The sequence below is a fragment of the Thiemannella venezuelensis genome (assembly GCF_014203605.1).
Taxonomy (GTDB): domain Bacteria; phylum Actinomycetota; class Actinomycetes; order Streptosporangiales; family Streptosporangiaceae; genus Planomonospora_A; species Planomonospora_A venezuelensis.
The window spans coordinates 171,139-224,651 of record NZ_JACHJJ010000013.1 but is presented as its reverse complement, the minus strand read 5'-3'; the positions used below and the strand labels follow the sequence as shown (position 1 = coordinate 224,651).

General features: G+C 73.2%; 46 protein-coding genes (1 of these 46 running past the window's edge). 34 read left to right on the top strand and 12 right to left on the bottom strand.

All coding sequences use genetic code 11. The features are described 5' to 3' along the window. The 3 genes from FHS22_RS20420 to FHS22_RS20410 form a co-directional block, all read right to left on the bottom strand. Positions 1–1,784: putative bifunctional diguanylate cyclase/phosphodiesterase (locus FHS22_RS20420; RefSeq protein WP_184943824.1), on the bottom strand; the 1,784-nt coding region annotated here is incomplete at its 3' end. 100 nt (positions 1,785–1,884) lie between these two features. Continuing rightward, positions 1,885–2,553 carry a potassium channel family protein gene (locus tag FHS22_RS20415; RefSeq protein WP_184943823.1) on the bottom strand — a complete coding sequence of 223 codons (669 nt, stop codon included), beginning with the start codon at positions 2,551–2,553 and terminating at the stop codon, positions 1,885–1,887. Continuing rightward, a complete protein-coding gene (locus FHS22_RS20410; RefSeq protein ID WP_338047850.1) occupies positions 2,546–3,886 on the bottom strand; it encodes a TrkH family potassium uptake protein in 1,341 nt (446 codons plus the stop codon). The genes FHS22_RS20415 and FHS22_RS20410 overlap by 8 nt, the downstream gene beginning before the upstream one ends. A gap of 164 nt (positions 3,887–4,050) precedes the next feature. On the opposite strand from FHS22_RS20410, the gene FHS22_RS20405 reads away from it, so the two are divergent. From FHS22_RS20405 to FHS22_RS20395, 3 genes are read left to right on the top strand one after another with little or no spacing between them, the layout of a single operon-like run. Further along, on the top strand, positions 4,051–4,944 hold the full coding sequence (locus FHS22_RS20405) for an AAA family ATPase (RefSeq protein ID WP_338047849.1): 894 nt from the start codon (positions 4,051–4,053) through the stop codon (positions 4,942–4,944). Next, positions 4,931–6,106 (top strand): vWA domain-containing protein, encoded by a 1,176-nt coding sequence (locus FHS22_RS20400; RefSeq protein WP_338047848.1) that lies wholly within the window; start codon positions 4,931–4,933, stop codon positions 6,104–6,106. Before FHS22_RS20405 ends, FHS22_RS20400 begins: the two co-directional genes overlap by 14 nt. Next, complete coding sequence (locus FHS22_RS20395; RefSeq protein WP_184943821.1) at positions 6,103–6,666, top strand: nucleotidyltransferase family protein; 564 nt, start codon at positions 6,103–6,105, stop codon at positions 6,664–6,666. The genes FHS22_RS20400 and FHS22_RS20395 overlap by 4 nt, the downstream gene beginning before the upstream one ends. 61 nt (positions 6,667–6,727) lie before the next feature. Here FHS22_RS20395 and FHS22_RS20390 read toward each other — a convergent pair whose 3' ends face one another. Then, positions 6,728–7,603 (bottom strand): endonuclease/exonuclease/phosphatase family protein, encoded by an 876-nt coding sequence (locus FHS22_RS20390; RefSeq protein WP_338047847.1) that lies wholly within the window; start codon positions 7,601–7,603, stop codon positions 6,728–6,730. A gap of 276 nt (positions 7,604–7,879) precedes the next feature. Here FHS22_RS20390 and FHS22_RS20385 point away from each other — a divergent pair, with 276 nt between their 5' ends. The 10 genes from FHS22_RS20385 (at position 7,880) to FHS22_RS20340 (ending at position 16,523) form a co-directional block, all read left to right on the top strand. Further along, entirely contained in the window at positions 7,880–8,920 is a 1,041-nt protein-coding gene (locus FHS22_RS20385) for an LLM class F420-dependent oxidoreductase (protein WP_184943820.1), read from the top strand. 138 nt (positions 8,921–9,058) lie between these two features. Next, positions 9,059–9,547 carry a hypothetical protein gene (locus FHS22_RS20380; protein ID WP_184943819.1) on the top strand — a complete coding sequence of 163 codons (489 nt, stop codon included), beginning with the start codon at positions 9,059–9,061 and terminating at the stop codon, positions 9,545–9,547. Beyond that, the gene (locus FHS22_RS20375) at positions 9,544–9,897 is read left to right on the top strand and encodes a hypothetical protein (protein ID WP_184943818.1); all 354 of its coding nucleotides are present in this window, start codon (positions 9,544–9,546) and stop codon (positions 9,895–9,897) included. Before FHS22_RS20380 ends, FHS22_RS20375 begins: the two co-directional genes overlap by 4 nt. 296 nt (positions 9,898–10,193) lie before the next feature. Continuing rightward, positions 10,194–11,495: a dicarboxylate/amino acid:cation symporter gene (locus FHS22_RS20370; protein WP_184943817.1), complete on the top strand. Its 1,302-nt coding sequence runs from the start codon at positions 10,194–10,196 to the stop codon at positions 11,493–11,495. A gap of 200 nt (positions 11,496–11,695) precedes the next feature. Then, positions 11,696–12,775, top strand: a complete 1,080-nt coding sequence (locus FHS22_RS20365) for a M24 family metallopeptidase (protein WP_184943816.1) — start codon at positions 11,696–11,698, stop codon at positions 12,773–12,775. 26 nt (positions 12,776–12,801) lie between these two features. Then, the gene (gene efp, locus FHS22_RS20360) at positions 12,802–13,362 is read left to right on the top strand and encodes an elongation factor P (protein WP_184943815.1); all 561 of its coding nucleotides are present in this window, start codon (positions 12,802–12,804) and stop codon (positions 13,360–13,362) included. Further along, positions 13,362–13,772 (top strand): transcription antitermination factor NusB, encoded by a 411-nt coding sequence (nusB, locus tag FHS22_RS20355; protein ID WP_184943814.1) that lies wholly within the window; start codon positions 13,362–13,364, stop codon positions 13,770–13,772. The genes efp and nusB overlap by 1 nt, the downstream gene beginning before the upstream one ends. A gap of 167 nt (positions 13,773–13,939) precedes the next feature. Continuing rightward, a complete protein-coding gene (locus FHS22_RS20350; protein ID WP_184943813.1) occupies positions 13,940–14,698 on the top strand; it encodes a methyltransferase domain-containing protein in 759 nt (252 codons plus the stop codon). 55 nt (positions 14,699–14,753) lie between these two features. Then, positions 14,754–15,974 carry a DNA polymerase IV gene (gene dinB, locus FHS22_RS20345; protein WP_184943852.1) on the top strand — a complete coding sequence of 407 codons (1,221 nt, stop codon included), beginning with the start codon at positions 14,754–14,756 and terminating at the stop codon, positions 15,972–15,974. Between the two features lie 147 nt (positions 15,975–16,121). After that, a complete protein-coding gene (locus FHS22_RS20340; RefSeq protein WP_184943812.1) occupies positions 16,122–16,523 on the top strand; it encodes a DUF3040 domain-containing protein in 402 nt (133 codons plus the stop codon). 113 nt (positions 16,524–16,636) lie between these two features. Here the strand turns inward: FHS22_RS20340 and FHS22_RS20335 are convergent, their stop codons facing one another. From FHS22_RS20335 to FHS22_RS20325, 3 genes are read right to left on the bottom strand one after another with little or no spacing between them, the layout of a single operon-like run. Further along, positions 16,637–19,087: a transglutaminase TgpA family protein gene (locus tag FHS22_RS20335; RefSeq protein ID WP_184943811.1), complete on the bottom strand. Its 2,451-nt coding sequence runs from the start codon at positions 19,085–19,087 to the stop codon at positions 16,637–16,639. Further along, entirely contained in the window at positions 19,084–20,340 is a 1,257-nt protein-coding gene (locus tag FHS22_RS20330; RefSeq protein ID WP_184943810.1) for a DUF58 domain-containing protein, read from the bottom strand. The genes FHS22_RS20335 and FHS22_RS20330 overlap by 4 nt, the downstream gene beginning before the upstream one ends. 58 nt (positions 20,341–20,398) lie before the next feature. After that, a complete protein-coding gene (locus FHS22_RS20325) occupies positions 20,399–21,376 on the bottom strand; it encodes an AAA family ATPase (RefSeq protein ID WP_184943809.1) in 978 nt (325 codons plus the stop codon). A 652-nt stretch (positions 21,377–22,028) separates the two neighbouring features. On the opposite strand from FHS22_RS20325, the gene mraZ reads away from it, so the two are divergent. From mraZ to FHS22_RS20235, 18 genes are all read left to right on the top strand, one after another. After that, positions 22,029–22,460, top strand: a complete 432-nt coding sequence (gene mraZ / locus FHS22_RS20320) for a division/cell wall cluster transcriptional repressor MraZ (RefSeq protein ID WP_184943808.1) — start codon at positions 22,029–22,031, stop codon at positions 22,458–22,460. A 308-nt stretch (positions 22,461–22,768) separates the two neighbouring features. After that, the gene (gene rsmH / locus FHS22_RS20315) at positions 22,769–23,767 is read left to right on the top strand and encodes a 16S rRNA (cytosine(1402)-N(4))-methyltransferase RsmH (RefSeq protein ID WP_184943807.1); all 999 of its coding nucleotides are present in this window, start codon (positions 22,769–22,771) and stop codon (positions 23,765–23,767) included. A gap of 43 nt (positions 23,768–23,810) precedes the next feature. Continuing rightward, positions 23,811–24,329 carry a cell division protein FtsL gene (gene ftsL, locus FHS22_RS20310; RefSeq protein WP_184943806.1) on the top strand — a complete coding sequence of 173 codons (519 nt, stop codon included), beginning with the start codon at positions 23,811–23,813 and terminating at the stop codon, positions 24,327–24,329. A 737-nt stretch (positions 24,330–25,066) separates the two neighbouring features. Further along, positions 25,067–26,794 (top strand): peptidoglycan D,D-transpeptidase FtsI family protein, encoded by a 1,728-nt coding sequence (locus FHS22_RS20305; RefSeq protein WP_184943805.1) that lies wholly within the window; start codon positions 25,067–25,069, stop codon positions 26,792–26,794. A gap of 40 nt (positions 26,795–26,834) precedes the next feature. Next, complete coding sequence (locus tag FHS22_RS20300) at positions 26,835–28,379, top strand: UDP-N-acetylmuramoyl-L-alanyl-D-glutamate--2,6-diaminopimelate ligase (RefSeq protein ID WP_184943804.1); 1,545 nt, start codon at positions 26,835–26,837, stop codon at positions 28,377–28,379. 12 nt (positions 28,380–28,391) lie between these two features. Then, positions 28,392–29,828 carry a UDP-N-acetylmuramoyl-tripeptide--D-alanyl-D-alanine ligase gene (locus FHS22_RS20295; RefSeq protein ID WP_184943803.1) on the top strand — a complete coding sequence of 479 codons (1,437 nt, stop codon included), beginning with the start codon at positions 28,392–28,394 and terminating at the stop codon, positions 29,826–29,828. Next, on the top strand, positions 29,825–30,880 hold the full coding sequence (mraY, locus tag FHS22_RS20290; RefSeq protein WP_184943802.1) for a phospho-N-acetylmuramoyl-pentapeptide-transferase: 1,056 nt from the start codon (positions 29,825–29,827) through the stop codon (positions 30,878–30,880). The genes FHS22_RS20295 and mraY overlap by 4 nt, the downstream gene beginning before the upstream one ends. Positions 30,881–30,929: 49 nt before the next feature. Continuing rightward, complete coding sequence (gene murD / locus FHS22_RS20285; protein WP_184943801.1) at positions 30,930–32,309, top strand: UDP-N-acetylmuramoyl-L-alanine--D-glutamate ligase; 1,380 nt, start codon at positions 30,930–30,932, stop codon at positions 32,307–32,309. Further along, entirely contained in the window at positions 32,306–33,589 is a 1,284-nt protein-coding gene (gene ftsW, locus FHS22_RS20280; RefSeq protein ID WP_184943800.1) for a putative lipid II flippase FtsW, read from the top strand. The genes murD and ftsW overlap by 4 nt, the downstream gene beginning before the upstream one ends. A 25-nt stretch (positions 33,590–33,614) precedes the next feature. Further along, positions 33,615–34,706 carry an undecaprenyldiphospho-muramoylpentapeptide beta-N-acetylglucosaminyltransferase gene (murG, locus tag FHS22_RS20275; RefSeq protein ID WP_184943799.1) on the top strand — a complete coding sequence of 364 codons (1,092 nt, stop codon included), beginning with the start codon at positions 33,615–33,617 and terminating at the stop codon, positions 34,704–34,706. Positions 34,707–34,806: 100 nt separating this feature from the next. Then, positions 34,807–36,213, top strand: coding sequence for a UDP-N-acetylmuramate--L-alanine ligase (murC, locus tag FHS22_RS20270; protein ID WP_184943798.1), 1,407 nt, complete (start codon positions 34,807–34,809; stop codon positions 36,211–36,213). After that, positions 36,210–36,896: a cell division protein FtsQ/DivIB gene (locus FHS22_RS20265; RefSeq protein WP_184943797.1), complete on the top strand. Its 687-nt coding sequence runs from the start codon at positions 36,210–36,212 to the stop codon at positions 36,894–36,896. Before murC ends, FHS22_RS20265 begins: the two co-directional genes overlap by 4 nt. Before the next feature lie 248 nt (positions 36,897–37,144). Then, positions 37,145–38,521 (top strand): cell division protein FtsZ, encoded by a 1,377-nt coding sequence (ftsZ, locus tag FHS22_RS20260; protein ID WP_184943796.1) that lies wholly within the window; start codon positions 37,145–37,147, stop codon positions 38,519–38,521. Between the two features lie 90 nt (positions 38,522–38,611). Then, positions 38,612–39,316 carry a YggS family pyridoxal phosphate-dependent enzyme gene (locus tag FHS22_RS20255; RefSeq protein WP_184943795.1) on the top strand — a complete coding sequence of 235 codons (705 nt, stop codon included), beginning with the start codon at positions 38,612–38,614 and terminating at the stop codon, positions 39,314–39,316. Positions 39,317–39,438: 122 nt separating this feature from the next. Beyond that, the gene (locus FHS22_RS20250; RefSeq protein ID WP_184943794.1) at positions 39,439–39,942 is read left to right on the top strand and encodes a cell division protein SepF; all 504 of its coding nucleotides are present in this window, start codon (positions 39,439–39,441) and stop codon (positions 39,940–39,942) included. A gap of 79 nt (positions 39,943–40,021) precedes the next feature. Continuing rightward, the gene (locus FHS22_RS20245; RefSeq protein ID WP_184943793.1) at positions 40,022–40,315 is read left to right on the top strand and encodes a YggT family protein; all 294 of its coding nucleotides are present in this window, start codon (positions 40,022–40,024) and stop codon (positions 40,313–40,315) included. 51 nt (positions 40,316–40,366) lie between these two features. After that, a complete protein-coding gene (locus FHS22_RS20240; protein WP_184943792.1) occupies positions 40,367–41,236 on the top strand; it encodes a DivIVA domain-containing protein in 870 nt (289 codons plus the stop codon). 43 nt (positions 41,237–41,279) lie between these two features. Next, the gene (locus FHS22_RS20235) at positions 41,280–43,328 is read left to right on the top strand and encodes a hypothetical protein (protein WP_184943791.1); all 2,049 of its coding nucleotides are present in this window, start codon (positions 41,280–41,282) and stop codon (positions 43,326–43,328) included. A 103-nt stretch (positions 43,329–43,431) separates the two neighbouring features. Here FHS22_RS20235 and ileS read toward each other — a convergent pair whose 3' ends face one another. After that, a complete protein-coding gene (gene ileS, locus FHS22_RS20230) occupies positions 43,432–46,596 on the bottom strand; it encodes an isoleucine--tRNA ligase (RefSeq protein WP_184943851.1) in 3,165 nt (1,054 codons plus the stop codon). 470 nt (positions 46,597–47,066) lie between these two features. Here ileS and FHS22_RS20225 point away from each other — a divergent pair, with 470 nt between their 5' ends. The 3 genes from FHS22_RS20225 to FHS22_RS20215 are packed head-to-tail and all read left to right on the top strand — an operon-like array spanning position 47,067 to position 48,971. Then, the gene (locus FHS22_RS20225) at positions 47,067–47,474 is read left to right on the top strand and encodes a TraR/DksA family transcriptional regulator (protein ID WP_377296705.1); all 408 of its coding nucleotides are present in this window, start codon (positions 47,067–47,069) and stop codon (positions 47,472–47,474) included. Beyond that, a complete protein-coding gene (locus FHS22_RS20220; protein ID WP_338047846.1) occupies positions 47,438–48,049 on the top strand; it encodes a signal peptidase II in 612 nt (203 codons plus the stop codon). Before FHS22_RS20225 ends, FHS22_RS20220 begins: the two co-directional genes overlap by 37 nt. Continuing rightward, a complete protein-coding gene (locus FHS22_RS20215; protein ID WP_184943789.1) occupies positions 48,042–48,971 on the top strand; it encodes an RluA family pseudouridine synthase in 930 nt (309 codons plus the stop codon). Before FHS22_RS20220 ends, FHS22_RS20215 begins: the two co-directional genes overlap by 8 nt. A gap of 29 nt (positions 48,972–49,000) precedes the next feature. Here FHS22_RS20215 and FHS22_RS38985 read toward each other — a convergent pair whose 3' ends face one another. The 4 genes from FHS22_RS38985 to FHS22_RS20195 all read right to left on the bottom strand — a co-directional run. Further along, on the bottom strand, positions 49,001–50,590 hold the full coding sequence (locus FHS22_RS38985; protein ID WP_275955167.1) for a serine/threonine-protein kinase: 1,590 nt from the start codon (positions 50,588–50,590) through the stop codon (positions 49,001–49,003). Between the two features lie 107 nt (positions 50,591–50,697). Beyond that, entirely contained in the window at positions 50,698–52,896 is a 2,199-nt protein-coding gene (locus FHS22_RS20205; protein WP_221473851.1) for an MMPL family transporter, read from the bottom strand. Positions 52,897–53,078: 182 nt separating this feature from the next. Next, the gene (locus FHS22_RS20200) at positions 53,079–53,390 is read right to left on the bottom strand and encodes an AzlD domain-containing protein (RefSeq protein ID WP_184943788.1); all 312 of its coding nucleotides are present in this window, start codon (positions 53,388–53,390) and stop codon (positions 53,079–53,081) included. Between the two features lie 46 nt (positions 53,391–53,436). Next, positions 53,437–53,513, bottom strand: partial view of an AzlC family ABC transporter permease gene (locus FHS22_RS20195; RefSeq protein ID WP_184943787.1) — the final stretch only. The gene runs 604 nt beyond the window's last position; only the last 77 of its 681 coding nucleotides appear in the window; the start codon falls outside the window, past its right edge; the stop codon is at positions 53,437–53,439.

Below are 53,513 nucleotides of genomic sequence, written 5' to 3'. Positions count from 1 at the left end.
TTCCAGGCGGCCATCTGGCGGCAGGCCTCGCGCAGCACCCAGGCGCCGACCTCGACGATCATGCCGGTGCGCTCGGCGACGGGGATGAACTCCGCGGGGGAGACGAGGCCGTGTTCGGGGTGGCGCCAGCGGACCAGCGCCTCCACGCCGGACAGCTCGCCGCCGGGCAGCGCGACCACGGGCTGGTAGAGCAGGAACAGCTCGCCGGCGGTCAGGGCCTGGCGCAGCTCGGCGCCGAGGCGGGCGTGCTCGACGGCGCGGGTGTCCATGTCCTGGGCGTAGCGCACGTAGCGGCTCTTGCCGCGTTCCTTGGCGGTGTACATGGCCACGTCCGCGCGGCGCAGCAGTTCGCTGGCGTCCATGCCGGCGACCCCGTCGACCAGGCCGATGCTGGCCTGCACGAGCAGTTCGTGGCCGTCGGCGGCGACCGGCGTGCCGAGCGTCGTGATGATCCGCTCGGTGATCTGGTCGGCCTCGGCGGCGGTGACGTCGCGCAGCAGCACGGCGAACTCGTCGCCGCCCAGCCGGGCGACGGTGTCGCCGCGCCGGATGCACGCGCTCAGCCGGTCGGCCACGGCCACCAGCAGCGCGTCGCCGACCGCGTGGCCGAGCCGGTCGTTGACGGTTTTGAAGTCGTCGAGGTCGATCAGGGCGAGGGCGACCCCGCGGCCGGCGGTCTCGGTCAGGGCGCCCTCGGCCCGTTCGGTGAACAGGGCCCGGTTGGCCAGCCGGGTCAGCGTGTCGTGCGTGGCCTGGTGGGAGAGCTGGTCCTGGAGGCTGGCGTTGTCGTAGAAGGCCACGATCTGGCGGAGCACCACCAGGGCGGTGATCGCGATCGTCCCGGCCGCGATCACGCGGAGCTCCGGGCCGGACTCCTGGGCCGAGATCACCAGCAGGACGTCCGTCGCCGCGATCGCGACGTACGGCAGCAGGCTGAACGGCCGCCTCCGCCGCCGCGGGGCGGCGGCCGGCTCGGCCGAGACCCGGAGCTGCCGCTCGACGGCGAGACCGGTGAAGAAGGCGATGAGCGGGATGCCGAGGTGCGTGGTGGCGAGGTAGGGCTTGGCGTGCAGGAACGGGGCGAGCGCGCTGCTCGCGGCACCCGCCACGACCGACATCCCCAGGGCCGCCAGGACGCCGCGGTGCAGCGGGCCGGCGCCGGTCAGCAGCAGCTTGACGGCGGTGAGCACCTCGAGGAAGCACAGCGCGACGACCACGAGGGTGCTCCAGGACGAACCCGTGGCGGCCGCCACGTCCGGCGCGACGCGCAGCATCAGGTGCCACGCGAACAACCCCGCGGCCAGCATGACGACGCCCGCGTCGAGCCCCAGGGTCAGCAGCGCCCTGCGGGAGCGCTGCCCGATCGGCAGCCCCAGCAGCGCCCAGATGGTGATCAGCAGGGCGCCGAGGTACAGCACCATGGTGAGCGGGCCGGTGTACCGCAGCGAGACGCCGGGAACGGTGAACACGTCGTAGACGCCGTTCGCCAGCCCGGCGGAGAGAACCGCCATCGAGACGCTGAGCCGCCGCCAGAACGACCGCGCCGCCGCGGGCAGGGCGGCCGACCGCGAGACGCGCGCGCACGCGAGCGCGGCGACCGGGACGGAGACGACCACCGGGATCCACGCCACGATCGGCCACGCCGGCGGGTGCACCAGGCCGAGGAGGAACCAGCCGATACTGAAGAGGGAGAGCGCGCCGAGGCCCCACATCGTCGCCCGCGCGCGGACCCGGCCCGGAAGGGTGTACGGCGGCGCGGCCGGTCCCCGCAGACCACCTGTCATCGTTCAGTCCTCCGTCATACCGTGCCCGTACTCCGTGACGGTGGTACACATCGGCGCGGGAGGGCTGGTCCTGAGAGGTTCGCCCGCCTCCGGGGCGGGTTCAGGTCTCCTCGGAGAACAGCTCGGTCTTCTCGGTGTCCCCGGCGACGAGCAGGGTGTCGCCGGAGCGGACGACGGTCTCCGAGGTGGCGTAGGTGAACCCGGTGCCGGGCTTCTTGACGCCGACCACGGTCACGCCGTACCGGCTGCGGATGCCGAGCTCGGCCAGGGTCCTGCCGTCGGCCCAGCCGGGGGCCTTGGTCTTGACCAGCGCGTAGCCCTCGTCGACCTCCACGTAGTCGAGCATCCGGCCGGTGACCAGGTGCGCGACGCGCTCGCCCATGTCGGCCTCGGGCTGCACCACGTGGTGGGCGCCGATCCGCTCCAGGATCCGGGCGTGCTGGCGGCTGATGGCCTTGGCCCAGATGTCGCTCAGGCCGAGGTCGATCAGGATCGAGGTGGTCAGCACGCTCGACTCGATGTCGGTGCCGATGCCGACCACCGCCCGGCCGAACTCGGCGATGCCCAGCTGCGTCATCGCCTCGGAGTCGGTGGAGTCGGCGCAGACGACGTGGGTGAGCCGCCCGGAGAACTCCTGGACGTTGCGGGAGTCGCTGTCGACGCCCAGCACCTCGACGCCGCGCGCGGCGAGCTCGGTGGCGAGCGCGCCGCCGAACCGGCCGAGACCGATGACCACCACCGCGTCACCGCGGTTCGCCTTGTCAGCCAACGAGGGGTCGCTCCTCCGGGTAGCGGAACCTGCGGGTCTGGACGTGCAGCGCGAGCGCGGCGCCGAGGGTCACCGGCCCCAGCCTGCCGATGAACATCAGGGTGGTCAGGACCAGGTGCCCGGCGGCGCCGACGTCCGCGGTGATCCCCGTGGAGAGCCCCACCGTGCCGAACGCGGAGACCACCTCGAACAGTACGCGGTCGAGGGCGAACGGCGTCAGCATCATCATCACCAGCGTGCCGACGACCACGGCGGCAACGCTGACCAGGGCGATGGTGAGCGCCTGCCGCTGCAGCTGCTCGGAGATGCGGCGGCGCCCCGCCGTGACGTCGGGCTCGCCCCGCAGCTCCGCGAGGATGACGTAGCCGAGCAGCGCGAACGTGGTGACCTTGATGCCGCCCCCGGTGCTGGCGCTGCCCGCCCCGATGAACATCAGCACGTCGCTGACCAGCCAGGAGTTCTCGTGCATCTGGGAGGTGTCGACCGAGTTCAGGCCGCCGCTGCGGGTCATCGCGCTGTGGAAGAACCCGGCCAGGATGCGCAGGCCGGGAGCGAGCGGGCCGAACGTCTCGGGGTTGTTCCACTCCAGGATCATGATGATCAGGGCGCCGCCGAACAGCAGGACCGCGGTCATGCCCAGCGTCATCTTGGCGTGCAGCGACCAGCGGGAGGGCCGCCGCCAGTCCTTGCGCAGGACCGCGTAGACGGGGAACCCGAGGCCTCCGGCGACCACGGCCAGCACCACCGGCAGGCAGATCCACACGTCGCCGACGAAGCGCATCATGCTGTCGGGCCAGAGCGCGAACCCGGCGTTGGTGAACGCCGAGACGGCGTGGAAGACCCCGTAGTAGGCGGCGCGGCCGAGCGGCTCGCCGTACCCGATCACGAACCGGGCGGTGAGGACCACGGCCGTCACCGCCTCCACCGTCAGCGTGACCTTGGCCACGCCCGCGATCACCTGGCGGACGTCGCCCGGCCCGAGCGTCTTGGTCTCGGCCTGGGCGTTGAGCCGCGCGCGCAGCCCCAGCTTCCCGGAGACGATCAGTGCGAGGATCGAGGCGAGCGACATGATCCCGAAGCCGCCGACCTGGATCAGCGTCAGGATCACGACCTCGCCGAAGACCGTCCAGTGCGCGGCGGTGTCGTGCACCGCGAGCCCGGTGACGCACACCGCGGAGGTCGCGGTGAACAGCGCGGAGACCCAGGAGGCCTCCCTGCCCTCCGCGACGGCGACCGGCAGCGAGAGCAGCGCCGTGCCGGCCGCGATGACCGCGAGGAACGCGGCGACGACGACTCGGGACGGTGTGTTGATCTGCGGGGCCGGATACCTCACCGGGAGAGGATACGCCCTGTCCGCATCCAATCCGATCATTCGTACGGTGGCCGTCATGTCGCCCGCCCCGTGTCCCGCCGGGCACGGGGCGGGCGGGGAAGCCCGGGAGCCCGGGAGCCCGCGGCCCCTGGATCTCCGGGATCCGCGGGACGTAGCCTGGGACGGTGCTGAGGCGGACGGCGACGGCGCCGGAGATCACCTCGCCCGGACGGCTCGCGGAGCTGCTCGGGCGGGAGGCCTACCTGGCGGAGGACGGGCTGGCCACGGCGGCGTTCCTCGCGCTGCGGATGGGCCGCCCCCTGTTCCTGGAGGGCGGGGCCGGGGTCGGCAAGACCGAGCTGGCCCGCGCGCTCGCCTCGGTGCTGGACGCGCCGCTGATCCGGCTGCAGTGCTACGAGGGGCTCGACGGCTCCCAGGTCCTCTACGACTGGGACTTCGCCCGCCAGCTCCTGCACCTCAAGGCCGCCGAGGCGAGCGGGGTCACCGACGCCGCCCGGCTGGAGGGCGAGGTCTACGACCGGCGCTTCCTGATCGCCCGGCCGCTGCTGCGGGCGATCGAGACCCAGCCCTGCGTGCTGCTCATCGACGAGGTCGACCGGGCCGACGTCGAGTTCGAGGCGATCCTGCTGGAGGTCCTGTCCGACTTCGCGATCTCCGTCCCGGAGCTCGGCACGATCCGCGCCGAGGCCCCGCCGGTGGTCGTGCTGACCTCCAACCGCACCCGCGAGGTCCATGACGCGCTGAAGCGGCGCTGCCTCTACCACTGGCTGGAGCACCCCTCCTTCGAGCGGGAGGTGGAGATCCTGCTGCGCAGGCTCCCCGAGTGCTCGCGGACCCTCGCCGAGCAGGTCGCCACGGCGGCCGGACGGCTCCGCGAGGCCGGCCTGGTGAAGCCGCCGGGGATCTCCGAGACCCTCGACTGGACCGGGGCGCTGCTCACCCTCGGCGCCCGGGAGCTGGACCCCGGCCTGGCGGCGGCCACGCTGGGCGCCCTCCTCAAGCACCGCGAGGACCACGAGGCCGTGCTCGGGAACGGGCTGCTCGGTGCCTCCCGCTGACGGCCCCGGCTTCCCCGGTGCCCCCGGGGAAGCCGGGGCCGCGGCGGACGGTGGGCTGGTCGCGGTCATGACGGGGTTCGCCAGGACGCTGCGGGCCGCCGGGGTCCCCGCCGACCACGAGCGGACCCAGAACCTGCTGCGCGCCCTGTCCTGCCTGGACGCGGCCCGGCCCGGCGACGTCTACTGGGCGGGCCGGCTCACCCTGTGCGCCTCCGCCGACGACCTGCCCCGCTACGACAGGGTCTTCCGGGCCTACTTCGGCGGCCTGCGCGCGGGCCCGGCCCGCACGCAGGCCGCCGTCACCGTCACCCGGCACACCGCCGCGCCGACCGGCGGGGATCCGGGCGGGCGGGAGGACGGGCCGCCGCTCGCCGCCGGGGCGAGCGCGGCGGAGGTGCTGCGCCACCGCGACGTGGCGAAGATGACCGCGGCGGAGCTGGCCGAGGCGCACCGGCTGCTCGCCCTGCTCGCGCCCGCCAGGGAACGCCGCGCGTCACGGCGCTTCCGGCCGTCGCGCAGGGGACGCCTCGACGCCCGCCGGACGATCCGGGAGATCCTCCGGCGGGGCGGGGAGGCCGCCGTGCTCCGCCACCGGACGCACCGGACCCGGCCCCGCCGGGTGGTGCTGCTGGTGGACGTGAGCGGCTCCATGACCCCGTACGCCGACACCCTGCTCCGCCTCGCCCACGCGCTGGTCGGATCCGAGCCCCGCGCCACCGAGGTGTTCAGCGCGGGCACCCGGCTCACCCGGCTCACCGCCGAGCTGCGCCACCGCGACCCCGGCACCGCGATGGACGCCGTCTCGCGCGCCGTGCCCGACTGGAGCGGCGGGACCCGGCTCGGCGAGGAGCTGCGCAGGCTGCTGGCCCTGGGCGACGCCCGGGGGGCGACGGTGGTGATCGCCTCCGACGGCTGGGAGCGCGGCGACGTCTCGCTGCTCGGCGCGGAGATGGCCCGGCTGTCCCGTACGGCGCACCGGGTGGTCTGGGTGAACCCGCACAAGGGCCAGGAGGGCTACCAGCCGCTCACCGCCGGGATGCGGGCGGCGCTGCCGTACGTCGACGACTTCGTGGCCGGGCACAGCCTGGCCGCCTTCGAGGAACTGGCCGGACTGCTGGCGGGGGCGTACGCCGGGCCGTCGCGGGGGAGGAGGTTCCCATGAGAACGGGGATCGCGGGGCTGCTGCTGGCGGCCGGATCGGGATCGCGCCTCGGCACGCCGAAGGCGCTGGTGGAGTTCCACGGGGAGCGGCTGGTGGACCGGGGGATCCGGCTTCTGCACGACGGCGGCTGCCACCCGGTGGTGGTGGTGCTCGGCGCGGCGACCGTGCAGGTGCGCGGGGCGGTGGCCGTGCGCAACCCCGACTGGCGCTCCGGGATGGGCTCCTCGCTCCGGGTCGGGCTGGACGCGCTGCCCCCGGAGGCCGGGCACGTGGTGATCGCGCTGGTGGACCAGCCGTTCATCGGGGTGCCGGCGGTCGAGCGGCTCGTCCGGGCGGCGCGGGACGGCACCGCGGTGGCCGCGGCCACGTACGGCGGCGCGCCGAGGAACCCGGTGCTGATCGCCAGGGAGCACTTCGCGGAGGTCGCCCGGCTCGCCGTCGGCGACGTCGGGGCCCGGCCGTTCCTGCGGGCCCATCCCGGACTGGTCGTCGAGATCGCCTGCGACGACGTCGGAGACCCCGCCGACATCGACACGCCGGCCGACCTGGCGAGGCTGTAGGCGGCTCTCCGGGGGGCGGGCCGGAAACGGGTCGGACTCCGGGGAGCGGGCCGGAAACGGGTCAGAGCCGCAGGGAGGCCACGGCGGCGCGGTGGTCGCTGCCCGCGGCCGGCTCCACGTCCGCACCGGTCGCGGTGAGGCCGCGGTAGAGGATGTGGTCGGGACGGGTGACCGGGAACGAGGCCGGCCAGGTGAAGCCGAAACCGGTCCCCGCCTCCAGGTGGGCGTCGGAGAGCGGCGGCACCAGGCCGGAGAGCTTGCGGTCGGTGGTGGCGGTGTTGAGGTCGCCGAGGAGCAGCAGGTTCTCGCTCTTGTCCGCGTCGATGAGCCGCCGCGCGTGGGTGAGGGTGCTGTCCCGCTGGGCCGTCTCGCCGGGCCGGGCCGAGGCGAGGTGCATGACGTAGACCGTCACGTTCCCGCCGGGCGTCTTCACGACGGCGCGCAGCGCCCGGGTCCACTCCAGGCCGATGTCCACCGCCCGGTGCTCGATGATCGGGAAACGGCTCCACAGCCCGATCGTGCTGACCTGGACCCGGTGCGGGAAGTGGCGGCCGAGTTCCTCGGCCGCGGGGCCTCCCGGGGTCAGCTCCTGGGCGGCGAACAGGTCCCGGCCCCCGGCCAGGGCCCGCACGGCCCGCCCGGAGTCGGCGTTGGTCACGCCCACGTTGAGGGTGGCGACCGACAGGTCGCTCTGCCCGCCCGGCGCGGTGCGCAGCAGGGCCGGGCCGAACATGACCCCCCACACCAGCGCGGGGAGCAGCGCCGCGGCGACCGTCCTCCACGAGCGTGTGAGCAGCGCGCCGATCACCAGGAGGGGCACGGCCGCGCCCAGCCAGGGGAGCAGGCTCTCCAGCACGGGGGTGAGGCCGCCCAGCTCCGGCAGGAGACGGTGCCCGGCGAGGACCGCGGCCAGCGCCACCGCCATCACGATGATCACCCGTCTCAGTGCGATCCCCTTTCTCCGGCGGGTGGGAAAGGCATTCCCTGCCCCGAAATGCGTAGGCTACCGGCCTGGGGCGGGACGTGCGCGGGATCGCCTGCGCAGCCCGGGCGGAGCGCGCGGGCCCGTTCCGCGGACCCGGTGCGGCGGGCGCGGATCCGATTCGCGGGCGGATGCGGGGTTGGTGCTCGGCCGCCGACTCGATAGCCTTTGTTGCGGAGACAACGGAACAACATTCGGTTTCGCGGGCGCGAGCGGAAGGACGATCTCACGATGCGTATCGGTATGGCCCTGAACTACTCGGGGGGCTTCAAGGAGACCGTGGCCGAGCTGGCCGACTACGAGAAGGCCGGGCTCGACATCGTCTTCGTCGCCGAGGCCTACAGCTTCGACGCCGTCAGCCAGATGGGCTACATCGCGGCCAAGACCGAGCGGCTGCAGATCGCCTCGGGCATCCTGCCGGTCTACTCCCGGACCCCGACCCTGCTGGCCATGACCGCCGCGGGCATGGACTACGTCTCCGACGGCCGCTTCACGCTGGGCCTGGGCGCCTCCGGCCCGCAGGTCATCGAGGGCTTCCACGGCGTGCCGTACACCGCGCCGCTCGGCCGCACCCGCGAGGTCATCGAGATCTGCCGCCAGGTCTGGAAGCGCGAGCGGGTCACCTACGAGGGCAAGCACTACACCGTCCCGCTCCCCGCGGACCAGGGCACCGGTCTCGGCAAGCCCCTCAAGCTCATCAACCACCCGGTCCGCGAGCGCATCCCCGTCGTGATCGCCGCCATCGGCCCCAAGAACGTCGAGCTCGCCGCCGAGATCGCCGAGGGCTGGGAGCCCATCTTCTACATGCCGGAGAAGGCCGCCGACGTCTGGGGCGCCTCCATCGCCGCCGGCAAGGCCAAGCGCGACCCCGCCCTCGGCGAGCTCGACGTCATCGCCCAGGCGAGCCTGGCCATCGGCGACGACGTCTCCGGCTGGCTGGAGCTCGGCCGCCCGATGGCCGCCCTCTACATCGGCGGCATGGGCGCCAAGGGCAAGAACTTCTACAACGACCTGGCCCGGCGCTACGGCTACGAGAAGGAGGCCGAGCAGATCCAGGAGCTGTACCTGTCCGGCAAGAAGGACGAGGCCGCCGCGCTCGTCCCGCAGGAGCTGCTGGAGTCGATGTCGCTGATCGGCTCGGAGGGCTTCGTCCGCGACCGCCTCCAGGCGATGCGCGAGTCGGGCGTCACGACGATCAACGTCGCCCCCCTGGGCCGGACCCACGAGGAGCGGATCCGGCTGATCGAGAAGGTCCGGGAGCTGGCCTCCTGACGTCACACTGATCCCCGGGAGGCGGGGGCTCCGGCCGTACGGCTGGGGCCCCCGCTTTTCTCGTTATCTGTACACGGCCGGTCACGGAACGCTATTGCCTCCTTGAAGTTGCCAACTAGTTCAAATATCGTGAGGTGCATGAGCGAACACGTCACCGTCCCGTGGTCCCGGCTCCTGCAGCAGCCCAACCAGGTGGTCTCCCTCCTGGAGGAGGCGGTCTCCGTACGGCTCGCGCGCCGTGACGCCGAGGACCTGGTCATCACCAAGACGTCCCGGATGGACGTCATGTTCCACGGGGTCGAAGGAGTGGGCCGCTTCGTGGCGGCCCTGACGAGAACGGAGGAAGGACGGAAGATGCTGGAGACCTCGATCTCCGAGGCGTTCGCCTGGGCGCGCGTGATGCCCGACGACGCCGTGGCGGCGTTCGGCAGGGAGTTCGTGGAGATGCTCCACGGCTGCGCCGAGCTCGGCCAGTTCGCCCCGCTGGGCACCCTGGTCGCGGGCTGGAAGGCCACGGCGGAGGTGTACGCCGATCCGGAGCTGCACGCCGCTCTGACCAGGCCGTTCCCTGACGGTTTCCCTGAGGTGGACGGCGGTCCGGTCCCTCCCCCCGGGGTCGGTGCATGAGCCCGAAGCGCAACGAGAGGGCCGCCCCTCCGCCGCTGGGCCAGGAGTGGGACATCAGGTTCTCCGACACCGATTCGGCCAAGGGGTGGGAAGAGCTGGCGCGGCAGGTCCCGGGCAGTCTGCGGGAGTGTTTCGAGCGCCTTCGCGCCGAACCCGCCCCGCGCACGCCGAGCCCGCGGCATAGCCGTCTCCGTCACGACCATGCCGTCCGGAACTGGCGTGGTCGTGATCTCCCGCAATGGCAGTACGAAGTGACCGGTGGCGGCCGGGTCTGGTATGTGGTCGATGTGGAGACGCGGACCGTGTGGATCACCTACGCGTCTCCGCGGCATCCCAAGGTGACCGAGTAGGACCGCAGGATTTACCTGCTCACGGGCGGTCTAAGGGCGCAGACCGTTCGCGGCGCAGAGCTCTCCTGGCTCATGTGGCCCAGGTCATACGATTCATGTGGAATTCAACGTGGCCAAGGGGTGTTGCATCCCTTCGTGAGGTTCTCCCTGGTGCTCGTGCGGCTGGTCGGGCGACTGCATGTCGACCTGTGCCGCATCAACGGCGATCTCTGTCGCTGAACGCGCTTTCCCCTCTCCTTTTCCTCACCCCGCATGCCCGTGTCCGCTCCGGCATGCCTTTTTCGAAAGTCGCGTCCGTGAAGAGATTCTCCTTCTCCCTGCAGTTGCTGCTGGGCCTCGTCGTCGGCGTCGCCCTCGGGTTCGTCGCCCGGGCCGGTGAGCTCACCTGGCTCGCCGGCACGCTGACCGAGGTCGGCAAGATCTTCGTTCAGCTCCTCAAGCTCGCCGTCCCGCCGCTGGTCTTCACCGCCGTCGTGGTCAGCGTCGCCAACCTGCGCAACGTCAGCGGGGCCGCCCGGCTCGCGGGCAGGACCCTGCTCTGGTTCCTGATCACCTCGCTGGCCGCCGTCACCGCCGCCATCGGCCTCGGCCTGCTGATCAACCCCGGCAAGGGCGTCACCATCGCCACCGAGGGCGCCAAGGCCGTCGACCTGGAGGGCGCCGGCACCTGGATCGACTTCCTGACCGGGATCGTCCCGACCAACGTCGTCACCGCGTTCACCGAGCTCAACGTCCTCCAGATCGTCTTCCTGGGAGTCGTCCTCGGTGCCGCCGCGATGGCGGTCGGCGAGAAGGCCGAGCCGTTCCTGGAGGTCAGCCGCTCGGTCCTGGAACTGGTGCAGAAGGCCCTGTGGTGGGTCATCCGCCTGGCCCCGATCGGCACCGCGGGCCTGATCGGCAAGTCCGTGGCCACCTACGGCTGGGACCTGCTCGCCCCGCTGGCCAAGCTCAGCGCCGGGGTCTACATCGGCTGCGCCGTCGTGCTCGCGGTGATCTACCCGGTGCTGCTCTCCCTCGTCGGCAGGGTCAGCCCGCTGACCTTCTACCGCAAGGCCTGGCCCGCCATCGAGCTGGCCTTCGTCTCCCGCTCCTCGGTCGGCACCATGCCGCTGACCCAGCGGATCACCGTCGAGCGCCTCGGCGTCGACCGCGACTACGCCTCCTTCGCGGTGCCGTTCGGCGCCACCACCAAGATGGACGGCTGCGCCGCGGTCTACCCGGCTCTGGCCGCGATCTTCGTGGCCCAGGTGTTCGGCGTCCCGCTCGGCCTCGGCGACTACCTGCTGATCGCGTTCGTCTCCGTGGTCGGCTCGGCCGCCACCGCGGGCCTGACCGGCGCGATCGTGATGCTCACCCTCACCCTGAGCACGCTCGGCCTGCCGCTGGAGGGCGTCGGCCTGCTGCTGGCCATCGACCCCATCCTCGACATGATCCGCACGGCCACCAACGTGACCGGGCAGATGGTCGTCCCGGTCCTGGTCGGCCGGTCGGAGGGCCGCCTCGACGAGGCCGTCCTCAACGCCCCGCCGCAGCCCCTCGACGATACCCTCCGGGAGGGCGCCGAGCGCGGCAAGGACCGCGAGCTCGTCTCCGCCTGAGCCGCCCCGGAGCACCCGGACCATCCCGAAGCGACCGGGCGGGAGCCCCTCCGGCTCCCGCCCGGTCGCCGTTTCACGGATTCCGCCCCCGGCCGTCGCGGGTCTGATGTCCATGTCCGTCCGCGCCTCCTGGTCGCCCGGCCCCGGTCGCAGGAGACATCCGTGGCGACACGCGGCGTCACGGTCAATAGCATCGTGCCATGACCGCCACCCACGCCCGGCGCCGCGAGCGCCTCGCGGCCCTGCTGCCCGCTCACGAGGCGGACGCGCTCCTGGTCACCCGCGCCGTCAACGTGCGCTACCTGACCGGGCTGAACAGCTCCAACGCGGCCGTGCTGGTGAGGGCCGACGCCACGGCCGTCCTCGCCACCGACTCCCGCTACGCCGAGACCGCCCGGTCGCTCTGCGAGGGCGTCGAGGTGGCGGAGGAGCGCGACGTCGCCGGGGCGCTCGTCACCCGTGCCTCCGGGGTCGCGGTCGAAGCCCACCACCTTCCCGTCGCCGACTACTTCCGCCTCGCGGAGCGGCGCGGCGGGGAACCGCTCCGGCTCACCGGGCTGGTGGAGTCGGTGCGCCGGATCAAGGACGAGGCCGAGCTCGCCCTGATCCGCACCGCCTGCGCCCTCAGCGACCAGGCCTTCGCCGACGTGCTGCCCGCGCTGCGCCCCGGGCTGACCGAGCGGGAGGTCGCCCGGGCGCTGGAGGCCCGGATGGTGGAGCTGGGCGCGGAGAAGCCGGCCTTCGACACGATCGTCGCCTCCGGTCCCAACGGCTCGGTCCCGCACCACGCGCCCGGCGACCGGCCGCTGGAGCGCGGCGACCTGGTCACGATGGACTTCGGGGCGCTGCACGCGGGCTACCACGCGGACATGACCCGGACCGTGGCGATCGGCGAGCCCGCCGCCTGGCAGCGGGAGCTGTACGAGCTGGTCCGCACCGCCCAGCGGGCGGGCCGCCGTGCCGTACGGCCCGGCGCGGCCACGCACGAGGTGGACGCCGCGGCCCGCGACGTGATCGCCGGAGCGGGGTACGGCGAGCACTTCGGTCACGGTCTCGGCCACGGGGTCGGCCTGGAGATCCACGAGGAGCCGTTCCTGTCCCCGGCGACGCCGGAGAAAGCACGCGGGCACGGTAGACTTGACGATCGAGTTCCGGTCACCGTTGAGCCTGGGGTTTACCTGCCGGGCAGGGGCGGAGTCCGCATCGAGGACACGCTCGTGACGCGTGAGGACGGGCCGGAGCTTCTCACACGGACGACCAAAGAGCTGCTTGTCCTTTAAAGAGCGGCCGTACGCAGGAGAAACCAGTGGCGACGACGAACGACCTCAAAAACGGCCTCGTGCTCAAGCTCGAGGGCGGTGAGCTCTGGACGGTGGTGGAGTTCCAGCACGTCAAGCCCGGCAAGGGCGGCGCGTTCGTACGCACCAAGCTGAAGAACGTGATGTCGGGCAAGGTCGTCGACAAGACCTTCAACGCGGGCGTCAAGGTCGAGGTGGCCAACGTCGACAAGCGTGAGATGCAGTTCTCCTACATGGACGGCGAAGAGTTCGTCTTCATGGACACCGAGACCTACGACATGCTCCACGTCTCCCGGGCCGCGGTCGGCGACGCCGCCAACTACCTCCTGGAGAACATGCTCGCCACCGTGGCGATCAACGAGGGCAACGTGCTCTACGTGGACCTGCCCGCGGCCGTCGAGCTGCTCATCGCCGAGACCGAGCCCGGCCTGCAGGGCGACCGCTCCACCGGCGGCACCAAGCCTGCCAGGCTGGAGACCGGCGCGGAGATCAAGGTCCCGCTGTTCATCACGACCGGCGAGAAGGTCAAGGTCGACACCCGCACCGGCGATTACCTCGGCCGCGCCTGATGTCGGCACGGGGTAAGGCGCGCAGGCGCGCGCTGGACATCCTGTTCGAGGCCGAGGCGCGCGGCGAGGACCCGCTGAGGGTCCTCGCCGAGCGCCTGGAGAGGAAAGAACCGCCGGTCAACGAGTACACCGCGGCGCTCGTCGAGGGCGTGTGCCGGCACCGGGCGCGGATCGACGAGCTGATCACGACCTACGCCGAGGGCTGGACGCTCGACCGCATGCCCGCGGTCGACCGCAACCTGCTCCGCGGCGGCACCTACGAGCTGCTCTGGATGCCCGACGTCCCCGAGGGCGTCGTCATCAGCGAGTGGGTCGGCCTGGCCGCGGAGCTGTCGACGGACGAGTCGCCGCAGTTCGTCAACGGCCTGCTGGCACGGTTCAAGCAGCTCAAGCCGTCGCTGGCCCTGTAGCGGCGGCGGGGCGGCCGCGCCCGCGGGGGCCCGCCGGTCCCCGCGGATCCTCCTCTCCCCGCGGACGCGGAAAGACTCGCCCAAGAGCCGGTGCGGATCACATGGACGGCTCCGGGGGCGGCGCGGCGTAAGCTGGGCTGGTCACCGATGGAGGAGGCGATCTGAAGTTGCATGCCGTAGGCCTCTCGAGGCAGGCGGGCACGCCGGCGGTCCGCACCGCCGTGGTCTGGGACGTCCTGCGGGCGGTGCTGGCGGACAGGGTGGCCGCGACCGGCCGCGACCGGCTGGACATCGTCGACGCGGGCGGCGGGACCGGGGGGTTCGCCGTTCCGCTGGCCGGGCTCGGGCATGCCGTCACGGTCGTCGACCCCAGCCCGGACTCGCTGGCCGCGCTGGAGCGCCGGGCCGCCGAGGCGGGGGTGGGCGTGCGGGCGCTGCAGGGCGACGCCGCCGACCTGGGGGAGCTCCTTCCCGCCGACGGAGCCGACCTGGTGCTCTGCCACAGCGTGCTGGAGTACGTCGAGGAGCCCGCCGGAGCGCTGGCCGCGATGGCCGGTCTGGTCCGCGAGGGCGGTGTGATCAGCGTGCTGGCCGCCAACCCGCTCGCCGCCGCGCTGCACCGTTCGGTCGCGGGCCGGTTCGACGAGGCCCGCCAGGTCCTGGACGACCCCGAGGGCCGCTGGGGGGACCGCGATCCCACGCCGCGGCGGTTCACCCGCGAGTCGCTGGTCGCGCTTCTGGCCGCCGCCGGATTCCGGCCCGGAGAGGTGCACGGCGTGCGGATCTTCGCCGACCTCGTGCCGAGCAGGCTGCTCGACGGCGAGCCCGGTGCGGCGGGTGCCCTGGTCGCCCTGGAGCAGGCGGCGGCCGCCCATCCGGTCCTGCGGGACATCGCCACCCAGCTGCACGTTCTCGGTCACCGGTGAGGCTTGCGTCGAACGGGTGTTCCCATAGGATGGCGCCGTGTCGAGGAAACAGCAGATGCCGCGCCCGGAGTCGGATCTGGGCGACGACGACACCGGCTGCCCCATCCTCCACGTGGACATGGACGCGTTCTTCGCCAGCGTCGAGCTGCGTGAGCGCCCCGAGCTCGCAGGCGCCCCCGTCATCGTGGGCGCACCCGGCGCACGGGGCGTGGTCCTCAGCGCGACCTACGAGGCGAGGAGGTTCGGTGTGCACTCGGCGATGCCCATGAGCCGGGCCCGCCGGCTCTGCCCCCGGGCGGTGGTCATTCCGCCGAGCCACGGGAAGTACGCCGCGGTCTCCCGGAGCGTCATGGAGCTCTTCGGCACCTTCACCCCCGAGGTGGAGCCGATCGCCTCGGACGAGGCCTTCCTCGACGTCGCCGGGGCGGGCAAGCGGCTCGGCCGGCCGGCGGCGATCGCCGCGATGATCCGCGAGCGGGTCGCCGCGGAACACGGGATCACCTGCTCGGTGGGAGTGGCGAGCAGCAAGTTCGTGGCCAAGCTGGCCTCGCGGCACGCCAAGCCCGACGGGCTGTTCGTCGTCCCGGCGGCCAGGGTGGTGGACTTCCTCCACCCGCTGCCGGTGGGGGCCCTGTGGGGCGTGGGGGAGCGCACGGAGCGGTCCCTGCTCCGGCTCGGCGTCAGGACCGTCGGCGACCTCGCCAGGACTCCCCCGGAGACGCTCCAGCGGGAGCTCGGCCAGGCGGCCGGCGCCCACCTGCGGGAGCTCGCCTGGGGCCGCGACGAGCGGCGCGTGACCCCGCACGTGCCCGACCGGAGCATCGGCGCGGAAGAGACATTCGTCACAGATATCGATGATCCAGTGCGGATCCGCAGGGAGCTGCTCCGCCTCTCGGAGCGGGTCGCCGCCCGGCTCAGGGAGGGCGGTCACGTCGGCCGCACGGTCAGCGTCAAGCTCCGCCGCGCCGACTTCACGACGATCTCCCGGTCCCGGACGCTGAGGGATCCGACGGACGTCGCCCAGGAGCTCTACGCGGTCGCCTGTGACCTGTATGCCGTTTCCGGCCTGGAAAAAACGCGCCTCCGCCTCGTCGGGGTGCGGGTGGAGAACCTGCTCCCCGCCGGCGGGGCGGCCCGGCAGCTCAGCCTCGGAGAACGGGAGACGGGCTGGCGGGAGGCCGAGCGGGCGATGGACCGGGCGGCCCGGAGATTCGGTCGTGACGCGGTGCTTCCCGCCTCTCTCGTTCGTCCGCCGTCTGATGGAGTGGATCTATGACGTCACCTCCGGTTTGGACTACGTTGGACGTTTTCTTTCGTCTACGTCTACAGCCTCGTATTCTGGGGATAACCGACCGCGAGGTTCGGACACCCCGTGTCGTCCGTCACCGTCTTCCCCGTCCTGGGGCTGTCCTTGGGAGGCGCCGTGCCGCTCTCTGAGCACGAGCAGCGCCTGCTCGAACAGATCGAGCAGGCCCTCTACGCCGAGGACCCGAAGTGGGCCAATACCGTAAGGATCAGTGATCCGCGCAGCCATTACAAGCGTCGCCTGGTGAAGGCCTCCGCCGGCTTCATCCTGGGCGTCGTCCTGCTGATGGTCGGCGTCGTGATCCAAGTCATCCCGCTCGGCGTCGGCGGTTTCGTGGTCATGCTCGCTGCGTGTCTGTGGGGTCTGTCCAGCTGGAAGCGGATGAACGGGTTCGGTGAGAACACCGCGACCCCGTCCGCCGGACAGCAGGAGAGCAGGGCGGGGCGCCGCGGAGGCGCCCGGCCCGGTTTCATGGAGCGGATGGAAGAGCGCTGGCGCCGTCGTCACGACGAGCGCTGATCTCCTTCCTCTGCTCCGGAGGCCACACGTGAGTCGTCCCCCGGTGGGGGGACGACTCACGCATGGATGAGGCCTGCACCGGTGCTCCGGCTGCTCCGGCACCCGTCCGGAGGTCAGGCGTTCCTGCGTGCGGGGCGCCCGAACCGGATGTTCTCCAGGCGGTCGAAGCCGTCGAGCAGACGGGTGCCCATCGCCCGGATCCGCAGGAGCATGGACGGGGGCAGCAGCACCGCTCGGACCCGCCTGCCCCGTGACACGGTGCTCGCCAGCGCCCGCCGTACCCGGCGGACGTCCTCGCGGAACGAGCCGGTCTCCCCGAGCGTCCGGGCGAAGAGCATGCGCTCCACCGCCTCGGCGATCCTCGCCAGCGAGGCGGCGGCCGCCGCGTCGAACTCGTGCTGCTCGCTCAGCCGCCGGGCCAGGGCCCGCGGGCTCTCGCTGGGCTGCCGGGACACGCCGTAGTCGCACAACGCGTCGTCGAGCTCCGCCCAGGCGGCCGCGACCGTGGCCTGGCCGCGGTTGCTGCGGACCGCTGCGATGCCGGTGGAGCCCAGGGCCGTCGCGGTCGCCTCCCCCGCCTCCCCGGCAGCCCCGCTCCTGAGCGCCTGGCGGGAGTAGACGCGCCGGCGCCTCAGCAGTACCCCCGCGCGGAGCAGCGCGGGGATCAGCACGACCAGCAGCACGGCCACGCCCCCCAGGCCGATCTTCACGGCCGTCGGGGTGCCCTCCTCCACCGCGACGGGCACGCCGCCGAAGTCGCGGTCGAGCATCGGGTTGCGGGGGTTGCTCGCCGACCCGCTGGGCACGCCGGCGCCGGTGGGGCCGGTGCTGGGGTTCGCCGTGGGCGTGTCGTCCCCGCCGGTGGTGACCTCCGGCTGGGTGTAGATCGGCACCGTCGCGCTGCCCTGCCCGGCGGCGCCCGCCGGAGTGGGCTCGAAGCGCAGCCAGCCCGTCCCCTCGAAGTAGAGCTCGGGCCAGGCGTGCGAGTCGTGCGTACGCACGGTCCACTGCCCGGAGATGTTGGTGCCGCCGGTGTAGCCGACGGAGACCCGGGCGGGGATGCCCAGGACCCTGGCCAGCACCGCCATGGAGGCGGCGAACTGCTCGCAGTACCCGGCCCTGCTGCGGATCAGGAAGTCCGTCAGGGCGGGGCCGCCGTGGCCCTGGGTGGCCAGGGTGTAGCTGAACCCGCCCTTGGAGGTGAAGAACTCCTGGAGCTGGATCGCCTGCTCGTACTTGCCGGCGTCCGGGTCGGTGACCGCGGAGGCCAGCCTGACGATCTCGTCGGGGAGGTCCTCGGGAAGCCGCAGGTACTTGTCGCTGATCGCCTGCGGGGCGGCTCCGGCGGTCCTGAGCGCCTCGGCCGTGGGCCGGGGCTCGTTGCTGACGACCTCGTAGGTGCCGCCCTCGGCGGTGTCCGTGGTGGAGAACACCATGAGGGTGTCCACGTCGGCCCGCCAGTCGCCCTCGATCCGCACCTGGGTGGCCGGGTACGGCAGCGGCAGGAAGCTCAGCCTCCTGACCTCCTCGCTCACCGTGACCCTGGTGGTCGCCTGGGCGGCGGGCACGCCCGCGCCCTGACCGGGAGCGGGCGGCAGCGGGCCCTCCGAGGTCCGGTCCTGGGGCCGGCCCCGCGGCGGCGACATCGTCCACTCCGTGCCGTCGAAGACGTCCAGCGAGTACAGCCGCAGGTAGCGGGAGGCGCTGTCACTGCTGGTGTAGGTCAGGACGGTCGAGTTGGCCGGGAGCGAGAGCGCCCCCCGCAGGTTGACCATCGCGTTCGGTATGCCGATCGTGTTGCCGCCCCGGCCGTTGCCGTTCCCCACGCCGAACCCGAACAGCGGGTTCGGTTCCAGGGTCGGCACCATCGACGGCAGCAGGACGGCCAGCACGATCGCGGCGAATCCCACCCGCTTGCCCGACAGCCGCAGCGTCCCCGTCTCCGCGGCGGGGCGGGGGGCGACGAAGGACGGGGTCCGGCGGACCAGCACCGCCCGCCCCCAGTGGGTGACCCGCTCCCGCCCGTCGGCCGCGAGCAGCCCGAGGAAGCCGAGCGCGGCGATGACGACCGTGGGCCAGCTGAGCGGGTCGCCGATGAAGGAGGCGGGCACCACGAACAGCGAGAGCAGCGGGAGCCCGGCCAGCGCGCTCCGCCGCAGCCGGGCGGCGCAGAAGTCGACCAGTATCGCGATCAGCCCGACGCCGCCGCAGGTCAGCAGGGTGATCCCGGGTCTTTCCGGGACGGGGACGGCGAACTTCTGGATGTCGGCGAACCCGGTGGCCACCAGCTCGGCCAGCTCGACGGCCGACTCCTTGGTCGGCACCACCCGGGCCCACGCCGTGTCCCCGGCGAACACCGCCGTCAGGTAGAGCCAGAACACGGCCAGCTGGGCCAGCGGCACCGGCCAGACCGGCAGCGTGTAGCGGCTGGCCAGCATGCCGACCGCGGTCACCACGAGGATGGCGCCGAGACTCGCCCAGAACCAGGTGCCGGTCTGGAAGAGGGGGTAGAGCGCGACGGCGACCGCTCCGGTGGCCGCGCCCGCCGCTACGGGAAGTCTCATGAACCGCCACCTCCGCTGAGGGCGAACCGCCCGCGCTGTGCGGCGTCCGGCCACACGCCCGCGATCGAGGCGCCCGCGGGCAGCCGTACGATGCGCCAGCCCGCCCCGGCGAGCACCGCCTGCGCCGCCTGGTACTCCTGGCCGTCGCCGAGCTCGGGCCGCTCCCAGCCGGCCACGTCCAGCATGACGGCCACGCCGGTCACGTTGCCGTGCCTGAGCCGGGCGAGGGCCTGCGCCTCGTCGACGGCGACGCCGCCGAGCACGGCCACGATCAGCCCGTCGCCGCCGCCCTGCCGCAGGGCGCCGATGCCGTACTCCAGCGACCGCGCCGAGCTGGTCCGCACCACCGCGAGGGTGTCCAGCAGCGACCAGCTCAGCCCGGTGTCGGTCAGATGTTCGGCGCCCTGGTCGGTGACCAGCCGGAGTCCGAGCCCCTCGTGCGCCAGGTGCACGCCGATGGAGGCCGCGGCCGAGACCGCCACCTCGAAGGACGAGCGCGGCCCCTCGCCCCGGTGCGCGTACCTCCGCGTGTCCAGCAGGAGCGCGCCCCGGCTCTGCCACTGCTGCTCCTCACGGCGGACCATCAGCTCGCCGTGCCTGGCGGTCGAGCGCCAGTGCACCCGCCGCAGGTCGTCGCCCTGCCGGTACTCGCGGGGCGCGACGTCGTCGTCGCCCGCGGCGGCCACACTCCTGGTACGGCTGTCGCCCCCGCCGGTCCACTCGCCGGACAGGCGGACGTGCGGCAGCGCCACCACCTGCGGGGTCACCACCAGCGTGTCGCTGACGGTGAACGACCGGGTCAGCTCGACCAGGCCGAAGGGGTCGCTGATCCGGATGGAGAGCGGGCCGATGGCGAACCGGCCGCGCAGATCGGAGCGGACCCGGTAGTCGATCTCCCGGATGCCCCGCGGCTCGACCCGGTCCAGGACGAACCTGGGCCGGGCGCCGAGCGCGTAGGGGACGGTGTCCTCGATCATCAGCAGACCGGTGGGGAGCCGGGTGACGTTCTCCAGCCGGAGGGTCACGGTGGCCTCGCCGCCGACCTCGGCCCGGGGCGGGTCGAGCCGCCGCGCGCAGCTCAGCCGGTAGCGGGTGCGGGCCACCACCATGGCGGCGAGCAGCGGCAGGGAGACGATCAGCACGCCGACCCGGAGCAGGTCGTGCTCCCCGAGCGCGAAGGCGCACAGCAGCGCGGCGGTGCCCGAGGCGAGGAAGGCCCTGCCGCGGGCGGTGAGCGCCTTCAGCCCGGTCATCGCGTCACCGCCTGCGCCGGTTCGGCGGTCCGGGCCGGGAGGCCGCCGGGTCGGGTGCTCATCGCGCCTGCGCCTCGGGCACGGGCACCCGGCGGACCAGGTCGGCGATCACCTGCTCGGGCAGGCGGCGCTGGCCCTGCGCCTCGACACTGGGCAGCAGGCGGTGGGCCAGCACGGGGACGCACAGGGCCTGCAGGTCGTCGGGGATGACGTAGTCGCGGCCGGAGAGCGCGGCGTGCGCCCGGGCGGCGCGGACGAGCTGCAGCGTCGAGCGCGGGGAGGCGCCGAGCCGCAGTTCGGGGGAGTGCCGGGTGGCGGTCACCAGGTCGATCGCGTACTTCTTGATCGCCTGTGAGACGTAGACCGCGCGCACCGCCTCGATCAGCGCCCGGACCTCGGCGGTGGTGGCCACCGGCGCCAGCTTGTCGATCGGGGAGGCGGCGCCGTGGACGTCGAGCATCTCCAGCTCGGCGGCGGGCTCGGGGTACCCCATCGCGATCCGCGCGGTGAAACGGTCGCGCTGCGCCTCGGGGAGGGGATAGGTGCCCTCCATCTCGATCGGGTTCTGGGTGGCGATCACCATGAAGGGGGCGTCCAGCCGGTAGGTCGTGCCGTCGACGGTGACCTGGTGCTCCTCCATGCACTCCAGCAGCGCCGACTGCGTCTTGGGCGAGGCCCGGTTGATCTCGTCGCCGACCACGATGTTGGCGAACACCGGGCCGGGCTTGAACTCGAACTCCCGTGTCTGCTGGTTGTAGGCGCTCACCCCGGTGATGTCGCTGGGCAGCAGGTCGGGGGTGAACTGGACCCGGCGCACCGGGCAGTCGATGGATCGTGCCAGCGCCTTGGCGAGCATGGTCTTGCCGACGCCCGGCACGTCCTCGATGAGCAGGTGGCCCTCCGCCAGCAGGACGGTCAGGGTCAGGCGGACGACGTCGCCCTTGCCCTCGATGACCGATTCGATCGCCTCGCGGATCCGGTGCGCGGTGGCGACCAGGTCGTCGAGCTGAGGTGGGACGTCATGGGTTACTGCCACCAGGCCTCCATCGTTCTCCTGCCGAGGGGTCTGCCGGGCCCACCCGGCAGGGGAATCGCCCCCGGCATGCTTCTCGTGTTCGAAAACAGTCAGGGCTCGGCCGCCGCCCCGCGGCGCCGTGCGGATCCGCGCCCGTCACGGGCGGTGTCCGCCGGATGTCCCCGGTGCTCGATCGTCCTTATTTCAATTGTGACTACCGACACTACGATGCCGCGAGTTCCTGGGCGACTTTATGTGGTCATCCAGGTTGTTTCCGGGTGAACCTGCCATATTGTGCCGGGAACGCGTCGTGTTCTCGCCTCGCGGGTGTGCCGATCTCGTGACACGGACCGGCCGGCGCGTCCGTGCGGCCCCTCCTGCGCCCCCTCCGTCCGCCCCTCCCGCGTCTCCTCCGCCCCGCGACCGCGGCCCTCCTGACCGGCCGGACGCGGCGGCCGTCCCGACACGCCCGCCGGGTGGAGGGGGGCCGGTGCCCGCTCCACTCCGCTCCACCCCTCTGACCTGGGGAAATATCGACCATTTCGGGCGCCGACCCGGCCTGAATCAGTTGACGGTGGAGAGAAGTGGAGTATGGTGGTGCGCAGTGGAGGGCAGGGGCTGTGGAGGAGTAGTGCAGCGCTGGGCACTCCGCTAGGCACGGGAGGTGGGGCCGGTGTTCCTCGGCACCCATCATCCGCGCCTCGACGACAAGGGACGGCTGTTCCTGCCGGCGAAGTACCGTGAGGAGCTGGCGGAGGGTCTGGTGATCACCAAAGGCCAGGAGCGCTGCCTCTACGTCTTTCCCGTAGAGGAGTTCAGGCGCATCACCGAGGCTCTGCGCACTGCGCCGGTGACCGCCAAGGCGGTCCGTGACTACAGTCGTGTCTTCTTCGCCAGCGCGTCTGACGAGGTCGCCGACAAGCAGGGACGTGTCACCATCCCGCCGGCTCTGCGCGAATACGCCAGCCTGCGTCGTGACTGCGTGGTCATCGGGGCCAACACCCGGTTGGAGATCTGGGACGCGCAGGCATGGGACACCTATCTGGCCGACCAAGAGCAGGCCTTCTCCGATCTGTCGGAGGAGGTGCTGCCAGGGATTCTGTGATTCCACGGTCGACTCATCGGTGAACACGTCGTTCGGCGAGGTCTCCACCCGCAACCAGCCGCGCGCCAGCTGATGCACCTTCCCCGGTGTCAGGTGGCGGGCGGACGCGCGGGTGCGGATGGGGACCTGGCCGGACGGCCCGGAGCGGGGGCCGGTAAGAGCCTTTCCCGACAACCCCTTGCCCTGCCGCGCGGCGCCCGAGTGGCGCCGCGTCGCTTTGTCGCCCCATCCGCAGGAAAAGGCTCCGCCGCATTGATGAACGTCCGCCGCGCCTCCCCGGTGATGCGGCGAGAGGGAGGTGGCGCCTCATGCGCGCCGACAACGACAGATCCGATCTCCCGGAGCGGGGCGGCCAGGCGCACGTGCCGGTGATGCTGGAGCGGGTGCTCGAACTGCTGGCCCCCGCGCTGGCCCGGCCCGAGCCCGTCGTCGTCGACGCCAACCTCGGTCTCGGCGGCCACGCCGAGGCGCTGCTGGCCGCGCACCCCTCACTCCACCTCATCGGGATCGACCGCGACCCCACCGCCATCGAGCGCTCCACCGCCCGGCTGGCGCCGTACGCGGGCCGGACCACGCTGGTCCGCGCGGTCTCGGACGAGCTCCCCGAGGTGCTGGCCGAGGCCGGCCGGAGGCGGATCGACGGCGCCCTGTTCGACCTGGGCGTCTCCTCGCCCCAGCTCGACGAGGCCGGGCGGGGCTTCGCCTACTCCTACGACGCCCCGCTGGACATGCGGATGGACCCCGACCAGGAGCTGACAGCGGAGATCGTCGTCAACACCTACCCCGTCGCAGAGCTGATCCGGATCCTCCGGGATTACGGCGAGGAAAGATTCGCCCCGCGTGTCGCGCACCTAATCGCAAAGGAACGGGGCAGGGAGGCCATAACGTCGACCAAGCGGCTTGCGGAGCTCGTCCGTACGGCGATTCCGGCCGCTACCCGACGAACCGGGGGAAACCCCGCAAAAAGGACTTTTCAGGCGTTGCGAATCGAGGTGAACGCGGAGTTGACGGCACTGGAACGCGCACTGCCCGCCGCGCTCGACGCGCTGACGCTCGGCGGGCGCGTCGTCGTGCTCGCCTACCACTCCCTGGAGGACCGGCTGACCAAGCAGGTCCTCACGGCGCGGACCAAGGACACCGGCCCACCCGGCCTGCCCGTCCCGCTCCCGGCCCACCAGCCGAGGTTCGCGCTCCTGACGAGGGGAGCAGAGCTCCCGAGCGAAGAGGAGGTGGCCCGCAACCCGCGGGCGGCCTCCGCCCGATGCAGGGCGGCAGAGAGGATCCGTGAGGCAGTTGACGAGGAGTGAGCCAGACGTCCGCCGTGCCGTGCCCGGCCGCGGTGGACGGCCCGTGCGTGTCCCCCGCGCGACGCCGCAGGCCCGCAGGCCCGCGCAGGTCGGAGCCGCGCAGGCCGGAGCGGCCCGGACCGCGGCGGTGCCCGCCGCCCGGCCCGTGCCGGTCGGGGACGCGCCCGCAGCCCGGCCCGCGACGGCGGGGACGGGGGTCGCGGGGGCCGCGAGGGCTCAGTCGCCGGCCGTGCGCCGCGGCGCGGCCGCGCCGCGCCGTCGCGGGCGCGCGCCGCGTGCTCCCTTCGTCCTGCTCGTGGTCGGGCTGCTCTGCGGCGGCCTGATCACCCTGCTGCTGCTCAACACCGTCCTGGCCGAGGGTTCCTTCAAGGAGAACGACCTGCGCAACGCCAACAAGGCGCTCATGCAGCAGAAGGAGGAGCGGAAGAACGAGAACGCCAGGAAGCAGATGCCCGACGAGATCGCGAAGGGCGTCGTGGACCAGAAGCCCGACTGGGACTCCGTCCACGCGCTCGACCCGGACGGCCAGGCGCAAGGGCGAGGGGCGGGCACGGGCCGGTGAAGGACAGCGGCGGCCGCGGTCCGGGTCCGGGCCGCGGCGGCTCCGGCCGTCGTGGTCCGGGCCGTACCGGCCGTCCGGAGGGTCCCGGGCGACCCGACGGCCCGGAGAGTGCGGGCAGGCCCGGACCGGCGGGCGGCCAGGGCGGACCCGGCAGGCCTGTGCCGCCCGGTGACAGGCCCGGGCCGCCGGGCGGCAGGAGCCGCCCCGCCAGGCCGGGACGTCCCGATCCGGCGGACGGCGACGGCGCGCAGGGCAGGCCCGGACCGGCCGGCGGCCGGGGCCGCCCGGGCAGGCCGCCCCGGCGCGAGGAGGCCCCGAGGCAGGGGCGCGCAGACGAGAGCGGGCGGCGGAGCCGTGCGGAGGGGATCCCCCGCCCGGGGGCTCCGGGCAGGCCGCCCCGGCCCGAGCGGCCCCGGCCCGCGCCCGAGGCCCCGCGTTCCGGATCCGGTCGTTCCGAAGCCCCGCGTGCCGCGTCCGGTCGTCCCGGGTCCGGTCGTTCCGAGACTCCGCGTTCCGGGTCCGGCCGTCCCGGCCGTACCGAGCCCCCCAAGCCGCCGGGACGTGAGACCCCGCGCCCGGCGTCCGGGCGGGCCCCCCGGCCCGCGCGGCGCGGAGACGAGCAGGAGACCGATCCCGGGTACGCCCGCGGGACGTCCGGCACGCCGCGCGGACCGCGTCCGCCCGTACGGCGCTCCGGGGACGGCCGGCCGCCCCGGCCTCCGGCGCGCCCGCCCGCGGTGCTGCGCCTGGGCAACCCCGGCAGGCGGATCAACATCGGCCTGATCGCCATGATCTTCGTGCTGTCCGTCTTCGCCGGGCGCCTGGTCCAGCTCCAGGGCCTGGACTCCAAGGTGTACGCGACGGAGGCGGCCAAGCAGCGCGTCCAGGGGGAGAAGATCCCGGCCCGGCGCGGCTCGATCACCGACGTGAACGGCCACGAGCTCGCGCTGACGGTCGAGGCGCGGGAGATCTTCCTCGACCCCGCGGTGGTCGAGCCCGCCCAGCGCGAGAAGGTGGCCGCGACGCTGGCCGCCGAGCTCGGCATGGCCAAGGACCAGGTCGCGGCCAAGCTCGCCGACGGCAGGAAGCGCTACGTGCCCGTGGCGACCGTCACCCCGACGCAGGCGGGGAAGATCCTGCGCCACAAGCTGGAGGGCGTCGGGAGCAAGCACAAGTACCTCAGGGACTACCCCGGCGGCGACCTCGCCGGGACCCTGCTCGGCTTCGTCGGAGACGACGGCAACGGGCTGAGCGGCCTGGAGCTCCTGCACGACAGGCTGCTGGCCGGGCGCGACGGCGAGCAGGTCATCGAGACCGGCGCCAAGGGCCAGCGGATCCCGATGACCCGCTCCACCCGCCGGACGCCCGTGGACGGCCGCGACGTGCGGCTCACCATCGACCGGGACATCCAGTGGGCCGCGCAGAAGACGATCGCCGAGCAGGTCGCCGCCACCGGGGCCCGCACCGGCAGCGCCATCGTGATGGACGTGCAGACCGGCCAGGTCCTGGCCGCCGCCAACGCCCCCGAGCTGGACCTGAAGAACTGGGAGGCGGCCCCGGCGGAGAACTGGGTCAACCGGGCCGTGGCCGACGTGTTCGAACCGGGCAGCACCAACAAGGTGATCACCGCCGCCGCCGCGCTGGAGTCCGGCGCCGTGCGGCCCGAGACCGTGTTCACCGTGAAGGACGAGATCAGGTGCGCCGACCGGGTGCTGCGCGACTCCCACCCGCACCCCACCGAGCGGCTGACCTTCTCCGGGGTGGTCGCCACCTCCAGCAACGTGGGCACGATCCTCGCCGCGGAGAAGGTGGGCGACCGCAAGCTCCACGAGATGCTGCGGCGCTTCGGGTTCGGGTCGAAGCCCGGCGCGGGGTTCTACGGGGAGGAGGCCGGGCTGCTGCCGTCCTGGGAGGACTGGTCGGGCAGCCAGCGCTGCACCATCGCCTACGGCCAGGGCATCTCGGTCACGGCGCTGCAGACGGCCAGCGTCTACCAGACCATCGCCAACGGAGGGGTGCGGGTCACCCCGTCGATCGTCGCGGGCACCACCGACGAGCACGGCGCCTTCACCCCGTCGGCGCCCGGCCGCCAGACCCGGGTGGTCGGCGAGCACACGGCCAAGGAGGTCACCGCGATGCTGGAGGCCGCCGTGAGCTCCGACGGCACCGGTACGATGGCCGCCATCGACGGCTACCGGGTCGCGGGCAAGACCGGCACCGCGATGCGCTACGACGCCGCCTGCCAGGGCTACTGCGGCTACACCGCCACCTTCGTGGGCTTCGCCCCCGCGGACAAGCCCCGGCTGGTGGTCCTGGCGGTGATCCAGGACCCCCGCGAGGGCCACTACGGTGGGGAGATCGCCGCCCCCGTGTTCAAGAAAGTGATGACGTTCGCGTTGAAGAGCAAGAAGATCCCGCCCACCGGAACCACACCGCCCCCGGTGCGGATACGCGCCGGGCAATGAGCCGGAACGGTACGCTCTCGCCGTGCGTCCCCCGTCGTCCATGCGACCCTCAACCAGCTCACCCCGGCCGCTCTCGGGGCTAGCGAGCCTGATCGGCGCGCCTTCGGGCACGTCGCGGGCGCCGCTCGCCGCCGTGTCGGGGATCACCATCGACTCGCGCCGGGTACGGCGCGGCGACCTCTACGTCGCGCTGCCCGGGGCCAGCGCCCACGGCGCGTCCTTCGCCGCGCAGGCCCTGTCCGCCGGAGCCGCCGCGATCCTGACCGACCCGGCGGGCCGCGAGGCCGCGGTCGCGACCGGCCTGCCGGTCCTGGTGGTCCCGGACCCGCGCGCCCTGCTCGGGCGGGTCGCCGCCTGGGTGTACGGCGAGCCCGTGAAAGGCCTGACGGTGATCGGCGTCACCGGCACCAGCGGCAAGTCGACCAGCACCTTCCTGCTGGAGGCCGGGCTGCGGGCCGCGGGCCACCGCGCCGGGCTGATCGGCGGGGTCGAGATCCGGGCGGGCGAGCTGCGCTTCGCGCCCACGCTCACCACGCCGGAGGCCAGCGACCTGCAGGGCCTGTTCGCCCTCATGCGGGAGCAGGGCGTCACCGCCGCCGCGATGGAGGTCTCCAGCCACGCGCTGGCCCTGGGCCGGGTCGACTCGGTCTTCTACGACGTCGCGCTGTTCACCAACCTCTCCCAGGACCACCTGGACTTCCACCGGGACCTCGACGACTACTTCGCGACGAAGGCCCGGCTGTTCACGCCCGAGATGAGCCGGGCCGGAGTGGTCAACGTCGACGACGCCCACGGCCGCGAGCTCCTCGGCCTGGCGAAGATCCCGATGACCACCTTCTCCGCCGCGGGCTCCCCGGACGCCGAGTGGCGGGCGGTGGACGTGCGCCTGGGCGCCGACGGCAGCTCCTTCCGGGTCGCCGGTCCCGGCGGGGTCGAGGAGGACGCCACGGTGGCCCTGCCCGGCCCCTTCAACGTGGCCAACGCGCTGGGCGCGATCGTCTCCCTGGTGGAGGCCGGAGTGCCGCTGCGGACCGCGGTGGCGGGCGTGGGCGCCCTGGCGGGGGTGCCCGGCCGGATGGAGCGGGTCACCGGCGCCGAGGACTTCCAGGCGATCGTCGACTACTCCCACAAGCCGGGCGCCGTGGAGTCGGTGCTGCGCTCGCTGCGCGAGGTCACCGCGGGGAGGCTGACCGTGGTGCTGGGCTGCGGCGGCGACCGCGACCGGGGCAAGCGCCCCATGATGGGGGAGGCCGCCGCGCGACTGGCGGATGTGGCCATCCTCACCAGCGACAACCCCCGCTCGGAGGATCCGCTGCGGATCCTGGCCGAGATGATGGACGGGGTCCTCGGCGTGCCCGAGGAGGGGCGCGCACATGTGATCATTGAGCCGGACCGGGCCGCGGCCATCGACCTGGCCATCGGCCGGGCGGGCTTCGGCGACGTGGTCGTCGTGGCGGGCAAGGGCCACGAGCAGGGCCAGTACGTCGGCGGCCAGGTGCTCCCGTTCGACGACAGGCAGGTGGTGGCCGACGCGGTCGTCAGACGGCGGAACCGGACCGGGCGCCGAAGCACATATGGAGAGTAGGGAAGCCGCATCATGATCCCGTTGCCACTGGCCAGGATCGCCGAGATCACCTCGGGCGCCCTCACGGGCATGGCCGATCCCCGCGCGGTGGTGCGGGGCCCGGTCGTCATCGACTCCCGGGCCGCCGTGCCGGGGTCGCTGTTCGTCGCCTTCAAGGGCGACCGGGCCGACGGGCACGACTTCGCCGCCCAGGCCGTGGAGGCCGGGGCGGTGGCCGTGCTGGCCGAACGGCCGGTCGAGGCCCCCGCGGTGATCGTCGGTGACACGATGGCCGCCCTGGCGGCCCTCGCCACGGCCGTCTGCGCCGAGCTGACCGGCTCCACGGTCATCGGCGTGACCGGCTCGGCGGGCAAGACCACCACCAAGGACCTGCTGGCCCGCCTCACCGCGAGGATCGGCCCGACGATCGCCCCGGTCGGCTCGTTCAACAACGAGATCGGCCACCCGCTGACCGTCCTGAAGGCCGACGAGACCACCCGCTACCAGGTGCTGGAGCTCAGCGCCCGGGGTGTCGGGCACATCGCCGAGCTGGCCCGCATCGCGCCGCCGAAGATCGGTGTGGTCCTCAACGTCGGCACCGCCCACCTGGGCGTGTTCGGCGGGAGGGAGGCGATCGCGCAGGCCAAGGGCGAACTGGTGGAGGCGCTGCCCGCCGACGGCGTGGCCGTGCTGAACGCCGACGACCCCCTGGTGGCGGCGATGGCCGAGCGCACCGCCGCCCGCGTCACCTGGTACGGCCGGGCCGCCTCGGCCGCCGTCCGGGCCGAGGGCGTGACCGTCGACGACCGGGGCCGGGCCTCCTTCACGCTGCGCACCCCCTCGGGCGCCGCCCCGGTCAGCCTGCGCCTGTACGGCGAGCACGCCGTGGAGAACGCCCTGGCCGCCGCCGCGGCCGCCTACGAGCTCGGCCTGCCGGTCGCCACGATCGCCGAGGAGCTGTCGGAGGCCGAGCCCCGCAGCCGCTGGCGGATGGAGGTGTCCGACCGCGCCGACGGCGTCACCGTGATCAACGACGCCTACAACGCCAACCCCGACTCCATGCGCGCCGCCTTCGGCGCCCTGGACGCCCTCGCGGGCGCCCGCCGCCGCTTCGCCGTCGTCGCCTCCCTCCAGGAGCTGGGGGAGGAGAGCGACGCCCTGAACGAGGGCGTGGGCCGGCTCGCCGGAGGGGCGGGCCTGACGGGGCTGGTCGTCGTCGGCGACGGCGCCGGGCCGATCCTGGCCGGCGCCCGCGCCGCGGGAGCCGTACCCGGCGTCCTCGGAGGGGGGGAGGCCTCCGCGCCGCGGGACGGCGCGCGCACCGTCGTGGCCTGCGTCCCCGACGCGGGGGCGGCCGCGGCCGCCCTGGAGGCGGCGCTGGCGCCCGGCGACGTGGTCCTGGTCAAGGGGCCGCGCGTCGCGGGCCTGGAACGCGTGGCCGAGGCGCTGCTCGGAGGTGACCGCCGGTGAGGGACATCCTCATCGCCTCGGCGGTGGGCCTGCTGCTGTCCATCTTCGGCACCCCCCTGGCGATCCGCCTGTTCTCCCGCCGCGGCTACGGCCAGAGCATCCGGGAGGAGGGCCCCTCCGGCCACCACGACAAGCGCGGCACCCCCACCATGGGCGGCACGGTGATCGTGATCTCCGCGCTCATCGCCTACGGGGTGGCGCACCTGATCCCCCCGCACGAGATGACGGTCTCCGGGCTGCTCGTGCTCTTCCTGATGACGGGGCTGGGGGCGGTCGGCTTCCTCGACGACTTCATCAAGATCTACAAGCAGCGCAGCCTCGGCCTGCGCAGCGGCGCCAAGGCCCTGGGCCAGCTCATCGTGGGGGCGGTGTTCGCGGTCCTGGTGACCCGCTTCCCCGACGCCTACGACATCACCCCGGCCGAGACCCGGGTGTCGTTCCTGCGGGACTTCGGGCCCTCGATCGGCATCGTCGGGTTCACCGTCTGGGTGCTCATCATGATCGTCGGCTTCTCCAACGCGGTGAACCTCACCGACGGCCTCGACGGCCTGGCCAGCGGCGCCACCGGCGCGGTGCTGGCCTCCTACATGCTGATCGGCAACTGGCAGCTCCGCAACAGCTGCACCGCCCAGCTCGGCCCGAACTGCTACTGGGTCCGCGACCCGCTGGACCTGGCCGTGGTCGCCGCCGCCGTGCTCGGCGCGCTGATCGGCTTCCTGTGGTGGAACGCCCCGCCCGCGAAGATCTTCATGGGCGACACCGGCTCGCTCGCGCTCGGCGGCGTCATCGCCGGCCTGGCCATCACCACCCGCACCCAGCTGCTGCTGATCATCCTGGCCGGCATGTGCGTGATCATCACGATGTCGGTGATCATCCAGGTCGGCTTCTTCAAGATGACCCGCAAACGCGTCTTCAGGATGGCCCCCCTCCAGCACCACTTCGAGCTGGCGGGCTGGGCGGAGACGACCATCGTGGTCCGGTTCTGGATCATCGCCGGTCTCTGCGCCGCCGCCGGGCTCGGCCTGTTCTACGTGGAGTGGGTGCCCAAGTAGGCCGGGCTCCCCGCCCGGATCCTCTCCCGAGTAAGGACCTGTCGTTCGAATGATCTGTGTGTTGGGCGCCGGAGTGTCCGGCGCCGCCGCCGCCCGCCTGCTGGCGGGCCGGGGCGAGCGGGTGGTGGTCCTGGAGGGCGGGGACGGCGAGCGGCAGCGCGCGGTGGCCGCCGGACTCGCCGCGGCGGGCGTCGAGGTCCGCTTCGGAGAGCCCTCCGAACTGCCCGAGGGCACCTCGCTCGTCGTCGCCACCGGCTGGCCGCCGCACCACCCGCTGCTGGTGGCCGCGGCCGGGGCCGGGGTCGAGGTGATCGGCGAGGTCGAGCTGGCCTGGCGGCTGCGCCCCGAGGGCGCGGCGCCGTGGCTGGCGCTGACCGGCACCAACGGCAAGACCACCGCGGTGCGGATGCTCACCTCGATGCTGGCGGCGGCCGGCCACAAGGCGCTCGCCGTCGGCAACGTGGGCGTGCCGGTCGTGGAGGCGGTCGCCGGGCCGTACGACGTGCTGGCGGTGGAGCTGTCCAGTTTCCAGCTGCACCGCGCGCCCACCGTCGCCCCGCGCGCCGCCGCGGTGCTCAACGTCGCCCCCGACCACCTCGACTGGCACGGCTCCATGGAGGAGTACGCGCGCGCCAAGGGGGAGATCTTCGCCCGGGCCGGGACGGTCGTCTACAACGCCGACGACGAGTGGTCGGCCCGCCTGGCCGCGCCGTACCCGGGCGCGGTCGGCTTCACGCTGCGCACGCCCGCGCCCGGGCAGCTCGGCGTGGTGGAGGACCTGCTGGTGGACCGGGCGTTCACCGACGACCCCGTCCGCACCGCCGAGGAGCTCGCCTCGCTGGAGGACGTGCGGCCCTTCGCCCCGCACAACGTGGCCAACGCGCTCGCCGCCGCCGCCCTGGCCAGGGCCCACGGGGTGCCCTGCGGGGCCGTACGGCAGGGCCTGCGGGACTTCGTGCCCGACCCGCACCGGATCGCGCACGTCGCCCGGGTCGCCGAGGTCGACTACGTCGACGACTCCAAGGCCACCAACCCGCACGCCGCCGCCGCCTCGCTGGCCGCCTACCCCGCGATCGTCTGGGTGGCGGGCGGGCAGCTCAAGGGCGCCGACGTGGACGAGCTGGTACGGCAGGCCGCCCCCCGGCTGCGCGGCGCGGTGCTCCTGGGCGCCGACCGGGAGCGGATCCGGCGGGCCCTGGCGCGACACGCCGAGAATGTCCCGGTGGTCGAGGTGGCCGGGCAGGACACTGGGGTCATGGACCGTGTCGTCACCGAAGCCGCCAGGCTCGCGACCCCCGGAGACACCGTGCTGCTGGCCCCGGCGGGCGCCTCCCTGGACATGTTCACCGGATACCCGGCCCGGGGGGAGGCGTTCGCCCGGGCCGTCCACCGCCTCGCGGCAGGGGAGACCGGGCGGGGTGAGGGGTGACCGCTGAGACGGCCGGCCGGACGCGCGAGCCCGCCCCCCTCAAGGGCCGCCTCGCGCGCCTGCGCGAGCTGCTGGAACGCCCCCTGTTCTCCTACCACCTGCTCCTGGGCGTCAGCGCGCTGCTGATGGCCCTGGGCCTGATGATGGTCCTGTCGGCCTCCAGCATCGAGGCGCTCCAGACCAGGGAGTCGGCCTTCGCGCTCTTCGGCCGGCAGCTCATCTCGATGATCCTGGGCCTGCTGCTGATGTGGATCTGCTCCCGGCTGCCCATCAGGTTCTTCCGGCAGGCCGGCTACCCGCTCATGGCCCTGGCGGCCCTGGGGCTGGTCCTGGTCTTCTTCATCGGCGACGAGGAGCTGGGCGCGCAGCGCTGGATCTACATCGGCGAGCTCACCGTGCAGCCTTCGGAGCCGGCCAAGTTCGCGCTGGTGCTGTGGGGCGCCGACCTGCTGGCCCGCCGGGCCCGCAACGGGACGATCGAGTGGCGCAACCTGTTCATCCCGCTGATGCCGGGCACCGCGCTCATGGCCATCCTGGTGATGCTGGGCAGCGACCTCGGCACCACGATCGTCCTGATGGCGATCTTCCTGGCGCTGCTGTGGGTGGTGGGCGCGCCGCTGAAGCTGTTCGGCGGGATCCTCGCGACGGCGACGCTCGCCACCATCGTGATGATCACCACCGAGGGCTACCGCTCGGACCGCATCGAGGGCTGGCTCAACCCGTGGGCCAACGCCGACGGGACGGGCTACCAGGCGGTCCAGGGGCAGATCGCGATGGGCAGCGGCGGCTGGTTCGGGCTCGGCCTGGGATCGAGCCGGCAGAAGTGGAGCTGGCTCCCGCACGCCGAGAGCGACTTCATCTTCGCCATCCTCGGCGAGGAGCTCGGCCTGATGGGCACGCTCGTCGTGATCGCCCTGTTCGGCCTGCTCGGTTACGCCGGACTGAGGGTCGCCACCCGGGTGAGGGACCCGTTCGTCCGGCTCGCCTCGGCCGCCGCGATCGCCTGGATCGCCGGCCAGGCCCTGGTCAACATCGGCGCGGTGATCGGGGTGCTGCCCATCACCGGCATCCCGCTGCCGCTGGTCTCCTACGGCGGTTCCGCGCTGTTGCCGACCCTCGCCGCACTCGGCATGCTGCTGTCGTTCGCCAAGCACGAGCCGGGTGCGCGGGAGGCTCTCGCCGCCCGTGGCCCCGGACCGGCGGCGCGGGCTCTAAGCTGGCTTGGCCTGCGAGCCCCGGGACCGACCCGGCGGCCGGGCCGCGCAAGACGACGAGTTTGACGACGAGAGCGAAAGGACCGATCTGGTGAGAGTGGTCCTCGCCGGCGGCGGGACGGCCGGGCACATCGAACCGGCGCTGGCCCTGGCCGACGCGCTGCGGCAGCTGGATCCGAACATCGGGATCACCTGCCTGGGCACCGAGCGGGGCCTGGAGACGCGGCTGGTCCCCGCCAGGGGATACGAGCTGCAGCTCGTGCCCGCCGTGCCGCTGCCCCGCGCGATAACCCCCCAGCTGCTGACCGTGCCCGGCCGCCTGGCCGGCGCCATCAGCACGGCCGCGCAGATCATGGACCGGGTCCAGGCCGACGTCCTGGTCGGCTTCGGCGGTTATGTGGCGACCCCCGCCTACCTGGCCGCCCGGCGGCGCGGCGTGCCGATCGTGGTGCACGAGGCCAACCCCCGCCCGGGCCTGGCCAACCGGCTCGGCGCGCGCCTGACCGACCACGTGTTCACCGGCCACCCGGACACCCCCCTGGCCCGGGCGGAGTACGTCGGGATCCCGCTCCGCCGCGAGATCGTCGGGCTGGACCGGCTGTCCACCGGCGACAAGGCGCGTTCCTGGTTCGGTCTGGAGGCCGACCTGCCCACCCTTCTGGTCACGGGCGGATCCCAGGGAGCGCGCTCGCTCAACCGGGCGGCCCTGGCCGCCGCCCCGGCGCTGCGCCAGGCCGGCATCCAGGTGCTGCACGTCATCGGCCCGAAGAACACGCTGGAGCAGGAGCCGCCCCCCGGCGACCCCCAGTACGTCGTGCTGCAGTACGTCGACCGGATGGACCTGGCCTACGCCGCGGCCGACTTCGCCCTGTGCCGCAGCGGCGCCATGACGTGCGCAGAGATGACCGCGGTGGGTCTGCCCGCGGCCTACATCCCCCTCCCGCACGGCAACGGCGAGCAGCGGCTCAACGCCGCGCCGATCGTGCAGGCGGGCGGAGGGATCATGGTCGACGACGCCGACCTGACCCCCGAGTGGATCGTCCGGAACGTGCTGCCGATCCTGGCCGACCCCGAGCGGGTGGTCGCGATGTCGGAGGCGGCGGCCCGGATGGGCCGCAAGGACGCCGACGTGACCCTCGCCCGGAAGGTGCTCCAGATCGCGGCGCAGGGAGGAAGCCGATGAGCGGGCGGCGGGCCCGGTGCGGTGGGCTCCGGTGCGACCGGAGCGGCGGGCCGGGGGCCGGGACCGGCCGCGCGGTGAGCGATGGAGTGGTGAGCGGCCGATGAGCCTCGTCAAACTGGTGGAGCCGGTCGCGGCCGAGGAGCTCGGGCGGGTGCACTTCATCGGGATCGGCGGTGCCGGGATGTCCGGCATCGCGAGGATCCTGCTGAAGCGGGGGGTCCCGGTCTCCGGGAGCGACGCCCGCGGCTCGGAGATGGTGACCGCCCTGCGTGAGCTGGGCGGGGTCGTGCACATCGGCCACGCCGCCTCGAACATCAAGAACGTGGACACCGTCGTGGTCTCGACCGCGATCCGCGACTCCAACCCCGAGCTGGGCGAGGCGCTCCGGCAGGGGCTCAGGGTGATCCCCCGGGCCGCCGCGCTCGCCTCGGTCATGGCGGGCCGGTCCGCGGTCGCGGTGGCGGGTACGCACGGCAAGACCACCACCACCTCGATGCTGACCGTGGCGCTGCAGCGGTGCGGCGCCGACCCGTCCTACTGCGTCGGCGGCCAGCTGGTCACCACCGGTCTGGGGGCCGACGAGGGCACGGGCAAGGTGTTCGTCGCCGAGGCCGACGAGAGCGACGGCTCCTTCCTCATGCTGGCCCCGGACATCGCGGTGGTGACCAACGTCGAGCCGGACCACCTCGACAACTACGGGGATCCGCGCGCGGTCTACGACAGCTTCGCCCGTTTCGTCGAGCGGATCGGCACCTGCCTGGTGGTCTGCGCCGACGACGCCGGTTCCGCGGCGCTCGTGCCGATCGCCCGTGCCCGCGGACTGAAGGTCGTCACGTACGGCGAGGCCGAGGGCGCGGACCTGCAGGTGAGCGGGATCTCCCCGGAGGGCATGGGGATCTCCTTCTCGGTCCGCGGCCGGGGGGAGGTCAGGCTGGCGGTGCCGGGCAGGCACAACGCGCTCAACGCCGCCGCCGTCATCGCGGTGGCGGCGGAGCTGGGAGTGTCCTTCGAGGAGATCCGCGACGGCCTGGCCGCCTTCACCGGCGCCAAGCGGCGCTTCGAGGCCAAGGGGGAGGCCGGGGGGGTGGCGGTCTTCGACAGCTACGCCCATCACCCGACCGAGCTCGCCGCCGACCTGCGGGCGGCGCGGGACGTGGTGGCCTCCTTCTCCGGATCGGGCCGGGTCATCGCGGTCTTCCAGCCGCACCTCTACTCGCGCACCAGGTTCTTCGCCGACGAGTTCGGCGCCGCCCTGGGCCTGGCGGACGAGGCCGTGGTCCTGGACGTCTACGGGGCCAGGGAGGATCCCGAACCCGGGGTCTCCGGCGCGCTGGTGGCGGGCAAGGTGCCGCTCCCGCCCGAACGGGTCGAGTACGCCCCCCGGCGTGAGGCCGTGGCCGCCCTGGTGGCCGGCCGGGCCAGGCCCGGTGACATCGTCCTGACCATGGGAGCGGGGGACGTGACCGAGCTGGGTCCCTTGATCGTCGCGGAGCTGGCCGCCCGGTGACGCGCAGCGCCGCCGCAGGCAGGGCATGGCGGACGGCCTTCCTGGGACTGCTCACCGCCGGGGTCGTCGGTACGGCGGCCTGGCTGGTGTTCGTCTCACCCGTGCTCGGGGTCCGGGAGATCCGGGTGGCGGGCAACTTCGACGTGCCCGCCGAGCAGATCCGGCAGGCGACGGGGGTCGCCGACGGCAAACCCCTGGCCACCGTGGACGCCGCCGAGGTCGAGGGCCGGATCGCGCGGATCAGGCGGATCGAGTCGGCGCGGGTCAGCCGGAGCTGGCCCGGCACGCTGGTGGTCGAGGTCGTGGAGCGGACGCCGATGGCGGTGCTGCCGGTGGGCGGCGCCTTCGCCCTGGTGGACCGGCACGGTGTGGTGATCGAGATGAAGGGCGCCGCGCCGCCGGCCCTGCCCGTGCTGCGCCTGAACCGTCCCGGGCCGGGGGATCCGGCGACCGCGGCGGCACTGGCCGTGGTGGGCGCGCTCCCGGAGGAGCTGGCCTTCCGGGTCGCCGAGGTGCTCGCACCTTCCGCGGAGACGGTCTCACTGCGCCTGAGGGACGGCAGATCGGTGGTGTGGGGCGGTCCGGACCGCCCCGCGGACAAGGCCCGGGTCCTGTCCGCCCTGCTGGGCCGCCCCGCGGACATCTATGATGTGAGCTCGCCGGACGTCGTGACGGTGAAGTGACCGTGACGCCCGGAGGGGCGGTCTCCGGGCGCCCTGCCGGACGTCTCGCGAAAAGGACAGGCCGCGACACGCCGGACGTGCTTGCGGCGCGGTTAGTTGACCCGCCCGGAGCGTTGCTCCTACTGTCCGTATCAATCCTCAGGTTGACATAAATCTAAATCTCAACTTGAGGTTGAGGGTTAAGAAAACGACGGCACGGCCCCGTGCCGCATGAAATTGCAAGTCAACGAGCGGAAAGGCCCCTCGTCGTGGCAGCACCGCAGAACTACCTCGCGGTCATCAAGGTTGTTGGAATTGGCGGAGGCGGAGTCAACGCCGTCAACCGGATGATCGAGGAGGGACTCAAGGGCGTCGAGTTCATCGCCATCAACACCGACGCCCAGGCGCTGCTCATGAGTGACGCCGACGTCAAGCTGGATGTCGGGCGCGAGCTCACCCGCGGTCTCGGCGCGGGGGCCAACCCCGAGGTCGGCCGGAAGGCCGCCGAAGACCACCGCGAGGAGATCGAGGAGGTCATCAAGGGCGCCGACATGGTGTTCGTCACCGCCGGTGAGGGCGGTGGCACGGGCACCGGAGGCGCCCCGGTGGTCGCGAACATCGCGCGGTCCCTCGGCGCCCTGACCATCGGCGTGGTGACCCGGCCCTTCAGCTTCGAGGGCAGGCGCCGGGCGATGCAGGCGGAGGCGGGCATCGAGACCCTGCGCGAGGAGGTCGACACCCTCATCGTGATCCCGAACGACCGGCTGCTGTCGATCTCGGACCGCCAGGTGAGCGTGCTGGACGCCTTCAAGGCGGCCGACCAGGTGCTGCTCTCGGGTGTCCAGGGCATCACGGACCTCATCACGACCCCGGGCCTGATCAACCTCGACTTCGCCGACGTGAAGTCGGTCATGTCCGACGCGGGTTCGGCGCTGATGGGCATCGGCCACGCGCGCGGCGACGACCGGTCGGTGGCGGCGGCGGAGATGGCGGTCTCCAGTCCGCTGCTGGAGGCCAGCATCGACGGCGCGCACGGCGTGCTGCTCTCGATCGCGGGCGGCTCCGACCTCGGCCTGTTCGAGATCAACGAGGCGGCCCAGCTCGTCTCCAACGCGGCGGCTCCGGACGCCAACATCATCTTCGGCACGGTCATCGACGACGCGCTCGGCGACGAGGTGCGGGTCACGGTGATCGCGGCCGGGTTCGACGACCCGCCCGCGAACGGCAAGGCGGCGGCTCCTCCGCAGGCGGTGGGGCGCCCGCCGGTGTCCCGGCCGGCGAGCCCGCCTCCCGCGGCCCCGCCCGCCCGCCCGGCGGCGCCTGCGGTGAAGAGCGAGCACCGGCCGGAGCCGAAGGCCGCGCCGCCTCCGCCGGTGCGCCCGGCGGCCTCCCCGCCTCCGGTCGCCCCGGCCCCCGCCCCGGTGGCGGAGGCGACACCCGCGCCGCAGCCGGTCCAGCCGCCGGAGCAGGCGGCGGAGCAGCGGCCGGAGGAGCCTCCGGCCCCGCCGGTGTCGATCCCCCGGCCGACGCCCGAGCCGCCGCAGCCGTCTCCCGTCTCCGTCCGGTTCCCCACCGCGTCCCGCGGGTCGGGCCGGGTGGTCTTCGAGGAGGATGACGAGCTGGACGTGCCCGACTTCCTGAAGTGACATTGATCACGGAGGGGCGGGTGACGGTCCGTCCTGCCGTGACCGCGAGAATGGGTTCCGCCGGTTTGTCAGTATTCGGGCGGCGGGGACGTGACGGAAGAAACACGACGAGATGAGATCGCGGCCGGTCTGGCCGGAGTCGAGGCGCAGATCGCCGAGGCGTGCCGGGCCTCCGGCCGGACCCGCGAGGAGCTGACCCTCGTCGCGGTGAGCAAGACCTATCCCGCCTCCGACGTGCGGCTCCTGGCCGGGCTCGGAGTGCGGGACGTGGGGGAGAACCGCGACCAGGAGGCGGCCGTCAAGGCGCGCGAGTGCGCGGGCCTCGGGCTGACCTGGCACTTCGTCGGCCAGTTGCAGACCAACAAGGTCCGTTCCGTGGCGGGCTATGCCGACGTCGTGCACTCGGTGGACCGGCCGCGCCTGGTCGCCGCGCTCGGGCAGGAGGCGGTCAGGGCCGGGCGCGAGATCACCTGCCTGGTCCAGGTCGCGCTGGACGGCGACCCCCGCAGGGGCGGCGCGCGGCCGGCGGACGTGGCCGCCGTGGCCGACGCCGTGGCCGGTGCCCCCGGGCTCCGGCTGGGCGGGGTGATGGCGGTGGCGCCGCTGGGCGAGGAGCCCGGCAGGGCGTTCGCGCGCCTGCGGGAGATAGCGCAGGCCGTACGGGAGGCCCACCCCGGGGCCGACGTCATCTCCGCGGGCATGAGCGGTGATATGTCCGAGGCCGTGGCGAACGGGGCGACACACCTCCGCGTCGGTACGGCGTTGCTCGGCCGCCGGAAGCCCTTCGTCAGGTAATGTCCCTCCACGTGGACCTTGGCGTTCACGTGATCCGGACAGTGGCCGATCGGCGGTGAGCTCCAAGGGGGGACGGCTGCCACCTCGAGTCAATCGGAGTTAAGGCGGAGGAAGAAGTAGCGATGGCCAGCGCGATGCGCAAGATGGCGGTCTACCTCGGTCTTGTGGAGGACGACCGCTACGAGAGATACGACGCCTACTCCGATGACGAGTACGACGAGTTCGACGGCTCCGGGCGCGGAGGCGAAGAGCGTCCTGGCGCGGTCCACGACCGCGAGGACGACACCGATCCAGGGGTGCCCGCTCCGCGGCCCGCAACGGCCGTTCTGGAGCGCCGTACGACCGATCTGGCGCGCATCACGACCCTCCATCCCCGCACCTACAACGAGGCGCGGACGATCGGGGAGCACTTCCGCGACGGCACTCCGGTCATCATGAACCTGACGGAGATGGTTGACAGCGACGCCAAGAGGCTCGTCGATTTCGCGGCAGGTCTCGTCTTTGGCCTACACGGGAGCATCGAACGTGTTACCAACAAGGTGTTCCTGTTGTCCCCTGCCAATGTCGAGGTGACCGCCGAGGACAAGGCCCGAATCGCGGAACGCGGGTTCTTCAACCAGAGTTAGAGTTCCACTATGCACATCGAGTCGAAGCCCACCCCGTCCTCCCGGGGGCCGCGGACCAGGACGGAGGCAGGACAACAGCGTGGAGATCGTTAGCGGGATCCTGGTCTTCGTCCTGTCCCTCTACCTGGTTCTGCTGATCGGCAGAATGATCTTTGAGACGGTGCAGGCCTTCGCACGTCAGTGGCACCCCCAGGGGGTCGTCCTGGTCCTGGCGGAGGCCGTCTACACGGTCACCGACCCACCTCTCAAGTTCCTCCGCCGTTTCATTCCGCCACTCCGGTTGGGTACGGTTGCCTTTGACCTAAGCTTCACAGTGCTCTTCATTGTGGTCTTGGTCTTGATCCAACTCGTGTCCGCGCTTCAACCTCGTTGATCGGGTACCGTCCCTCCGGACAGACTCCAAGCGCGCCAAGGAGACCGAAAAATGCCGCTGACACCCGCTGATGTGCGGAACAAGCAGTTCAGTACGACCCGGCTCAGGCCAGGCTACGACGAGGAGGAGGTCGACGCCTTCCTCGACGAGGTCGAGTCCGAGCTGGACCGGCTGATCCAGGAGAATGAGGAGCTCCGCGCCAAGCTGGCGGAGTGCATGCGGGGCAAGGTGCCCGGAGGGATGGGCATGGCCATGACGGCCCCCGTCTCCGAGCAGCCCAAGCCCGAGATGATGATGCCGCCGCAGCCGGAGCCGATGCGCGCTCCCGAGCCGGTGCAGCAGCAGCCGGTCCCCGTCGGCATGGGCATGCCGCCCGCCGAGGACAACATGGACACCGCGGCCCGCGTGCTCGCCCTGGCCCAGCAGACGGCCGACCAGGCGATCGCCGACGCCCGCCGGGAGGCGGACGAGACGGTGACCCGGGCCCGCCGCGAGGCCGACGACATCCTCGGCAAGGCCCGCCGCCAGGCCGAGCAGGTCATCGGCGACGCCCGCGCCCGGGCCGAGACGCTGGAGCGCGACGCGCAGGAGCGGCACCGCCAGGCCATGGGCTCGCTGGTGCAGAACCGCGACGAGCTCGAGCGCAAGGTCGAGGAGCTGCGCAGCTTCGAGCGGGAGTACCGCAGCCGCCTCAAGCTCTACCTGGAGAACCAGCTCGCCGAGCTGAACGTCGCAGCCGAGAGCAGCGGGGGCTTCCCGATCGTGGGCGGTCCGGTGGGCGGCCCTCCGGCCATGTCCCACGCGGGCGCTCCCGGCGTGCAGCCGCCCCTCCAGGCCGGCCCCGCCAACCCGTTCGGCGGAGAGCCGCAGCACCCTGGCGCCTTCCAGGGCGCCGACGGTCCGCACAACGACCGTCGTTAAGGTGCCGGGTCATTCCCTCTGACCCGTAGCCGGGAGTTCCTCTGTGATCATCGTCAGCGCTGGTCTGGTGTTGACTGCCGTCGTCCTGCTCATCGTGGGAGTCGTGCTCGCCGAACCGTTCCTGGTCATGTGGTCGATCGCGGTCAGTGTGCTGTCCGCGGTCTTCCTGGTGATCGGGGCGTTGCTGCGCCGCCATGAGCTGTTCCCCGGCGGAGGGCGCGCCGGGGCCGCTCCGCCGTTCCCCTACCAGGGACCGGTGCCGGCGGGGCCGCCGCTGTCCGCACCCACCACGGCACCCCACCAGCACCAGGCGGCACCCCACCAGCACCAGGCTCCGGCGGGCCCGCCCCCGGCGGCACCGCACGACGTGCGCCGCCAGGCGCCCGCCGCCACCCGGCCCCATCCGGCCCCCGCCGCCCGGCAGGGACCTCTGGACGGGGACTCGATCGTGCTGGTGATTCCCGGCCGCAGGCGCTACCACCTGGCCGGATGCCGCCAACTGGCGGGCCGGGACCACGAGGAGCTCACGCAGGAGGAGGCGCGGGAGGAGGGCTTCACGCCCTGCACCACCTGCCTGCCCGAGCTCACCCCCGCGGCGCAGGACGCCTCTCCGGAGGCGCCGGAACCCGCCCGGCCCCAGGCCTTCAAGGAGTCCGGCCCCGCCGCGGCCGACGAGCCGGCCGCCCACGAGGCCACCGCCCGCTTCAGCCCTCCCTACGGGCCCGTCGGCCCGACGAGGGGCGTTCCGGTCTCCGCTCCTCCGCCGGCGCCCGCGCAGCCCGTCCCCGCCGCTCTCCGGGAGTCCGGTCCCGCGCAGCCCGTCCCGCCCGGAACCGGAGGGCCCGCACCTCAGGCGGCCGCCCCGCCGGCCGTCCGGCCGCCCGCCTCCTCGGCGGACGCCCAGGGGCCCGCCGTTCCGGTCGCCCGGCCGTACGTCCAGGAGTCCGCGCCGGAGCGGGACCCGCAGGGGCCTCCCGAGCGCCCGGAGCCGCCCCGATCTCCGGAGCCGTCGCGGCCTCCGGAGCCGTCCCAGCGCCGGGAAGCGTCCGGCCCTCCGCCGGGTGCGTCCGCCGCGCCCGCGTTCCCCGTCCAGGCTCCGGCGCCGTCCGCCCGGAGCACGGAGGACTCCGCGGCCACCAGCTGGTTCAGCCGGGACATCGCCCCTGCGGCGCCCGTGCCGTCGCCCGAACCGGAGCCCGCGGCCGGGCCCGACCGTTCCGAGCCCCCGGCTCCGGAGCCGGGAGGCGGAGTCCGGGAACCCGCCGCGGAGACCGCCTCCGAGGTCCTGGATACCGCTTCCGGGACCGTGGAGGCTTCCGGGACCGAGGAGACCGCCTCCGGGGCCGTGGAGACCGCTTCCGGGACTGTGGAGATCGCCTCCGGGGCCGTGGCGGAACCCGCTCTCGAAGGACAGGCGAGCCCGGAGGCCCGGGGGAGCACCGCCGAGCCGGTGGAGCCGGCCGAGACCGCACCCGGGCGCGCCGGGCAGCCGGTAGCGGCCGACTCCGCCCCGGCGGCGGGGACGCCGTCCGAGAGCACCGGGGCGCCCGCTCCGGAGGAGACCCCGGTGAAGGCCGGGGGACCCGCCGCGGAGACGGGGGAGACGCCCGTGCAGCCCTCCACCGCGCAGGCACCCTCCCTCCAGGCGCCCTCCGCCGAGCAGGAGCCTGCGCGGCCGGAACCCCCCGTCGCGCAGGAGTCCGCCGTGCAGGAGTCCGCCGTGCAGGAGTCCGCCGTGCAGGAGTCCGCCGTGCAGGAGCCAGCACAGGAGGAACCCGCCGCGCCCGCCGGGAACGCGTCTGCCGCGACCGGGACGGACGACGACACCGACACCCCGCCCGAGGGCATCCCCGCCGTGGGACCGGCGCCCGGCGACGGGCACCCGTCCCCGGAGGGGGTCCCGGCCGCGCAGGCCGATGACGGCGGTCCGGGCACGGTGAAGGTCATCGTGGGCACCCGGCGCTTCCACGACCCCGACTGCCCCCTCGTCAGCGGGATCGACGACGGCGGGGTCGAGAGCATGTCCCGCGCGGCAGCGGAGGAGGCGGGGCTGAGCGGCTGCTCGGTCTGCCAGGGCGGCCCGCGCGACTGACCGCCGGGTGGCGGCGCGGAGACGGGGCCCGGCAGGGCCTGGAGACGAAGAAGGTCCCGGGGACGGATCCCCGGGACCTTCTCGTTTCCTGTCTCCCCCGCCGTCAGGCGGTACGGCGGAGCTGGAAGGTGAGGCCGAGGTCGGTGTCCCGGTGGGACGGGAGGCCCTCGGCGGAGCCCTCCGTGAAGGAGAGGGCGAGCACCTCGTCGGCCACCGCGCCGCCCTGGGCGCGCAGGGCCTCGGCCAGGTCGGCGTCTCCGGCGGACCACCACAGGTCGATCCGGTCGGTGATGGCCAGCCCGGTGGCCTTGCGGGCCTCCTGGACCAGGCGGATCACGTCGCGGATGAGGCCCGCGCGGCGCAGTTCGTCGGTGATGGCCAGGTCGAGGGCGACGGTCTCACCGGTGCCGGTGTCGACGGCGCCCGTCTCCACCGCCCAGCCGGACTTCGGCTGCTCGGTGACGACCACGTCCTCGGCGGTCAGCTCCACCGTCCCCAGCTCGCCGGCGTCCAGCGGGACCGGCGATCCGCCGCGCAGGGCGCGGGCGAGCTCCGCGGGGTCGGCGGCGGAGACGGCGGCGGCCACCAGCTTGGTCTGCGAGCCGAACCGCTTGCCCAGCGCCCGGAAATTGGGCTTGACCGTGAAGGAGACCAGATCGGCTTCGATGCCCGACATGTCCTCCAGTGCCTGCACGTTGAGCTCCTCGGCGATCAGCTCACGCAGTTCGGCGGAGAGCGCCGGCCAGCCGGGGGCGCCGACCAGGGCACGGCCGAGCGGCTGGCGGGTCTTGACCCCGCTGGAGGCGCGGGCCGAGCGTCCCAGCTCCACCAGGCGGCGGACCAGCGCCATCTGCTCCGACAGGACCGGGTCCAGCAGGGCGGAGTCCACCTGCGGCCAGGCGGCCAGGTGCACCGAGGCGGGGCTGCCGTTCTCGCGGAGCACGTCCCAGACGTGGTCGGTGATGAACGGCACCACCGGCGCCATCAGCCGGGTGACGGTCTCCAGGCACTCGTACAGGGTGGCGAAGGCGGAGAGGTCGCCCGACCAGAACCGGCGGCGGGAACGCCGCACGTACCAGTTGGACAGGTCGTCGAGGAACTCGGCCAGCCGCCGCCCCACGCGGGCGGTGTCGAACTCGTCCATGGAGGAGGTGACCTCGGCCACCGTCCGGTGCAGCTCGGCCAGGGCCCACCGGTCGATCAGCGGGCGCTCGCCGTACTCGGGGGCCTGGCCGATCATGGACGGCGCCCAGGACTCGGCGTTGGCGTAGAGCGTGAAGAACGAGACGGTGTTCCAGTAGGTCAGCAGGACCTTGCGGACGATCTCCTCCAGGGCCGCGTGGCCGACCCGGCGGGCCGCCCAGGGGGAGCCGGAGCAGGCCATGTACCAGCGCAGGGCGTCGGCCCCGTGCTGGTCCATCAGCGGGATGGGCTCCAGCACGTTGCCCAGGTGCTTGCTCATCTTCCGGCCGTCCTCGGCCAGGATCAGGCCGAGGCAGAGCACGTTCTCGTAGGAGGAGCGGCCGAAGACGAGGGTGCCGACCGCCATCAGCGAGTAGAACCAGCCGCGGGTCTGGTCGGTCGCCTCGCAGATGAACTGCGCCGGGTAGGCCTTCTCCAGCATCTCGGCGCTGACCAGCGGCGCGCCCCACTGGGCGAACGGCATCGAGCCCGAGTCGTACCAGGCGTCGATCACGTCCGGCACCCGGCGCGCCTCGGCCCCGCAGGAGGGGCAGGGCAGCGTGACGTCGTCGACGTAGGGGCGGTGCGGGTCGAGGCCGGAGACGTCCTGACCGGACAGCTCGCTCAGCTCGGCCAGCGAGCCGACGCAGGTGACGTGCGACTCGTCCGCGGAGCAGACCCAGAGCGGCAGCGGGGTCCCCCAGTAGCGGGAGCGCGACAGCGACCAGTCGACGTTGTTGCGCAGCCACTCGCCGAAACGGCCCCACTTGATCGTCTCGGGGAACCAGTTCGTCTTCTCGTTCTCGGCGAGGAGCTGGTCCTTGATCGCGGTGGTGCGGATGTACCAGGCGGGCAGGGCGTAGTACAGCAGCGCGGTGTGGCAGCGCCAGCAGTGCGGATAGCTGTGCTCGAAATGGCTGCCCCGGTACAGCAGGCCGCGCTCCTTCAGGTCCGCGGTCAGGCCCTCGTCGGCGTCCTTGAAGAACCGCCCGCCGACCTGCGGCACGTCGTCGCCGAAGCGGCCGTCGGGACCGATCGGGTTGACCACCGGCAGGCCGTACCGCTTGCAGGTCGCCATGTCGTCGGCGCCGAAGGCGGGCGCCTGGTGGACCAGGCCGGTGCCGTCCTCGGTGGTGACGTAGTCGCCGAGGACCACGTAGTGCGCGCCGGGGATGTCGACCAGCTCGAACGGCCGGGAGTAGGCGGTGCGCTCCAGCTCGGCGCCCTGGAACGTGGCCAGCACCTCGGCGTCCTCGCCCAGCGCGGCGTGCAGCAGCGGCGCGGCGACGACCAGCACCTCGTCGGAGCCGGCCGGGCGGGCCGCGACGTAGGTCACCTCCGGGTGCACGGCCACCGCGGTGTTGGACACCAGCGTCCAGGGCGTGGTCGTCCAGATCAGCAGCGAGGCGCCGAGCTCGGCCAGCGGGCCGGACAGGACCGGCATGCGGACGTAGACCGACGGGCTGGAGACGGTCTCGTAGCCGCCGGGCTGGCCCAGCTCGTGGTCGGACAGGCCGGTGCCGCAGCGCGGGCAGTACGGCGTGATCCGGAAGTCGCGGAAGAGGAGATCCTTGTCGAAGATTGTTTTGAGCGACCACCAGACGGACTCGACGTAGGCCGGGTCCATCGTGCGGTAGGCCTGGGACAGGTCGATCCAGTACCCCATCCGCTCGGTCATCTCTTCGAAGGCGTCCACGTGCCGCAGCACCGACTCGCGGCAGCGCGCGTTGAACTCGGCGATGCCGTACGCCTCGATGTCCTTCTTGCCGGACAGGCCGAGCTCTTTCTCGATGCCGACCTCGACGGGCAGGCCGTGGCAGTCCCAGCCGGCCTTGCGGGGCACGCTGTAGCCCTGCATGGACTTGTAGCGGGGGAAGACGTCCTTGAAGACGCGGGCCTCGACGTGGTGGACGCCGGGCATGCCGTTGGCGGTGGGCGGGCCCTCGTAGAAGACCCACGTGGGGCCGCCGGCGTTCTGCTCGACCGAGCGCTCGAAGACCTTGCCGTCCCGCCAGCGGCCGAGCACCTCGTGTTCGAGCGCGGGCAGGTCGACCTGCGCGGGAAGGGGGCGGAAATGGGCGGACATCGGGGACGGGACCTCCACGCTGGTGCTGGCAGTGGCGTGGAGGGACGAGACCTCGCGGTCCCGCGGTACCACCCTCCTTGGCCTCCGCAGGAGCGGAAGCCCTCTTCTTTGGTCGCTGCCGGGTCTACCGGGCCCCGCCGGGGCCGTTCTTCCGGCGGCTCAGGGGTGATCTTCCCTCCGGTCCTCGCCCCGGGCTCGCACCGCCCCCGGGTCGCTCGTGCGAGGGAGTCCGGACGTACTCGTCCCCGTCATCGCCTTGCGGACTCAAACGATAACGCACATCGCCCGCTCCGGGCTTCCCGATATCCGGAGACCGGGAGGAATGAGAGAGAAGAGGGGGGATAGTACGGGATTGGTAAAGGGCTCAGCGGGGCGTTTGCCGATCCGTTATGGGCGACCTAAGCTGCCCGCACCGTTTACCGCCCTGGCAGGGGTCCGATCGAGTTGAGGAGGCCGACATGGCCACGACCGTGAGCGCAGACGACAGCGCGGTGGTGCCGGCACAGAACGGTCCCACCGCGATGTGGACGGCGCAGGAGCTCGGCGAGGTCCGCGGGCGACTGGCCGAGGAGATCGAGGAGCTGACCGCCGAGATCGCCAGGGCGGAGTCGGAGATCGCGTCGAACGACGTCACGGACGGCGCAGGAGACGACCAGGCCGACGCTGGAGCCCGGACATATCAACGGGAACGTGAGATCGCCCTTACCCTGAATGCGCGCGACCTCGTCGCGCAGAACGAGCGAGCGATCGCCCGGATCGACGCGGGGACCTACGGAGTGTGCGAATCGTGCCACCAGCCGATCGGCAAGGAGCGCCTGCAGGCGTTCCCGAGGGCGACGCTGTGCGTGGCCTGCAAGCAGCGGGAGGAGCGCCGCTGACCGGCGACGCCGAGCGGGGGGAGGCTCCGGCCGCCCCCCGCGGAGTGCGGCGGATCGCCGTGTTCGCGACGATCGCCCCGGTCGTCTACCTTCTGGACCTGATCACGAAGACGATCGTGCTGCGGACCCTGGAGAACAGGGAACCGCTCGTCCTGATCCCGGACCTGCTCCAGTTGCGGGTCATCTTCAACTCCGGGGCGGCGTTCAACATCGGCACCGGCATGACGATCGTTTTCACGATCGTCGCGTCCGGAGTGGTGATCGCCATCCTGCGGACCGCCCGCCACCTGCGCAGCCTCCCCTGGGCGATCACCCTCGGCCTGCTGCTCGGCGGTGCGCTCGGCAACCTGACCGACCGGATCTTCCGGTACCCGTCGGGCTTCGGCCGGTCGTCGCCGTTCCAGGGGCACGTCGTCGACTTCATCGAGACCTTCCCCGGGCACTTCCCGGTCTGGAACGTCGCCGACTCGGGGGTCGTCTGCGGGGGCATCCTCGCGGTCTTCCTCGCCTGGCGGGGCTACCAGCTCGACGGGACCCGCGACACGGGGCAGAAGGAGCGCAGGACCGATGGCTGACCGGCGGAGCCTCCCCGTTCCCGACGGGCTGGAGGGCGAGCGCCTCGACGCCGCCCTGTCCCGCCTGTTCGGCCTCTCCCGCACCCGTGCGGCCGAGCTGATCGCCGCGGGCGACGTCCTGGTGGACGGATCACCCGCGGCCAAGTCCGACCGGGTCCACGGCGGGGCCTGGCTGGACGTCACCCTGCCGCCCCCGCCCGCCGCGCCCACCGCGGTGCCCGAGCCGATCCCCGGCATGACGATCGTCCACGAGGACGACGACATCGTGGTCGTCAACAAGCCCGTCGGCGTGGCCGCCCACCCGACCACCGGCTGGACCGGTCCCACCGTGATCGGCGGCCTGCTGGGCACCGGGCACCGCGTGGCCACCAGTGGCGCCGCCGAGCGCCAGGGCATCGTGCACCGCCTGGACGCCAACACCACCGGCGCGATGGTCGTGGCCAAGAGCGAGCACGCCTACTCCCACCTCAAGCGGGCCTTCAAGGAGCGCACGGTGGACAAGCGCTACCACGCGCTGGTCCAGGGCCACCCCGACCCGTCGCGCGGCACCGTGGACGCGCCGATCGACCGCCACCCGTTCGGCGACGGCCGGTTCGCGGTCGTCGCCGGAGGGAAGCCCTCGATCACCCACTACGACACGATCGAGGCGTTCCGTGCGGCGTCGCTGCTGGACATCAAGCTGGAGACCGGCAGGACCCACCAGATCAGGGTGCACATGTCGGCACTGCGCCACCCGTGCGTCGGCGACATGCTGTACGGCGCGGACCCGACGCTGGCCGCGCGGCTCGGGATCACCAGGCAGTGGCTGCACGCCGTCTCCCTGGCCTTCGAGCACCCGGCCACCGGCGAGTGGGTCAGCTTCACCACCGACTACCCCGCCGATCTGGCCCACGCCCTGAAGGCGGTCGCCGGCGACTCGTAGCCCGCCGCCGCCCGCCGCGGGGAGGAGCGCTACGCCTTCCCGCGCCGCTTCGTCTCCTTGGAGGCCTTCCCGGGCTTGCCGGTCGTCCCCTTGCCCGGCTTGCCCCTGCCGGAGGCGCCGGGGCCGGAGGCGTTCAGGCCGCTGCCGGGCTCGACCTGGCCGGGAGGATCGCCGCCGTCGCCCGACCCCTGGTCCGTGTCCTGTTCCGGATCGTCCCCCGATCCGTTCCCGGAGTCCTGGTCCGAGCCGTCTCCGGATCCGTTCCCGGAGTCCTGGTCCGAGCCGTCGCCGGAGCCGTCCGGTGACGGCTTCTCCGACGGCCCGCCCGAGGAGTCCGGGGCGTCCTCCGTCCGGCCGTCCGAGGTCGGCCGGGCGGAAGGACGGCTCCCGCCGGTGTCGGCGGGCGGATCACCGGTGTCCACGGTGGTCCCCGTCCCCTCCCGGTCCTCCGGCTCCGCCGGCCCGGTGGAGGGGACGCTCACCGAGGAGGCGGAAGGCCCCGCCGGAACCGTGCCGCCGGACTTCGAGGTGATCCAGGCCATCCCCCCGGCGGTGAGGGCGACCGCGAAAGCCGTCGCCGCCGCGGCGGCCAGCAGCGGACGGCGCCGGGAGCCGGGGGCGGCCGCTCCGGCCACCGCTCCGGCCGCCCCGGGCGCGCCGCCGCCGGGCCCGGCGGGCGGCAGTTCCCGGGCCCCCGCCGCGGGCGGTCCCCCGCCCGGCCCTCCCGGCGCGTTGACCGCCGCGGCGGCCGGGACCGGGGACAGCGCGGCCAGGTCGGTGGGCATGGTGGGTTCCGGCGCGATCCCTGCGACGATCGCCGCCAGGTGCGCCTGCACCTCCTCGGCGGACATCCGGCGGGCGGGGTCCTTGCGGAGGAGCCCGGAGACCACCGGCCCCATGGTCCCGGCGAACCGGAGGGGGGCCGGGGCCTCATGCATGACCGCGGCGAGCGTGGCCAGCGGGTGGGCGCGCTGGAAGGGCGAGTGCCCCTCGACCGCCATGTACAGCGTCACGCCGAGCGACCACAGGTCGGAGGCGAACTCCGCGGGGCCGCCGTGCGCCCGCTCCGGCGCGATGAAGGCCGGGGTGCCGATCAGCGCCCCGGTCCTGGTCACCGAGGAGTCGCCCTCCAGCACGGCGATGCCGAAATCGGTCAGTACGGCCCGGCCGTCGGTCGCGAGCAGCACGTTGTCGGGCTTGACGTCGCGGTGCAGCACTCCCACGCGGTGCGCGGCGACCAGCGCCCCCAGCACGTCGAGCCCGATCCTGGCCGCCTCGGCGGGAGGCAGCGGGCCGTCCTCCCGGATCACGGCGCCGAGGGTCCGGGAGTCCACGAGCTGCATGACGATCCAGGGCCGCCCGCGCTCCTCGATCACGTCGTAGACCGTCGCCACGCCCGGGTGGCCGATCCGCCCGGCGGCGCGCGCCTCCCGGAGGGTGCGGACGGTGAAGACCTCGCGTTCGGGGCCCGTCAGGTCGGGGGAGGGGATGACCTCCTTGACCGCGACGGCGCGGCCGAGCACCTCGTCCCGCGCCCGCCAGACCGTGCCCATGCCCCCTTGGCCGATGTGCTCCAGCAGCCGGTACCGGTCACCGATGAGCTCCTGAGAATCGGACATGGATCTGCCGCTACCCCGGATCGACCCGGATAGTCCGGGCTTTTCACGCGATCCGCTGTACGGGCCGGTCCTCGGGCGGAATCCGTGCGAACCGGCCCCTGCGGAGGTCAGCGGACCGGCTCCGGCGCCTCCTTTCGGGGCGCCCGCCCCCGGGGCGGCTCGGTCCGCAGCGGCGAGGGCTCCACCCGCAGCGGCCGGGCCGCCCAGGCGGGCAGCCACCAGTTCCACCGCCCCATCATCGCGACCACCGCCGGGACCAGGACGCCCCGGACGAGGGTCGCGTCCAGCAGGATGCCGAGGGCCAGGCCGCTGGCGAACACCTTCACGTCCAGTTCGGGGGTCATGGCCAGGGCGGCGAAGGAGATGAACAGGATCAGCGCGGCGGAGGTGACCAGGCGCCCGGTACGGCCCACGCCCTCGATCACCGCGTGCTCGGTGTCGCCCGAGGAGTCGTACTCCTCCCGCATCCTGGCCAGGATGAACACCTCGTAGTCCATGCTGAGGCCGTACAGGAAGGCGAAGATCGTCAAGGGGACGAACTCGCCGATCGAGCCGGTGGGCTGGATGTCGAGCAGTTCGCGGGTCCCCCACCCGAACTGCCACAGCAGGACCATGGCCCCGATCACCGCGCCCAGCGAGAGCAGGTTGAGCGCGATCGCCTTGACCGGCAGCAGCAGGGACCGGAACGCCCGCGCCAGCATCACGAACGTGGCCAGCGCGATCAGCGCGAGCATCCAGGGGAAGGCCCCGTAGGTGTGCGCCTGGAAGTCCATGCTCTGCGCGGCGTTGCCGCCGACCCGGACGCCCGCGCCGGCCGCCTCCCGGACCCGCGTGATGGTCTCCTGCCCGGCGTCGCCGCCGGTCTCCGCGACCGGCAGCACGGTGACGACCGCGGTGCCGTCCCGCCGCCAGGACGCGTTGTCCGGCGCCAGTACGGTGGACACGCCCTCGACGCCCTTGATCCGCTCGACGGCCTCCGCGGGGTCGCCGGTGACCAGCGTGTCGAACGGGGTGATGGAGCCGGCCGGGACACCCGCCTCGTGCAGCGCGGTCAGGCCCTCGTGCCCGGGGCCGGAGGTGCGCAGGTGGCCGCTCTCGGGCAGGCCCAGGTCGACGCCGAGCGCGGTGACGGTCAGCGCGACCAGCAGCCCGCCGGTCAGCAGCGCGGCCGGCCAGCGCAGCCGTACGACCCCGCGGGCCCAGGCGGACCAGGCGCGCCCGGCCTTCGCCTCCCGCTGGAACGGCGTGGTCGGCGTCCCCGCCGCGCCGCGCCGGCGCTCCAGGCGCTGCCCGGCGAGGGCGAGCAGGACCGGGAGCACGGTGAGCGTGACGGCCACGCTCGCCGCCGCGATGACCATTCCGGCCAGGCCGAGGCTGCGCAGGAACGGCACCGGCAGCACGACCATGGTCACCAGGCCGATCGCGACCGCGGTCCCGCTGAACAGGACCGCGCGCCCGGCTCCCCGCATCGCCCGGTGCACGGCCTCGTCGCCGCGGTGCCCGCGGCCCTGCTCCTCCCGCCACCGGGCCACCAGCAGCAGCGAGTAGTCGACGGCGATGCCCAGGCCGAGCAGGGGCATGGTGGTCAGCGCCACGTCGTGCACGGTCGTCACGAACGTCAGCAGCAGGATCACGACGAACGACACGAAGATCGCCAGGACGGAGATGAGGATCGGCACGAGGGCCAGGGCCGAGCGGAAGACCAGGAGCAGCACCACCACGGCGGCGGCCACACCGATGGCGATCTTGGAGGGGACGTTCACGCCGCCCACGTCCACGCTCGGCGCAAGGGTGTCCAGGCCGGTGACGCGCACGGTGCTGCCCTGCGGCAGGACCGACGACATCGCCGCGGTGATCACCGGGCTCTCGTCGGGCGTCTCGCCCAGTCCGCCGCCCGGCGGGCTGCCGTCGGAGTAGGTGCCCGGGAAGACCAGCCCGAACGTGGTCCGGCCGTCCGCGCCGACGAGCCGCGCGTCACCGGTGTCGGCGTAGGAGACCACGCGGGCCTGGGGCAGTTTCGCCGAGACGGCCGCGAACGCCCGGCCGATCTCCTCCTTGCGGTCCTCCACCCGCATGCCGTCGGGCAGGACCACCACCGGGACGAACGGCCGCTGGTAGCCGCCGTTGCCGTAGATCCTGACGATCTCCCGGTTGGCGTCGAAGGCGGGCATCCCGGGGTGGGCGTACTCCTCGGAGAGCCGCTGGACCGCGAACGGGGTCGCGCCCAGGCCCACCAGGAAGGCGAGCACGGCCAGCAGCATGACCAGTCGCTTGTGCCTCAGGACGGAGGCAGAGAGTCTCTCCATGGCCCCAGTGCATCAAAACGATCTTCGATGGCCGTGCGACCGCCCTTGGAGGACGCTGAGGATCCGGCGTCATCGACGGGGACGCCCACGGGGTCCGGCGGGACGGGCGCGCCCCGGCCCGCCCCGCGGGGTCCGAACCGCTGCGGTTCCCGGCCGCCAACGCGGGCGGGCCGGTCTCCGGATCACAGGCCGGCCAGCCGGAGCAGCGCCGTGACGGCGGCCGCCGCCGCGAGGACCGCCAGGAACGGCGCGCGCAGCAGCAGCGCCGCCACGGCGGCCCCCAGCCCCGCGGTGCGCGGCCAGTCCAGGTCCAGGGCCTGGCCGTGCGTGAAGGACTGCACCGCGATCAGCGCCGCCAGCAGGGCCACCGGGACCAGCGCGGCGAAGCGCCGAACGCCCGGGTGGTCGAGGACGCGGCGCGGCGCCGAGAGCCCGGCCAGTTTCAGCGCGTAGCAGCCCAGGCAGACGGCCACGACGGCCTGCCACACGCTCATCGGCGGCCTCCCCTCGGGCCCGTGCCGGGACAGGCGGTACGGCGGGTCATCGCGGCCTCCTCAGGACCAGGGCGAGCACGGGCACGGCGGCCAGGAGCACGGGCACGCCCGGCGGGGCGAACG

Excerpts from the sequence above, each read along its gene's own strand:
- FHS22_RS20395 (WP_184943821.1), top strand. The coding sequence starts at position 6,103 with ATGAGAACGGGGATCGCGGGGCTGCTGCTGGCGGCCGGATCGGGATCG.
- FHS22_RS20385 (WP_184943820.1), top strand. The coding sequence starts at position 7,880 with ATGCGTATCGGTATGGCCCTGAACTACTCGGGGGGCTTCAAGGAGACC.
- FHS22_RS20380 (WP_184943819.1), top strand. The coding sequence starts at position 9,059 with ATGAGCGAACACGTCACCGTCCCGTGGTCCCGGCTCCTGCAGCAGCCC.
- FHS22_RS20375 (WP_184943818.1), top strand. The coding sequence starts at position 9,544 with ATGAGCCCGAAGCGCAACGAGAGGGCCGCCCCTCCGCCGCTGGGCCAG.
- FHS22_RS20365 (WP_184943816.1), top strand. The coding sequence starts at position 11,696 with ATGACCGCCACCCACGCCCGGCGCCGCGAGCGCCTCGCGGCCCTGCTG.
- nusB (WP_184943814.1), top strand. The coding sequence starts at position 13,362 with ATGTCGGCACGGGGTAAGGCGCGCAGGCGCGCGCTGGACATCCTGTTC.
- dinB (WP_184943852.1), top strand. The coding sequence starts at position 14,754 with ATGCCGCGCCCGGAGTCGGATCTGGGCGACGACGACACCGGCTGCCCC.
- FHS22_RS20335 (WP_184943811.1), bottom strand. The coding sequence starts at position 19,087 with ATGAGACTTCCCGTAGCGGCGGGCGCGGCCACCGGAGCGGTCGCCGTC.
- FHS22_RS20330 (WP_184943810.1), bottom strand. The coding sequence starts at position 20,340 with ATGACCGGGCTGAAGGCGCTCACCGCCCGCGGCAGGGCCTTCCTCGCC.
- rsmH (WP_184943807.1), top strand. The coding sequence starts at position 22,769 with ATGCGCGCCGACAACGACAGATCCGATCTCCCGGAGCGGGGCGGCCAG.
- FHS22_RS20300 (WP_184943804.1), top strand. The coding sequence starts at position 26,835 with ATGCGACCCTCAACCAGCTCACCCCGGCCGCTCTCGGGGCTAGCGAGC.
- FHS22_RS20295 (WP_184943803.1), top strand. The coding sequence starts at position 28,392 with ATGATCCCGTTGCCACTGGCCAGGATCGCCGAGATCACCTCGGGCGCC.
- murD (WP_184943801.1), top strand. The coding sequence starts at position 30,930 with ATGATCTGTGTGTTGGGCGCCGGAGTGTCCGGCGCCGCCGCCGCCCGC.
- murC (WP_184943798.1), top strand. The coding sequence starts at position 34,807 with ATGAGCCTCGTCAAACTGGTGGAGCCGGTCGCGGCCGAGGAGCTCGGG.
- FHS22_RS20250 (WP_184943794.1), top strand. The coding sequence starts at position 39,439 with ATGGCCAGCGCGATGCGCAAGATGGCGGTCTACCTCGGTCTTGTGGAG.
- FHS22_RS20240 (WP_184943792.1), top strand. The coding sequence starts at position 40,367 with ATGCCGCTGACACCCGCTGATGTGCGGAACAAGCAGTTCAGTACGACC.
- ileS (WP_184943851.1), bottom strand. The coding sequence starts at position 46,596 with ATGTCCGCCCATTTCCGCCCCCTTCCCGCGCAGGTCGACCTGCCCGCG.
- FHS22_RS20215 (WP_184943789.1), top strand. The coding sequence starts at position 48,042 with ATGGCTGACCGGCGGAGCCTCCCCGTTCCCGACGGGCTGGAGGGCGAG.
- FHS22_RS38985 (WP_275955167.1), bottom strand. The coding sequence starts at position 50,590 with ATGTCCGATTCTCAGGAGCTCATCGGTGACCGGTACCGGCTGCTGGAG.
- FHS22_RS20205 (WP_221473851.1), bottom strand. The coding sequence starts at position 52,896 with ATGGAGAGACTCTCTGCCTCCGTCCTGAGGCACAAGCGACTGGTCATG.
- FHS22_RS20200 (WP_184943788.1), bottom strand. The coding sequence starts at position 53,390 with ATGAGCGTGTGGCAGGCCGTCGTGGCCGTCTGCCTGGGCTGCTACGCG.